The organism is Streptomyces sp. B93 (genome assembly GCF_018070565.1).
Taxonomy (GTDB): Bacteria; Actinomycetota; Actinomycetes; order Streptomycetales; family Streptomycetaceae; genus Streptomyces.
Window position 1 is genome coordinate 170166 of record NZ_JAGPXL010000005.1, and the last position, 56057, is coordinate 226222.

The window sequence follows — 56057 nt, forward strand, 5'->3', positions numbered from 1 at the left end:
CTCGGTCAGCACCCGCTGCACCTCGGCGTTGAAGCCGTACAGCTCCAGCAGCGGCGTGGCCCCCATGCCGTTGACCAGGACGAGGACGGGAGCGCGCGGGTCGAGGTCCTCCAGCACCGCGTTCACCGCGAAGTCGGCGATCTCGCCCGAGGTCATCATCGGCCGCCGCTCCCGTCCCGGCTCACCGTGGATACCGATGCCCAGCTCCAGTTCACCCGGCGGCAGGTCGAAGGTGGGCGAGCCCTTGGCGGGCGTCGTGCACGCGCTCAGCGCCACCCCGAAACTCCGGGAACTCTCGTTGACCTGCCGAGCGATCGCCTCCACCCGCTCCAGCGGCTGCCCCTCCTCCGCCGCGGCCCCCGCGATCTTCTCCACGAACAGCGTGGCCCCCGTCCCGCGCCGCCCGGCCGTGTAGAGACTGTCGGTGACCGCCACGTCGTCGTTGACGAGCACCTTGGCGATCTGGATGCCCTCGTCCTCGGCCAGTTCCGCGGCCATGTCGAAGTTGAGCACGTCCCCGGTGTAGTTCTTCACGACGAACAGCACTCCGGCCCCGCTGTCCACCGCCGCGGCCGCCCGCACCATCTGGTCCGGCACCGGTGAGGTGAACACCTCACCCGGACAGGCCGCCGACAACATCCCCGGCCCCACGAACCCCCCGTGCAACGGCTCGTGCCCCGACCCCCCACCGGACACCAGCCCGACCTTCCCCGCCACGGGCGCGTCCCGCCGTACGATCACCCGGTTCTCCACGTCCACGGTCAACTCGGGATGCGCGGCGGCCATTCCCCGCAGGGCGTCGGCCACGACGGTCTCGGGGACGTTGATCAACATCTTCACGGGTACCTCCTGAAAGACGGGCAGGTGTTCCTCGGACCTCGGGGCGCTGGCCTGGTGCCAACTGCGGTGGCGGCCCGTCAGGTCCGGCGGGCGATCTGTTGTCGGACGGCTGTGACTCCTGCTGACGGCAGTATCGACCTTGTGGCAGCGAAGGTCACGCAGTCGGCGCCTGCTCCGGCCCGAGGTGAGGGGCCGCTGCCACCGCCGGTGAGCCCCGGGACCCGTCGCGACGGGGTGACGGGGATCACAGCAAGGGGAAAACCCGCGGCCCGGTTCGGGCGTCTAGCGGGTGTGAGATCAGTCAGAGCAGCGCTGCACGAGTGGGACGAGGAGCGTCTCGTCCGGTCGGTGGCGAGAGGCGACCGGGCCGCGTTCGAGGAGCTGTACCGACGGACGTCGCCATGGCTCGCGGTGCGGCTGCGGCGCCGGTGCGCGGACGAGCAGGTCGTCGCGGAGGTCATGCAGGAGACCTACCTGGCGGTGTGGCGTGCGGCGGGGGCGTTCGCCGGGGCCGCGGCAGGGGGGACGGCGACCGGCTGGCTGTGGACGATCGCGGCGCGCCGTCTGGTGGACGCGTTCCGGCGCAGGGCCCACCACGCGGAACCGCCCCCGGCCGCCGGCGTGCCCGAGGCGGCACCGGCCGCCGAGGAGGAGGCGCTCGCGGCGACCGTCGGCGGTGATGTCGGGGACGCGCTGCGGTGCCTCGCGCCGGAACTGAGACAGGTGTTGCAGGCCTTGGTGCTCGACGGGCTGTCCGTCCGGGAGACCGCGGTCCTGCTCGGGCTGCCCGAGGGCACGGTGAAGACCCGTGCCCGCCGGGCCCGGATCGCGATGCGGAGGGCGCTGGCATGAGCGTGGAGCACACGTCGAGGCGGATCATCGAGGGGTACGCGCGCGGCGGCGCGGACCTCGCCGCCGACGAGGTGTGGGCCGTGGAGGCCCACCTGGAGACGTGCCGGGGATGCCGTGACCGGCTGGCCGCCGCCGTCGACGCCGGGGTGCCCGCCGTGGCCTCCCTGGTCGACGCCGTGTGGTCCGGCCTGGAACCCCAGCTGGCGGCCACCGCCACGATGCCGCGCCCAAGGCCCTGGTCGGCGCGTCTGTCGAAGTGGATGACGCCCACGATGGTGCCGTGGCTGGCCATGGTCGTGGGGGTGACGGTGCTGGCCCTGCTGTTCGACCTGGTCGGCACCGGTACCGGCGAGGTGTCGCTGGTGCTGCTGTTCGCGCCGGTGCTGCCCGTGCTCGGGGTCGCGGCGTCGTGGTCGCGGGGTCTGGACCCGGCGTACGAACTGACCGCCTCGGCGCCCCGGGCCGGGCTCCAGCTGGTGCTGCGGCGCACCGCGTCCGTGCTCGCCGTGGTCGTCCCCGCGCTGCTGGTGGGCGGATGGGCGACGGGGGTGATGGTGGCCCAGTGGCTGCTGCCCTGCCTGGCCTTCACCGCCACGACGCTGGCGCTCGGCGGGGTCGTCGGCGTGACCCGCGCGGCCGTCGGACTGGCCGCCGTGTGGGCCGCCGTGGTGGTCGCGCCGACCCTGGCCACCAGCCGCACCACCTTCGCGCTGCGGACGGGCGGCCTGCCCGTGTGGGCGCTGATCCTCGCCCTCGGCATCGGTGTCGTGATCGCCCGCCGGGGCGCGTACGCCGTACTGGGAGCCCATCGATGACCCTCGGAAAGGAACACGACATGACGCCCGCGGTGACCGCGGCCGACCTCGCGCCGACGCCCTACGCCTGGGAGATCCGGGCCACCGGGCTGAAGGTCAGGGTCGGCAGGAAACGGATGGCCGTCGACGGGCTCGACCTGTCGCTGGGCACCGGCGTGCACGGCCTGCTCGGCCCCAACGGGGCGGGCAAGACCACCCTCATCCGGGCGCTGGCCACCGTGCTGCGCCCGGCCGACGGCAGCCTGGAGCTGCTCGGTGAGTCCGTCGGCGGCAGGGGTGAGCACCGGGCACTGCGCCGCCGGATCGGCTATCTGCCGCAGGAGTTCGGCTACTACAAGCGCTTCACCGTGCGTGAGTTCGTCGAGTACATGGCGTGGCTGAAGGAGGTGCCCAAGGCGGACATCCCCGGGTCGGTGCAGCGTGCCGTGGAGCGCGTGGGGCTGGCCGACCGTGCCGACGAGAGGATGAAGGCCCTGTCGGGCGGCATGGTCCGGCGCGTCGGCATCGCCCAGGCCATTGTGAACGACCCGTCGATCCTGCTGCTGGACGAGCCCACGGTCGGCCTCGACCCGGCGCAGCGGCTGCGGTTCCGCGAGCTGCTCCAGGAGCTGGGCACGGACACCTGTGTGGTCGTCTCGACCCATCTGGTGGAGGACGTCGCCGCCGCCTGCACCGATGTGGTGCTCTTCGCCGAAGGGCGGCTGGTCTTCCAGGGCCCGCCGGACGAACTGGCCTCGGTGGGCGGCCCGGAGCACGAGGGCGACAGCCCGCTGGAGCGCGGCTACTCGGCCATGCTGCTCAACCCGCGTCAGGGAAGGGGCACCTGGTGAACCTCCGCGTCCTGCGCATCGAGTTGAGGCGCTCCGTCGCCCCATGGGCGGGCGCCGCCATCCTGACGAGCGCGCTCGCGTTCCTGTATCTGCTGGACGCCGGTTGGTGGAGCGGCACCACGGCGTGGACGGCGCAGTGGACGTCCCTGGCCCTGTGGACCCGTGCCCTGCTGTTCTACCTGTGGCCGCTCGCCGTGGGGCTCGGCGCGCTCCAGGGCCTGCGCGACCACCGCTCGAGGATGTCCGAGCTGCTGACGACCACCTCGCGTCCCGCCTGGCACCGTGCGGCCGCGCTGTCGGGCACGACGGCGGTCACACTCGCCTCGGCCTTCGCGCTGATCGTCCTCGTCGGCGGGGTCCAAGTGCTGGCCCACACCGAGTACAACCACGTCGGATGGCTGCCCATCTCCCTGGTGGCGGCACTCTTCCTCATCGCGGGTGCCGTCTTCGGTATGGGCGCCGGGCGGGCACTGCCGTCCGTGCTCACCCCGCCCGCGCTGACCATGGGCGCGTTCGTGTTCACCGCCCTGATGTACATGTCGTTGGGCCGGACGCCGACGACCACGGCGGAAGGACTCACCAGCACGGAGCCCAACCGTGTCTCCCTGCTGTCGCCGGGGGTGGAGGAGGTGCGCAACGTGCTCGTCACGCTCTCCGCCTCCGTGCACGTCGGGCAGACGGTCTGGCTGCTCGGCATGGCCGCGACCGGCTTCGCGCTGCTGGTCGCCGCGACCCCACGCGCCCGGCTGATCGCCGTGACACCCGTCCTGGCGGGCGCGTCGCTCGCCCTGCTCCTCCTCCCCTCCGACCCACGCCGGATGTACGTCGTCGACGAGGCCGCCGCGGAGCTGGTGTGCGACGGCCCGGTGTGCGTGACCAGGGCGCACCAGGACCGGCTCGCGGGCCTGGCGGGTCCCGGAAAGGAGGCGCTGCGCCTGTTGCGCGGCGCCCTGGGCGACCGGGCGCCGGTCTCGGTACGGGAGGACACCTCCGTACTCCCGGACGGCGCCACACCGCGGTGGTCCCCCGGGACCGTGGCCGTCGGCTTCGACGACGACATCATCGCCGCCGCTGACGGCGAGGAGCTGATCCGGGCCCTGATCGCCAAGGCCATGGTGCCGGGGTGCACTCCCGTCGGCTGGACCAGCGTGGGAGGGGACCTGTACGCGCAGACCGTCGCGGCGGGCTGGGTCCTGGGCGACTTCAAGCCGCTGCCCGGCACACTGTCGGCGGACCTGCGCCGCGAGGTCGACGCCGAGACCCGCCCGGTGTGGAGGGAACTCAAGGCGCTCCCGCGGGCGGAGCAGCTCGCCCGGATCAACGCGGCGCGCGCCGCCGGGCACTCCTGCGAGGGCGACGCCTTCGACGCGCTGAACGGCGGTACGTCCCGGTGAGATGGCTGGTGCTGTACGCCCGCTCGCGTCACGTACCCGCGACGCTCACCGCCCTGGTGATCAGCGCGGTGGGGGTGTGGGCGCTCACCCGGGACCCGGGTGAGGGGGCCGGTGATCCACGGCTGCCCGTGCTCTTCCTCGCCGCGGGGGCGATGGCGGCCTCGACCGGACTCGGTGGGCAGGACCTCGACCTGGACCGCACCGCCGCGATCCGCTGGGTGCCACGCAGGGCGGCGCACGTCCTGCTCGCGGGCTCGGTCGTCGCCGCGGTGCTGCTGACCGTGCGGGCGACGGGCGGGGGCATGGTGCCCACCGCGTTCGTCGTCCGGGACAGCGCGGGCCTGATGGGACTGGCCGCCCTGGGCGCGGCGCTCGCGGGCGGCCAGTACGCCTGGACGCTGCCGTTCGCCTGGCTCTCGCTCTCGTTCATCGCCCCGCCCGCGGCGAGCACGCCGATGGGGGTGGCCACCTGGATGCTGCTGCCACCCGGCACGGCGGCGGGCACCTGGACGGCCCTGACCCTGGTGACCGTCGGCACCGCCGCCTACGCGGCGGCGGGACCGAAGCGCAGCCGATGACCGGTGGGGTGCTCGGGGAGGAGACGAGAAGACGTCAGGCGGGCAGCTTCGTGTCGATGACGAAGCTGATCTCGACGACCTGGCCGGGCAGGGTCAGCTCGGTGACGCCCACGACCGTGCTGGCCGGGCGGTGGTCGCCGAAGTACCCGAGGTTGCCCTCGGCGGTCGCCGCGGCGTTCTGCCGCAGGTTCACCACGTACAGGGTCTGCGAGACGACCTGGTTCCGGGTGGTGCCGTAGTGGTCCAGCACCCTGTCCATGTTGGCGTGGGTCTGCTCGAGCTGCTCCGCGAAGTCGCCCGCGTGGAGGAACTCGCCCGCCTCACCGAACGCGAGCTGCCCGGAGACGTGGATCAGCTCGCCGGACCTGATCGCCTGCGCGTAGCCGAAGTCGCTCTCGGCGGGCACGTCGTAGCTGAAGACATCAGGGGTGGCCAAGGTTCTCGCCCTTCCTTGTTCGCTCTCTTGTGGTTACTCGGGAACTGTAGGAGAGTCTGGGTTGACCTGGAAGAACGCACTTTTCGGTGACTGAGGAACCTGATGGTGACCAAGCAACTGCTCAAGGGCCTGCCCGAAGACGCCGACCTGCGGCGCGCGGACTCCCTGGCGCGGGAGATCTTCTCCGACATAGCCAACAAGTGGGCGCTCCTGATCATCGAGGCGCTCGGCGAGCGCACCCTGCGCTTCAGCGAGCTGCGGAACGAGGTCGAGGGCGTCAGCCACAAGATGCTCACCCAGAACCTGCGCATGCTGGAGCGCAATGGCCTGGTCGACCGGAAGGTGCACCCCACCGTGCCGCCCCGGGTCGAGTACACCCTCACCGAGCCGGGCCGGGCCCTGCGCACCGCGGTCGACGTCATGTGCGAGTGGACCCACCAGCACCTCGGACACATCGAGGGCGCACGCGGCCGTTTCGAGGGGTAAAGGGCACGCCATCTCGGAGCAGCCGGCGGCCTTCCGTGCCGGGCGGCAGGCGAACCCTCTACGTGCCTGCCCGGCCCGTCTCCGCGGCGACGACCCGGCGGGCGGCCTCCGCCTCGGCCGCGGGCGGGGACAGTTCGTCGAGGACGTCCAGTTCGTCGTCCTGCGCCAGCTCGCGTTCCCAGGCCGACGTGAGCCGTTCCTGCCGGTCGGGGGAGGCCTGCCGTACCGCTTTCCTGTCCTCCGGGGCCAATGCCTGGAGGAAGCGGTCGAAGGAGTCCTGCGTCATGCTCGCCTCTTCTCCTCGTCTGCGGCCACCGGTCCGGGCGTGCGACGGCCGGGCCGACCGTCGTCGGGGGACCGGCACGGTCACCACCATCCTGACAGCGCGGGGCGCGGCCCGCCTGGGCAGACCGCGCCCCGAGCGGCCGTCAGCGAGCCACCACGTCCGTCACGCCGCCGGGGCAGGTGTCCACCGTCAGTCTCCAGCCCTCCGTCCGGGCCCCGGCGAGGAAGGCGCTCTCGTAGAAGGCGAGCACCTCCGCGCGCGGCGAAGCCGCCGTTCGTACCTGCTGGTAGGGCAGCAGCGCGAGGTGGGACCCGTTCTCCTTGGCCTGCCAGAAGGCCGCGTCGGGCCGCAGCGGCCGTGCGGCCAGGCCCGTCGGCTCCGGCGCGGTGTAGGAGTAGAAGGCCGGCTCGGGGAAGGACGGATCGCCGAACCAGAATCCCGAACTGATCACCTCGCGCGAGTACGCCTCCCTCGTCACCGGGTCGACCTCCGGCGGGTGGGTCACGACCGTGTCGGAGAACCTGGTCACCGCGATGTCGAAGGTGTGCCAGAAGTGGTGCACGGGGCTCGTCTTGCCCGCCCACCGCGCGGCGTACTCCTCCAGTACGAGGTTGACCTGCGACAGGACGACCCAGTACCGGTGGGCCGCCTCGGGGTCGTAGGTGCAGTGCTCCTCGTCCTCACCGAAGGGGCGTTGTGCGTCCGGCAGGTCGAAGGGGTAGGGACGGTTGACGCGCGCGTCCACGCCGAGCTGGGCGAGCGCGTCCGTCAACCGCCCGTAGAAGGCCGCCACCGACAGGCCGTGCAGGGGGAACGAGACCTCGGGTCCCGCGCTGCCGGTGACGACGAGGCGGTGGCCGGTGAAGTCGAAGTCGACGCAGAAGAAGTTCCCCTGGTCGGTCAGGCCCATCGGCCGGGTCGTGATGCCCCGCCCGGTGAGATGGAAGGGGACGTTCCACCAGTGGTTGCGGCGGGGTGACGCGGCGAGTCGCAGCTTGCCGACGACCTGGGCGAACCGGTGCAGTGTCTCCCTGGTCGCGGTCCAGTCGGCGTAGGGCATCGAGGGGAAGAGTTCCACAGCGCCTCCAAAGGCCACCGTCCCGAGGCGCCCGCCGGACAGGCGCCGACGTATGGCGGGGTCATCAGGGGCAAAGTATCAAAAAGGGCATATGTGGCCCATGCTGAGGTGCTCGGTCAGATCCAGGTGTCCAGCCACATCCTGGCCCGCCAGTCCCCGTACGGGATCGTCTGGCCGGTGTAGACCGGGAAGAAGTAGATGAAACTCCAGGCGATCAGAAGGACGAGCACGCCCGCGGCCAGTGCGCCGTTCCTGCGGCGCCCGGCGGATGCGCCCGGTGGGCCCAGCAGGGCGCCCAGGGTCATGGTGAGCGCCAGGCACAGGTACGGCACGAAGACGACCGCGTAGAAGGAGAAGACCGTGCGGTCCTGGTACAGGAACCAGGGCAGGTAACCGGCGGCCACCGCGCACAGCACGGCGCCCGCGCGCCAGTCGCGGCGCAGGGCCCACCGGTGGAGCAGGTACACGAGGGCGCCGCACGCCGACCACCACAGCAGGGGAGTGCCGAGGGCGAGGATCGCCTGTGAGCAGTCGTCGGTCGTGTGGCAGTCGGCCGTTCCCGCCTTCGGGGACTCGTAGGAGAAGAGCACGGGGCGGCCGAGGACCAGCCAGCTCCAGGGGTTCGACTCGTACGTGTGGGGCGTGTGCAGGCCCACGTTGAACTGGTACACGCCGTACTCGTAGTGCCACAGGCTGCGCAGCGGGGCCGGTATCCACGACCAGGGCCCGCCGCGGCCGTCGGCCCAGTGGCGTCCGTAGCCCTTGTCGGAGAGGAACCAGCCCGTCCAGGCCGACAGGTACGTCACGACGGCGACCGGTACGAGGGACAGCACCGACCAGCCCAGGTCCTTGCGGAGGACGGCGCGGTACGGGCGGTAGGCACCGGCCACCCGGCGTGCGCCGACGTCCCACAGCAGGGTGAGGACCACGAAGAACGCGAGGAAGTACAGGCCGTTCCACTTCGTCGAGGCCGCCAGACCCAGGAGGGCACCGGCCGCCAGCCGCCAGGGGCGTACTCCCGTCCCGGCCCGGTCGCCGGTGGGGCCGTCGGGGCGTACCCGGCCGTGCGCGTCGGGCGGGAGGGCCGCCGCGAGCCGGGCCCGCGCGCTGTCGCGGTCGAGGAGCAGGCACCCGAACGCCGCCAGGACGAAGAACATGACGACGAGGTCGAGCAGGGCGTGGCGGCTCATCACGAAGTGCAGGCCGTCCAGCGCCAGCAGCGTTCCGGCCAGGCAGCCCAGCGCGGTCGAACGGAACAGGCGGCGGCCGATCCGGCACAGCATCAGCACCGACAGCGTGCCGAGCAGCGCCGTCATGAAGCGCCAGCCGTAGGGCTCCAGGCCGAACATCCACTCGCCGAGGGCGATCACCCACTTGCCGGTCGGCGGGTGCGCGACGAAGGCCCCGCTGTCGGAGAGCGGGATCACCTGGGGGTCGGCGAGGATCTGCGGGTCGGCGGCCTTGCGGTCCGGCCAGGTGCCCTCGTAGCCGAGTCGCAGCAGGGACCAGGCGTCCTTGGCGTAGTACGTCTCGTCGAAGACGAGCGCCCGCGGACTGCCCAGCCGCCAGAAGCGCAGCACCCCGGCGAGGAGAGCCACCAGCACCGGCCCGCCCCACCCCGACCACCGGGCGAGCCGGGCCCCCGCGGCCGGGGGCAGCCCGAGCGCGCGCCACAACCGCGGCCCCGGCTCGGGGAAAGGGGGGACGAGGCGGTCGCGTACGGGGGTGGGGGGCCGTCGCTCGTGCCCGGAGCGGCGCAGGGTGTCCGTCATGTGCGGGCCGGTACCGGCGCTCGCTCGGCACCGGACGCGGGGCGGGCCGTCGGTGGCGTGGGGACCGACTCGGCGGAGGTCACCGGCCGGGGCCGGGGAGAGGCGGGGCCGCCCTCGGTGAAGACGTTCGGCAGGACCAGTAGCGCGGCTCCGAGTGCCGCGAGGGCCAGCACGGAACCGGTGGCCACACAGGCCGCCCGCACCCGCTGCCGGGCACGCACGGCGGCCCGGAGGTGACGGCGGTGCCGGTCCTCGAACGGTGCGTCCTCCTGGCTGTCACGCATCATGCGGGCCAGCTCCTGCTCGAAACGATCCATGGCGTGCCTCCTCACTCGACCGGTTCGGCCGGTTCGACCGCGTCAGCCAGAAGCCGCCGCAACCGTGCGACGCCGCGGGCCGTCAGGGAACGCGCGGTACCCACCGGGCACCCCAGCGCCTGGGCGACCTGCTGCTCGGGCAGGTCCTGGTAGTAGCGCAGCACCACAGCGGCCCGCTGCCGCGCGGGCAGCAACGCCAGCATGGCCTCCAGACGGCTCCGTTCGTCCACGGCGGCGGTCTCGTCGGCGGCCCCGGGCGGATCGGGCAGCCGCTCCACCGGGTGCTCGCCCCACCATCGGCGGCGTGCCGAGCGGGCGGCGGCACGGGCCAGGACCCGGCGCACATACGCCTCGGGCGCCTGCCCGGCCACCTTCGGCCAGGCGAACCACAGTTTGACCAGAGCCTCCTGCAAGAGGTCCTCCGCCCGGTGCCGGTCTCCACCGGTGAGCAGCCGGGCCAGGTGGAGCAACGCCGACCACCGAGCCGTCACGAAGCGGTCGAACTCCTCCGCCCGCCCTCCCCCCATCAGCGCCGACCCCTCGCCTCTCTGCCGACCACGGACATGTCCCCGACACCTTTACAAAGGCACTGGCACCCGCCGCGCTATGCACCCCAGTTGTGTGGTGTGGGTCACAGGTCTTCGGTCGGCGAGGGACGCCGTCCGGGTCGCGGTGTGCCCCTGGTCGAGCAGGGCCTTCGCCAAGTCGAACCTGATCGTCTCCACGTGCCGGGCCGGGGTGGTGGACAGCTCGTCCCTGAAGAGGCGCGTGAGATGCCGGGGGCTCACATCGAGGTACTTGGCGAGTTCGCTGGGTGAGTGGATCCGGCGCACCACCACCGTCGAGCGTATCCTCGGTGCTCCCTGGCCGAGTTGATCAGGGCGCGATGACACACGACGTCGCGGGGAGCCTAAGGAGGCCGGGATCGGCATGGGTGACGGGCACGCGTCCGGACGGTCCGGGCAGGCGGACCCGCTCGGAGCCGAATGGGAGCGGCACCGGCCCGCGGTCTTCGGTGTGGCCTACCGGCTGCTGGGAAGTGTCGCCGACGCCGAGGACGTGACCCAGGACGTGTGGCTCAGGGCGGCCGGAGCTGATCTGCGGGACGTCGGTGATCTGCGGGCCTGGCTGGTGACGGTCGCCTCGCGGCGGTCGTACGACATCCTCAAGAGCGCCCGTGTCCGCCGGGAGTCCTATGTCGGGCCGTGGCTGCCGGAGCCGCTGCTGACGGGGCCGGACGCCTCGCAGCCGGTACTCGTCGACGAGTCCGTCAGTTCGGCGATGCTCCTGATCATGGAGGAGCTGAGCCCGCCGGAGCGGGTGGCCTTCGTCCTGCACGACGTCTTCGGTCTGGAGTTCGGCCGGATCGCCGAGGTGCTGGACGTCTCCGTGCCCGGGGCGCGGCAGCTCGCCTCCCGGGCGAGGCGGCGGGTCGCCAAGGCGAAGGAGTCCACGCCCTCGGCGTCGAAGGAGGAGCGCGAACGCCTCCTCACCGTCTTCCGTGCCGCCTACGAGGCCGGGGACCTGGCCGGACTGGTCAGACTGCTGCACCCGGACGCCGTCTACGTCACCGACGGCGGCGGCAAGGCCTTCGCCGCCCGCAAGCTCATCCACGGCGGCGAGCGCGTCGCCGGGGTCATGGTGCGCACGGGGCGCCAGTGGCGCCCGGACCGGATCGACTTCGCCGAGGTCGGCGGCGAGCTGGCCCTCGTGTTCCACCGGGAGGGCCGGGTCTACTCCGTGGACACGGTGCAGATCACCGACGGTCTGATCACCGCGTACCGCCGGGTCCTCAATCCCGACAAACTCGTGCGGGTCTGAGCGGACGAACTCGTTCGGGTCCGAGCCGTCACACTCGTTCGGACCTGAGCCGTCACACTCGCGGGGGTCACCTCGTCTCCCTGATGAGAACGCACCACGGGCGACGAGGGAGCAGGAGAGAGCCCTTCACTCGACGCCGCCCCCGCCTGAGTAAGGACCCCGTATGAAAGCCATCACTGTGCGGGACCGCGCCGCCGGTCCCGCCGGGATGTCCCTGACCGATCTGCCCCACCCCCACGCCGCCGAGAACGACGTGGTCGTGCGGGTGCACGCCGCCGGTTTCACCCCCGGCGAGCTGGACTGGCCCGCCACCTGGACCGACCGCGCCGGTCGTGACCGGACGCCGAGCGTGCCCGGTCACGAGCTGTCCGGCGTCGTCGTGGAGCTGGGCTACGGCACCACCGGCCTGACCGCCGGACAGCGGGTGTTCGGCCTGGCCGACTGGACCCGTGACGGCACGCTCGCGGAGTACACCGCGGTGGAGGCCCGCAACCTAGCCCCGCTGCCCGCGGACATCGACCACACCGTGGCCGCCGCGCTGCCGATCTCCGGACTGACCGCCTGGCAGGGCCTGTTCGACCACGGCCGCCTCACCACGGGCCAGACCGTCCTGGTCCACGGCGCCGCGGGCGGCGTCGGCTCCCTCGCGGTACAGCTCGCCCGCGAGGTGGGCGCCCGGGTCATCGGCACCGGCCGGGCCTCCGGCCGGGACAGGGCACTCGCCCTCGGCGTCGACACCTACGTCGACCTGGAGAGCGAGAAGCTGGAGGACGTCGGCGAGGTCGACCTCGTGTTCGACGTCATCGGCGGTGACGTCCTCGACCGCTCTGCCGCCCTGGTCCGCGCCGGGGGCACGCTGGTCAGCGTCGCCATGCCGCCCACGGTCAGGCCCGAGGACGGGCGGGCGGTCTTCTTCGTCGTCGAACCCGACCGCGCCCGGCTCGCCGATCTCGCCGCCAGGGTGAGGGACGGTCGGCTCACCCCGGCCATCGGCGCGGTGCGGCCACTCGACGAGGCACCCGCCGCGTTCGCGCCCGGCGCGCCGCGCACCGGGGGCAGGACGATCATCCGGGTCGCGCAGGACTGAACGCGTCACCCGCACCCCCGTACTTCTCGACGATCGAAGGAATCATGACCGACCCCCAGCGCGTCCACATGGGCAAGCAGCACCCGGCCGCCTACAAGGCCCTCATCGCCCTGTCCGCGGAGGTGGAACAGGCCACCGCCGCGGCGGGCCTCGACCCGCTGCTGGTCGAGCTGCTGAGAATCCGCGCCTCCCAGATCAACGGCTGCGCGTTCTGCCTGCGCATGCACACCCAGGACGCCCTCAAGAAGGGCGAGAACCCCGACCGCATCGCCGTGCTGCCCGCCTGGGCGGAGACCGGCTACTTCTCCGCGACCGACCGCGCCGCCCTCCGCCTGACCGAGGCGATCACCCGCGTACCGGACGGACACGTCAGCGACGAGGACTTCGCCGCGGCCGCGACCGTGCTCACCCCGGACCAGATCTCGGCGGTCGCGTGGCTGGCGACCGTGATGAACGCCTTCAACCGCGTCGCCGTCACCAGCCGGTACCCCGTCGGCGACTGACCCACCCCCTACCGGGGTAGCACCGCCGAGTTGGCTCCCCGGTGTGACGCCCCACGCCTGACGGCCTTCCTACCTTCCTCCCGTCGCCACGGACGAGACGGAGGGAGACGGACGGATGCGCCGCTTCAGGAGGATGCTGACCACCGCCGTACTGACCACACTGCTGGTCGGTGGCACGGCGGCCTGGGGCCCGGTGAGCGGCCAGAGCCCGCCGAGCGGTCCGCTGCCCGGCACCGCCGCCTGGCTGGCGGACGGCTCCCTGGGCAGGCGGCTGCCGGACCCCGCCACGGCCACCCCGTCCGAAGTGGCGGTCTTCTTCGACGGTCTGACCGAGGCTCAGCGGCGGCGGCTCGTCGCGGACCACCCCACCGTGGTGGGCAACCTCGACGGCGCCCCCGTACACCTCCGCTACCAGGCCAACGCCGCCGCGGGCGACCAGGTCCTGGCGTACGACCCACGCGGCCGGGGCCTGATCGCACGCGTCGTGGGCGACCTGGAGCACGCCGCCCATGTCTCCGTGATCGTCCCCGGCTCGGACACCGACCTCTCCAGGTCCGACCGTACGGCGCGGTGGGCCGCCGACCTCCAGGAGGCGGCGGGCGCCGACACCGCCGTCATCGCCTGGGTCGGCTACACCACCCCCTCCGGCATCGGCCCGGACCTGGCCACGGGGCGGCTCGCCGAGGGCGGCGCCGAGCGGCTCCGCCGGCTCACCGACGGCCTGGACGCGGTGGGCCTGCCCGTCCCCGCCCTCTTCTGCCACAGCTACGGCTCGGTGGTCTGCGGCCTCGCCGCCCCCGGCACCGACGCGAGCGACATCGTCGTCATGGGCTCACCCGGCATGCGCGCCGACGACGTCACCGCACTCCGCACCGACGCCCACGTCTGGGCGGCGAAGTCCCCGGACGACTGGATCGGACGCGTCCCCCACGTCGAGTTCCTGGGCCTCGGCCACGGCGCGGACCCCACCTCGCCCGGCTTCGGCGCGACCGTCCTGCCCGCCGACGACGTCCCGGCGCACGACGCCTACTTCGCCCCCGGCACCTCCACCCTTGCCGCGTTCGCGGCCATCGCCGACGGGGAGATGTGATGCGCACCCCCACGACACTCGTGAAGCTCAGCGCCGGGATCGACGAGCGGACCCCCGCCCACCGCGACCGCGCCGTCGACGGCCTGCGCGCGCTGGCGCTGCTGGCCGTCCCGACCGGGCACTGGCTGCTCGGCGGCTTCACCCTCGACACCGGCGGCGGCCTGCACAACGCCAGCCCGCTCGCCACCTTCGGGACCCTCGCCCCGATCAGCTGGGTCCTCCAGACGCTGGGCATCTTCTTCCTGGTCGGCGGCTACTCCTCGTACCTCTCCTACCGGCGCCGCAAGGGCTCGGCACGCGAGTGGATCACCGGCCGGTTCATCCGCCTGGGCCGCCCGGTCCTCGGCGTCACCGCCGTGTGGGCGCTGCTGCTCCCCGTCCTCCACCACGGCCTGGGCGTCCCGGCCGCCACCCTGCGCACCGCGTCGACCCTGGTCGTCCAGCCCTTGTGGTTCGTCGGCGTCTACGCCGTGATCACGGCCCTCACGCCGTACTGCGTCCGTGCCTCGCGGCGCCTCGGCCCCTGGTCGGCGGCTTTGCTGCTGGGCTCGGTCGCGGTGGTCGACTTCCTGCGGTACGGGCCGTACGGGGACGCGATGCCGTCCTGGGTGAGCGTGCTCAACCTGCTGCCGGGCTGGATGTTCGCCTACCAGCTGGGCGTGTGCTGGGCGGACCGGAGGCTGGGCCGCCGGACGGCGTGGCTGCTGGGCGCGGGCGGCGCCGCGCTGTTCGCCACCCTGCTGCTGGCCTTCCACTACCCGGTGTCGATGGTGGGTGTGCCCGGCGCGTCCCGGACCAACTCCCACCCGCCGTCCCTGCTGGTCCTGGCGCTGGCGGCCGTCCAGTGCGGGGCGGCGATCCTGCTGCGCGACCGGCTGGCCCGGCTGCTGCGGCACCCCGTCCTGTGGGCGCCGGTGGTGATCGTCAACCTGTCGGCGATGACGATCCTGTGCTGGCACCAGACCGCGCTGCTCGCCGCCGCGGTGCCCGCCTCGTACGCCGGTGAGGTCCCGGGCCTGACCACCGCGCCGGACACGGCCGGATGGATCCTCGCCCGGCTGGCCTGGCTGCCGCTCCTCGCCGGGCTGCTCGTGGTGATCGCGCGGTTCGCCCGGCCCCTGGAGACCCCAGGGGACCGCACCACCACCACCCGCCGTGCCGTGCTGCGGATAACCCCACCCCCAGCGTGAAGGATCCCCCCTGATCAGCCGGGGGATGGCTCCATGGCCCGCCAACGCCCCTGATCCGTACGTTCATTCCAGCCGGACCGACGGGCCACGCGCCGCATCGAAACCGCGACCACCCACAATCCACGGAGTACACCCATGTCCTTGGCCGGCGAAGCAGTTCTGCCGCACCCCGAGAAGGCCACCGCGACGCACACCCGACCGGAGACGGGCAGCGAGTTCACACCGTTGCTGCGCGACGTCAAGGGACAGGAACTGCTCGACCGGCGCACCGGCTGGTACGCGCGCACCATGGTGACCAACGCGCTCGCCCTGGCCGCCGTCGTCACCGGCATGGCGCTCATCGGCGGCTCCTGGTGGGTGCTCGTCCTCGCGCCCGTTCTCGCCGTGCTGTGCGCCCGTACGGCGTTCATCGGCCATGACGCGGGCCACGGCCAGATCAGCGGGAACCGCGCCACCAGCCGCCGTATCGGACTCGTCCACGGCAACCTGCTGCTCGGCATGAGCTACGCGTGGTGGAACGACAAGCACAACCGCCACCACGCCAACCCCAACCACATCGACAAGGACCCGGACGTCGCCGCCGACGTGCTCGTCTTCACCAGCGGACAGGCCGCCACCCGCACCGGCTTCCGCGGCTGGCTCACCCGCCACCAGGCATGGCTCTTCTTCCCCCTCACCCTCCTCGAAGGCCTCGCCCTGAAGCTCCACGGCTTCCGTGACCTGCGCCGCCAGACCGGCCGCGAGCGCCTGGTGGAGGGCACGCTCCTCCTCGCCCATGCCGCCGGGTACGCCACCCTGCTCCTGACGACCATGCCGCTCCCGCACGCCCTGGTCTTCGCCGCCCTCCACCAGGCCCTGTTCGGGCTGCACCTGGGCCTGGCCTTCGCACCCAACCACAAGGGCATGGACATGCCCGACCCGGACGGCGAGAAGTGGGGACACCTGCGCCGCCAGGTCCTCACCTCCCGCAACATCGAGGGCGGCGCCCTCACCGACTGGTTCCTCGGCGGCCTCAACTACCAGATAGAGCACCACCTGTTCCCCAGCATGCCCCGCCCCAACCTGCGGCTCGCCCAGTCCATGGTGAAGGCCCACTGCCGCGACCTCGGTATCCCCTACGCCGAGACCGGCCTCGTCGACTCCTACCGTCAGGCACTGCGGCACATGCACGAAGTGGGAGAACCACTGCGTGCCGACATCTGATGCCCGCGCTGCTCGCGGGGGCGTCGCGGCGATGGGTACGGCTGCTGCCCTGGGGCGTGGCGTTCGTGCTGTGCGTCGTCCTGCTGCCCACCACCGTCCAGGTGCTCGGCAACGACTACCACCTCAACGGCGGCGTCGCGGGTGCCCTCGCCGTCGGACAGACGGCACCGCTGCTGCTCGCCGTCGTCCGCCCGCTGCGGGCCTGGTGGGTGATCCTCGCCGCCGACGTGGCCGGGGCACTAACCCTGCTCACCACCGACCTGGAGCGGCAGCAGGTGTGGCCGTTCCCGCCCATGGAGATCGTCGGCTACCTCGGTCTCTGCCTCGCCCTCGGCCTGCGCGAGCCGCGCCGGACACTGGCGCTGGTGTGGCTGGCGACGGCGGGCGCGAGCACCGGCCTGGCACTGGCCGCACCCGACGGCACCAGCGACACGAGCGTCCTGCTCACCGTCCTCAGCGGCGTCGCCCTCGTCCTCGGCGGTGCGCTCCGCGAGCGGTACGAGGCACAGCGCAGACTGGCCGAACAGGAGACGATCAGCGAGGCCGAGCGCGGACGGCGGACCCTGCTGGAGGAACGCGCCCGTATCGCACGCGAGCTGCACGACGTGGTCGCGCACCACATGTCCGTCATCACGGTCCAGGCGGACTCCGCGGCGTACCGCCTCGACGGGCTGCCGCCGCAGGTGCGGGAGGAGTTCACGGCCATCGCGGCGACCGCGCGCGAGTCGCTCGGCGAGATGCGACGGCTCCTCGGCGTGCTGCGCAACGAGGAGGCGCACGGCGAACTGGCGCCCCAGCCGGGCCTGAAGCGGATCGGACAGCTGGTGGAGGCGACGGCGCGGGCGGGCGTGCCGGTGGAGTTCGCCGCCCGCGACGCCGACGTCCCCGAGGCGGTGGGCCTGTCCGCGTACCGCGTCGTCCAGGAGGCCCTCGCGAACGTCGTACGGCACGCGCCGGGGGCACCGACCCAGGTGTCGGTGTCCGTGGACGCCGCACGGCTCACCGTCCTCGTCGTGAACGGCCCGCCGCCCGCACCGCACACCGTGCCCCTGGAGAAGAACGGCACGGGCCACGGCCTCGTCGGCATGCGCGAGCGGGTGCGGCTGGTCGGCGGCGAACTGGACACCGGGCCGTTGCCGGACGGCGGCTTCCGGGTGGCCGCCCGAATTCCCCTGACCGGAGAGGACCTGACATGACGACGCGCGTCATCATCGTCGACGACCAGGCCATGGTGCGGGCAGGTTTCGCCGCCCTGCTGGCCGCCCAGAGCGACATCGACGTGGTGGGCGAGGCCCCCGACGGGGCGCGGGGCGTCGAGCTGAGCAGGCGCACGCACCCCGACGTCGTGCTGATGGACGTCCGGATGCCCGAGATGGACGGCCTGGAGGCCGCGCGCCGCCTCCTGCTGCCCCCGCCGGGCGTGACACACCGGCCGCGCGTCCTGATGCTCACCACCTTCGACGTCGACGACTACGTCTACGAGGCGCTGCGGGCGGGCGCGAGCGGCTTCCTGCTGAAGGACGCGCCACCGGCCGACCTCATCGCGGCGGTACGGGTCGTGGCCTCGGGCGACGCCCTGCTCGCACCCTCCGTGACGCGCCGTCTCATCGCGGACTTCGCCCGGCAGCGTCCCCCCGCCCGGGGCAGACCCGCGCTGCGGCGCAAGCTTCTGACGGAACGCGAGACGGAAGTCCTCACCCTGGTCGCCCGCGGCCGGTCCAACGCGGAGATCGCGGAGACGCTGGTACTGGCCGAGCAGACGGTGAAGACCCATGTGAGCCGCGTCCTCACCAAGCTCGACCTGCGCGACCGCGCCCAGGCGGTGGTGTTCGCGTACGAATCGGGCCTGGTCGTCCCGGGGGAGTAGGACGCGGCGGCCCGCACCACCACCCCCTACCGGGGTAGCGCCTCCCCATCGGCTCCCGGGTATGACGCCGCGCCCCCACCCGTTCCCCCACACTCCGACCCATCCACACGAGAAGACCACGAAAGGGCCGAACATGAGGCTACGAGGCGGCAAGCGACAGCAGGCGGACGACGGCCCCGAGACGCCCCGGGCCGCCGCACCCGCTCTCGCCGTCGAACTGCGCGGTGTCCGGCGGCGGTACGGCCGTGGCGCGGGCGCCGTGCACGCCCTCGCGGGCGTCGACCTCGCCCTCCCGCGCGGCACGTTCACCGCGGTCATGGGCCCGTCCGGGTCCGGCAAGTCCACCTTCCTCCAGTGCGCCGCCGGGCTCGACCGGCCGTCCGCGGGATCCGTGCGCCTCGGCGGCACGGAGATCACCGGCATGAGCGAGAACCGGCTCACCGAACTGCGCCGCAGCCGCCTCGGCTTCGTCTTCCAGGCGTTCAACCTGCTGCCGTCGCTGACCGTGGAACAGAACGTCCTGCTGCCCCTGCGCCTCGCCGGACAACGCCCGGACCAGCGCCGCGCGGCGGCCGTACTCGCGCAGGTCGGGCTCGCCGACAAGGCGCGGCGCCGACCCGGCGAACTCTCCGGCGGCCAGCAGCAGCGCGTCGCCATCGCCCGCGCCCTGGTCACCGCACCCGACGTGATCTTCGCGGACGAACCCACCGGCGCCCTCGACACCGGCACCGCCACCGAGGTCCTCGGTCTGCTCCGGCACGCGGTGGACGTACTCGGCGCCACGGTCGTCATGGTCACCCACGACCCGGCCGCGGCCGCCTGGGCCGACCGGGTGCTGTTCCTCGCCGACGGCGCCTTCGTCGGCGGCCTGGAGCGCGGCTCGGCGGCACGGATCGCGGCACGGATGGCGGCACTCACCGACCGCACGGGCGCCATGGCGGGGGCCGCGGCATGAGGAGCCTCGCCCCGAACGGCCTCGCCCGCGCGGCCGTACGCTTCAGGCCCGCGTCGTTCGCGGGCACGTTCGTCGCGCTGCTGATGTCGGCGCTGATCGTCGCGGCCTGCGGTGTCCTCCTGGAGACCGGCGTCCGTGCCTCGGTGCCCGCCGAGCGGTACGCGCGGGCACCCGTCGTCGCGGCGGCGGACCAGTCCGCACGACTCGTCAGCGACACCGTCGACGGTCCCGAGGAGACCGCGTACCCGCTGCCGGACACCGCCCGCGTGGACACCGGGCTCGCGGCGAAGGCCGCCCGGGCACCGGGTGCCGGGACCGCGGTGCCCGACTTCACCTTCCCGGTACGACAGGGCGGCACCGGGGCGCTCACCGGCCACGGCTGGGGCTCGCACGCCTTCACCGGCACCGCGCTGACCGCGGGCGCCGCACCCCGCCCGGGCGAGGTCGTGCTCGACGCCGCCGCCCGTACCGCGCGGGCCGACGTCGGCGGCACCGTCGTACTCGAAACAGCCGCCGGGCGTGCCGAGTTCAGGGTGTCGGGACTTGCCAGGGCAGGGGCCGGGGACCTCGCGGGGACGGGCGCCGCGGTCGGCTCCACGGCCACCGCCTGGTTCGCCGACGCCGAGGCACCCGCACTCGCCGGACACCCCGGCAAGGCCGACGCCATCGCCGTACTGCCCGCGGACGGCACCGACACCCGTACCCTCGCCGCCGCCGTCGCGAAGGCACTCTCCGGCTCCGGCGCTCGGGTGCACACCGGCGACGGCCGCGGCGAGGTCGAGGACCGGGGCCTGGCGTACGCCAAGGAGACGCTCATCGCGCTCGGCGGCTCCTTCGGCGGGATCGCCACCCTGGTCGCCGTCTTCACCGCGGCCGGCACCGTCGCCCTCTCCGTCGGCCAGCGCACCCGCGAGTTCGCGCTGCTGCGCGCCGTCGGTGCCACGCCCCGGCAGATCCGCCGCGCGGTCGCCGCCGAAGCGCTGCTCGTCGCGCCGCTCGCCGGGCTGGTCGGATGTCTGCCCGGCATCGCGCTGGCCGACTGGTGGTTCGGGCAGCTGAAGGACCGCGGGGCCGTCCCGGAGGCGGTCGACCTGCACGTGTCCTGGATACCGCTGCTCGTCGCCGTGGGGACGGGACTGCTCACCGCGCTCGGCGCCGGTTGGACGGCCGGACGCGGGCCCGCCAGGACCAAGCCGGGACAGGCGCTCACCGAGGCCTCGGTGGAGCGGGCGCGGCCGGGCGTCGTCCGGGTCGTCCTCGGTCTCGCGGCCCTCGGCGGCGGAGTGGCCCTGGCCGGCGTCGCCGCCTCCGCCGCCGGTGCCGACGCGGCCAACGCCGCCCTCGGCGTCGTCATGTGCCTCATGCTCGCCGTCGCCCTGCTCGGCCCGCTGGTGGCCCGGCTGTGCGCGGCGGTCTTCGGCCTGCTGCTCCGGGGCGGCGGCGCGTCGGCGTCGCTGGCCGCCGCCAACTCCCGTACCAACGCCCGCCGTCTGGCCTCCGCGATCACGCCGATCGTCCTCGCCATGGCGTTCGCCTCGACGCTCGTCTTCCTGCACACCAGCGAGAGCCATGTCGCCGCGGAACAGCTGCGCGACGGCATCACGGCCGACCATGTCGTCACGAACCCGGCGGGCCTGCCCGGCGACGCCGCCGCCCGGGCCGCCCGCGCTCCCGGCGTCGAAGCGGCGGTGAGCCTGCTCGACACCCAGGTGCTGGTGCCCGTCCGCTCCGCAGGCGAGACATCGCTCCAGGGCGCGGCGGCCCAGGGTGTCTCAGCCTCCGGCGCCCGACTCGCCGAGGTGCAGGACCTGGACGTACGCGAGGGCAGCCTGGACCGCGTGGGCAGGGGCCGTATCGCCATCGACCGGACCCTCGCCGCCGCGGCTCGGGTGGAGGTCGGCGACGAACTGCCGCTCTACCTCCCCGACGGCACCGAGGCCCGCCCGGAGGTCGTCGCGGTCTACGGCCGTGGCCTGGGCCTGGCGGCGGTGACCATGGACCGGGCGTCCCTCGCCGGACACGTCACATCTGCCTTCGACAGCACGCTGCTGGTACGCGGCGGCGACGCCGGACCGCTCGCCGCGCTGGGCAGGGTCACGGATGCCTCGGGCCATGCCGTGGAGCGGGACGTGGACCGTGCACTCGGCGCCTGGGCCAACTACACGATGGCCGCCGTCCTGGGCGGCTTCGCCGCCGTCGCCGCCGCCAACACCCTGGTGATGACGGTCCTGGACCGCCGTCGCGAACTGGCCGCGCTCCGCCTGGTGGGCTCCACCCGCCGGCAGGTGCTCCGCATGCTCCACTGGGAGAGCCTGCTGGTGTCGGTGGCGGGCGTGTTCCTGGGCACCACCATCGCCGTGATCACGCTGACGCCGATGACGCGCGGCCTGACGGGCGAGTCACCGCACGTACCCCCGCTGCTCTACGCGGCGTTCGCCGCCACCGCGGTGACCCTCGGCCTCCTCTCCGTGACCCTGCCGGGCCGCGCGGCACTGCGCGACTCAGCCCTCCGCGTCCAGTAGCCCGCGCCGGTAGGCGGGGACGAGGTGCTGGGGAACGCGGTGGGTCACGCCGTTCACCGTCACCTCCACCAGACGCGGGGCGCTCGCCTTCCACTGGGCCCGGCGGTGACGGGTGTTGCTGCGGGACTTCTTGCGCTTGGGAACGGCCATGACAGGGGTCCTTTCGAACGGAACGGAAACGGGGGGAGAAGAGGGGGAGCGCTTCAGAGTGGCTGCCAGGACGGGGCGGGCGGCGAGGCGGTGAGGACCTGGTCCGGGTGCCCGTGCCCGGCAAGGCGGCCTTCCCGGAGCAGGAGGCAGGCGTCCGCCGTGCGTGCGGCCTGGAGGTCGTGGGTGGCCTGGACGACGGTCACGCCGTCCGCGACGAGCGTCGCCAGCAGGACCCCGATCCGTTCCCTCGCCTCCGGGTCGAGGCCCGTGGTCGGTTCGTCGAGGAGCAGCAGGTCCGACTGCTGTGCCAACCCCTGGGCGAGGAGGACCCGTTGACGCTGCCCGCCCGACAGTTCACCCAGTTGGCGTGAGGCGAGGCCGCCGATGCCGAGCCGGTCGAGCGCGGCGGCCACGATCGCGTGGTCCCGGCGGGTCAGCCGGCGCCACGGGCCGCGCTCGCCGAAGCGCCCCATCTCCACGGTCTGCCGGACGGTGAGCGGCAGGCTGTCGCCGACGGCTCCGCGCTGCGGTACGAACGCGGGCGGCCGTTCTCCGTCGAGGCGCAGTGTGCCGGATGTCGGGCGGATCACACCGGCGAGCACACCGAGCAGGGTCGACTTGCCGCTGCCGTTCGGGCCGACGAGCGCCGTGGTCGTGAACTTCGTTATCTCCGCGCTGAGTTGACGCAGCACGGGCCGCCCTGGATATCCGGCGCACAACGCGGTGAAGCGGATGTGCGCCGTCCGTTCCCGGACAGCGGTGGGGGAGGGGCCTGGTTTGTTGAACATGGTTTTCATTGTAGTGTCCTCGCCATGGATTGGTTGACGGCACCCTTCGAGGTGACCTTCGTGCAACGAGCCCTGTGGGGCGGGATGCTCGTGTCCGCGATCTGCGCGCTGGCGGGCACCTGGGTGGTGCTCAGGGGGATGGCCTTCCTGGGCGACGCCATGTCCCACGGGCTGCTGCCGGGAGTCGCGCTGGCGGCCCTGCTCGGCGGGAACCTGCTCGTGGGTGCCGTGGTCAGCGCCGCCGTCATGACGGCGGGTGTCACCGCGCTCGGCCGTACGCCCAGGCTGTCCCAGGACACCGGCATCGGGCTGCTCTTCGTCGGCCTGCTCTCGCTCGGCGTGATCATCGTGTCGCGCTCGCAGTCCTTCGCCGTGGACCTGACCGGCTTCCTCTTCGGCGATGTGCTCGCCGTCCGGCAGCAGGACCTCTACGCCCTCGGGGCCGCGTTGTGCGCGGCGCTGGCGGTGTCGGTCCTCGGCCACCGGGCCTTCCTGGCCCTGACCTTCGACCCGCGCAAGGCCCAGACCCTCGGGCTGCGCCCGCGCCTCGCCCACGCCGTGCAGCTCGGCCTGCTCGGACTGGCCATCGTGGCCTCGTTCCACATCGTGGGAACGCTGCTCGTCCTCGGACTGCTCATCGCGCCCCCCGCTGCGGCCCTGCCGTGGGCGCGCGGTGTCCGCGGGGTCATGGCGCTGGCCGCGTTGCTCGGCGTCACCGCCACGTTCGGCGGCCTGCTGCTCTCCTGGCACCTGGGCACCGCCGCCGGAGCGACCGTCTCGGCACTCGCGGTGAGCCTCTTCTTCGTCTCCCACGCGCTGTCCGCGCTATGGCACCGCTGTGCGCGACCCGCCCCCGTTCCCGCCACCGAAGTCCCCTGAAAGAAGCCTGAAGCGATCGTCATGACCGTCCGCAGAAACGTCACTCCTTGGATATCGGTCGCACTGGTGTCCACCGCACTGCTCACCGCCGGTTGCGCGGGAGGGAAGGGCGACGACCCCCGGCCGCCAGCCGCGAGTTCCTCCTCCGCCGCCCCGCACGGCTATGTCGAGGGCGCGCGGGAGGCCGCCGAACAGCAGTCCCGGCTGCTCCTCAACGACCCCGGCAGCGGGGACAGCCAGGTCCTCGACCTCATCACCGGCGACGTGCACAGCACCGCCCGGGTGGCGGGTGCCGTCCGGCTGGGCACGGACGGACGGTTCGGCTACCTCCACACCGCCGACGGCACACACGTCCTCGACAGCGGCACCTGGATGGTGGACCACGGCGACCACGTCCACTACTACAGCGCGGCGGTACGTGACCTGGGCGGGCTGCCCGCGGCCCGCGAGGCACAGGTGCGCAGCGACCCCGCCGTCACCGCCGTCACCGACGAGCGAGGACGCACCGTCCTCTACGACCGCGCCGGGCTGGAGGAGGGGCGGATCACGTCGTTGCGGACACTGCCCGGGACCCACACCGGCGCCGTGGTGCCGTACGAAGAGCACCTGATCGCCCTCCAGCCGGACGAGGACGGCACCGCGCGGCCCGTCGTCCTCGACCGGGAGGGCGAGCCGGTCGCCGCCCCGGCCGCGGGGTGCGAGGAGCCGCGCGGTGACGCCCTCACCCGGCGCGGCGTGGTGCTGGGCTGCGCCGACGGCGCCCTGCTCGTCCGTGAGGAGGACGGCGCCTTCACCGTCGAGGAGATCCCCTACGACGAGGACGTGGCGGCGTGGGAACGGGCCACCTCCTTCCGCCAGCGACCCGGCAGCGACACCCTCACCGCACCGGCCGGCGACGACGCCGTATGGGTCCTGGACGTCACCGAACGGAGCTGGACCCGGGTGGAGACCGGCCCCGTCATCGCCGCCAGCACCGCCGGCGAGGGCTCCCCGCTGCTCGTCCTGGAGACCGACGGCGCGCTGCACGGCTACGACATCGCCACCGGCCGACAGACCGCACGGACCGAGCCGCTCCTGACGGCGAAAGCCCGTACCGGCAGGGCTCCCGTCATCGAGGTCGACCGCAGCCGCGCGTACGTCAACGCCCCCGAGCGCAAGAAGGTGTTCGAGATCGACTACAACGACGACCTGCGCATCGCGCGCACGTTCGACCTGGACATGAAGCCGGTGCTCATGGCGGAGACCGGCCGATGAGCCGGAGCGCGGCGAAGCGGCGGGTACGGGTGGGAGCGGCCCGGCTGCGTGCTCTGGCCCTGGGCCTGCTCGCCCTCGTCACCCTCGCCGCCGCCACCGCCTGCGCCACCGGCACGGACCAGCCCCGCATCGTCGTCACGACCAACATCCTCGGCGACATCACCAGGCAGATCGTCGCAGACGAGGCCGACGTCACCGTCCTGATGAAGCCCAACGCCGACCCGCACTCCTTCGGCCTGTCGGCGGTGCAGGCCGCCGAGCTGGAACGCGCGGACCTCGTCATCCACAACGGCCTGGGGCTGGAGGAGAACGTCCTGCGGCACGTGGACGCCGCCCGCGACTCCGGCGTCGCCACCTTCGCGGTCGGCGACGCGGTCGACCCGCTCACCTTCCGCACCGGCGACGGCGGCGGCCCCGAGGACGCGGAAGGCCAACCCGATCCGCACTTCTGGACCGATCCCGACCGGGTCCGCAAGGCCACCGCTCTGATAGCCGACCAGGTGATCGCGCACGTCGACGGCGTCGACGACAGCGCGATACGCGCCCAGGCCGAACGCTACGAGGAACGACTCACCGACCTCACCGCCTGGATGGAGAAGTCCTTCGAACGCGTCCCCGAGGACCGGCGCGCCCTGGTGACCAACCACCACGTCTTCGGCTACCTGGCCCACCGCTTCGGCCTCCGGGTGATCGGCGCGGTCATCCCCAGCGGCACCACCCTCGCCTCACCCAGCTCCTCCGACCTGCGCTCGCTCACCGAGGCGATGGAGGAGGCCGGGGTGCGGACCGTCTTCGCCGACTCCTCCCAGCCCACCCGGCTCGCCGAGGTCCTGCGCACCGAACTGGGCGGCGGGGTCCGGGTCGTGAAGCTCCACTCGGAGTCCCTGACCGCCGAGGGCGGGGGCGCCGACACCTATCTGCGGATGATGCGCGCCAACACCACCGCCATGACCGACGGCCTGACCGCCGGCTGACCCTCTCAGCCGCCACCGGGCCCGAGCCCTGTGCACCCCCCGCCGCGACAGCGCGGCACAGAAAGGAACACACCGATGAACAAGTCGACACCCGGCAACGCCCTCAAGGGGGCGGCACTCGCCCTGGCGGTGTCCACCGTGCTGACCGCCTGCGGAGGCACGGACTCCTCCTCCTCTGACGCCAAGGCCGAGGCCACCCCGAGCGCCACGCCCGCCACCGAGGTCAGGAACCCGCTGGTCGCCACCTTCGACGGCGGCCTGTACATCCTGGACGGCGAGAGCCTGAAGCTGACCCGGACCATCGAGCTGCCCGGCTTCAACCGGGTCAACCCGGCCGGTGACGAGGACCACGTCATCGTCTCCACCGACACCGGCTTCCGCGTCCTGGACGCCACCGCACAGGACTTCACCTCCATCGAGTACGAGGGGGCCAAGCCCGGCCACGTCGTCCGGCACGCGGGCCGGACCGTGCTGTTCACCGACGGCACCGGAGAGGTCAACGTCTTCGACCCCGCCGACCTGAGCAAGGGCAAGAAGCCGCAGGGCCGCACGTACACCTCCGCCGAGGCACACCACGGAGTCGCCATCGAACTGGCGGGCGGAGAACTGCTGAGCACCCTGGGCACCGAGGAGAAGCGGACCGGCGCGCTGGTGCTGGACGAGAACGACAAGGAGATCACCCGCAACGAGAACTGCCCCGGAGTGCACGGCGAGGCGGCCGCCCGGGACGAGGCCGTCGCCGTCGGCTGCGAGGACGGCATCCTGATCTACCAGGACGGCGAGTTCACCAAGATCGACGCCCCCGACGACTACGGCCGCATCGGCAACCAGTCCGGCAGCGACGCCTCACCGATCCTGCTCGGCGACTACAAGACCGACCCGGAGGCCGAGCTGGAGCGGCCCACCCGTGTCTCCCTCATCGACACCGAGAAGAAGAAGCTGCGCCTCGTCGACCTCGGCGTCAGCTACTCCTTCCGCTCCCTCGCCCGCGGACCGGAGGGCGAGGCCCTCGTCCTCGGGACGGACGGCGCCATCCACGTCATCGACGAGAACAGCGGCAAGGTCGAGAGGAAGATCCCGGCCGTGGGCAGCTGGCAGGAGCCGCTGGACTGGCAGCAGCCCCGGCCCACCCTGTTCGTCCGCGACGCCACCGCCTACGTCTCCGACCCCGGCGACAAGGCCCTGCACGCCATCGACCTGGAGACCGGGAAGAAGATCACCTCCGTCACCCTGCCGGAGAGCACCAACGAGCTGTCGGGCGTCGTCGCCGGACACTGACCCCGCGCCCGCGAGGGCGGTGCTGCCGGCGTCGGCCAGGATGGTGTCCGGTAATCGCCAGTCCGCCGTAAATGCCTGGACTGGGATGGTCCCCCGACGGGAAACTTCCGACTTCCGAACCACCGGGAGCGTGATGGGGACAAAAGACACTCAAGGGCCGACGCCGGGCAGGAGCGCCGTCCTGCTGGCGCTGCGGCACTACGGCCGGGAACTACTGCGACTACGACGACTGGCCCTGCCCGCACTGCTGTTACCGGCCGTGGGCAACATCGGCATCCGCTACGTGGCTCCGCTGCTGGTCGCCAAACTGGCCGGGCAGGCCGTCGACGACGGCGGCCTCACCCTCTCGGCGGCGCTGCCCTACGTGCTCGGCTTCGGCGTGACACTGCTGCTCGCCGAGGCCGTGTGGCGGGTCGGGCTGCACTGTCTGAACCGGGTGGACGCCCTCGGGATCGAGCACCTGTACGTGCTCGGCATGGACGAACTCCTCGCCAAGGACGCGGCGTTCTTCCACGACAACTTCGCCGGCTCCCTCACCAAGCGGGTGCTGAGCTTCGGCAGGCGCTTCGAGGACTTCGTCGACACGATGACGTACCGGATCGTCGGCAGCCTCGTGCCGCTGGCGTTCGGTGCCGTGGTGCTGTGGAGCTACGAACCGCTGCTCGTCGTCGGGCTGCTGGTGATGATCGCGCTGACGGTCGTCGCCGCGACCCCGCTCATCCGGCGCCGCCAACGGCTCGTCAACGACCGCGAGGCGGCGATCGCCCGGGTCTCGGGCCATGTCGCCGACAGTCTGACCAACATGGAGACCATCCGGGCGTTCGCGGCCGAGCCTCGGGAGGCCGAGGAACACCGCAGCCGGGTGGCGGAGGCCCGGCGCCTGATGCTGCGGTCATGGGACTACGGCAACCTGCGCGTCGACGTCCTGATCGCCCCCCTGTCCGTGTTCACCAACGTGCTGGGCCTGGTGGTCGCCATCGTCTTCGGCGGCCCGGGCCTGGGAGTGGAGGAGATCCTGGTCGCCTTCACCTACTACTCCAACGCCACCCAGATCATGTTCGAGTTCAACCAGATCTACCGGCGGCTGGAAAGCTCGATGACCGAGGCCGCGCAGTTCACCGAGCTGCTGCTGGACCCGCCCACCGTGCTCGACCCGGCGGACCCCGAACCGCTCGCGCCGCGCGGCACCGGCGTCCGCTTCGAGGCGGTGCGCTTCGCCCACGCCGGAGCGGAGCCGATCTTCCGGGGCCTCGACCTCGATGTGCCCGCGGGGGCGCGGATCGGGCTGGTCGGCAGGTCCGGCGGCGGCAAGACCACACTCACCCGGCTCCTGCTGCGCATGTCGGACATCGACGACGGACGCATCCTGGTCGGCGGCCAGGACATCAGCCGACTGCGCCAGAGCGACCTGCGCTCACTGATCGCCTACGTCCCCCAGGAACCCGCCATGTTCCACCGCAGCCTGCGGGACAACATCGCCTTCGCCCGGCCCGGCGCCACGGACGACGAGGTCCGCGCGGCGGCCGACGCCGCACATGTCACCGAGTTCGCCGACCAACTCCCCGACGGCTTCGCCACCCTGGTGGGGGAGCGGGGCGTGAAACTGTCGGGCGGCCAGCGCCAGCGCGTCACGCTCGCCCGGGCCGTGCTGCGCGACGCCCCGGTCCTGCTGCTCGACGAGGCGACCAGCGCCCTGGACTCGGAGAGCGAACTGCTCGTGCAGGACGCCCTGTGGCGGCTGATGGACGGACGTACGGCTCTGGTCGTCGCCCACCGGCTGAGCACCGTCGCGGGCATGGACCGTCTCGTCGTCCTCGACCGGGGGCGCGTCATCGAGCAGGGCACGCACCACGAGTTGCTCACCGCGGACGGCGCCTACGCCAAGCTGTGGCGGCACCAGTCGGGCGGCTTCCTCGGCGAGAGCACCGACGGTACGGACGGTGGCGTACGGGAGACGGGGCCCGGCGCGTCTCCGCACCGGGCCCCGCCCCGTTCACCGGCACTCATCAGGCCGGACGGACTGCCCTAGCCCTTGAGTGCCCCGGCGTCGCGCACCAGGGCCGCGGACACCGCGGTGTCCCGTACCAGGTGCCGGTCGGAGGCGAGGGCGATGAACCTGTCGAGCGCCTTGTCCGCCAGCCCGTCACGTCCGGCCGCGGCGTGGCGGCGGGCCTGGTCGAGGCGCTCGAGGAGTTCCCCGACGCCCTTGTCGGTGATCAGACCGCGCTGGTGGAAGCGTTCGACCAGCGACCGTACGTCGGTGAAGGACGTCCTCGTGGTGAAGGTGACCTTCGTCGTGGTGCGGTTGCCCGCCGGGTCCTCGGCGCTCACCAGCAGTTCGTGGGTGCCGAGCGGCAGGCGCCACAGCTCCAGCGCACCGGCGGTGACCGGGTCGCCGTCGAGGGTGGCCCGGGCCGGGACCTCGCCGAACACCGCGTCCTCGGCGGTGAGGGAGAGGCCGGGCGTGGCGGAGTCGCCGTACCCTGCGCCGTCGGTGAGCCCCAAGACGGTGATCTCCGGACCGGCCTTGTCGGCGACGCCGGGACCCGTGAAGGTGAAGGCGTCGGCCGTCACGCCACCGCTGGAGGTGACGTAGAGGACGCCGGTGCCCGAGGGCGCTTCCGTGAGGGGTGTGGTGACGGTCTGCCAGCCGTCACCGGCCGGGACACGGACCGTCGCGAACGGGTCGGCGGTGGCGGAGTCCCAGCGGAACTGGAGTTCCCCGGCGCCGGTGGCGACCGTCCGCACGGCGCCGATGCCGGTCAGGTCGACCGGGTCGTAGGCGATCCGGTCTCCCTCGTCGAAGGAGGTGAGCTTGCGCAGGCCGGAGGCGGTCTCGTCGTCGGTGACCTCGACGCCGGTGAGGACGTCGGCGTGCTCGGCCTCCAGCAGGGACGGGTTGAGGACGACCTGGGCCTCGCCGGTGAGAGCCGGTACGTCGCCGGAGCCGCCGCCGTCGGTGTAGGTCACGCCGAGGACGCCGAAGACGTTCTCGGTGGCGCCGTGCCCGGCGTCCTGGGGTGTGACGACCGTGCCCGCGCACCCGGTCCCGCTGTCGACGGGGTGGGCGTGCTCGTTGTGCCCGAGGCCGAAGGTCCAGGCCAGCCGGGTGCAGTCGATACCGTCGGCGCCGACGGCGCCGTCCTCGGGGTCGGTGACCTTCACCTCGTAGGGAACGGTGTCACCCCAGGAGAAGAAGCCGCCGTGCGCCGGGAAGATGACCTCCACCGTCGGCGCGGTGTTGCCGACCGTGATCCGCCGGGAGGCGAGGGCGGTCAGGCCGAGGGGGTCCGTCACCCGCAGGCGGGCCTGGAACTGGCCGTCGTCCGCGTAGGTGTGGGTGGCGGTGCGGCCGGTGGCGTCGTAGGTGCCGTCACCGTCGAAGTCCCAGTCGTACGTCAGCGCCCGGCCCTCGGGGTCGGTGGAGCCCCCGGCGTCGAAGGCCACCTCCAGCGGCCCCTGCCCCGATGTCGTCGAGGCGGTGAACTCGGCGTGCGGTGACTTGTTGCCCTCGGCGTAGTCGACGCGGTAGAGCCCGGCGTCGGGGTTCTCGCGGAAGAAGCCGTCGCCGTAGTCGAGGACGTAGAGGGAGCCGTCGGGGCCGAACTCCATGTCCATGGGGTTGTCCCAGATCGGCTGGCCGTTCGCGGTCAGGGCCGGGTTGGGCAGGAAGTCCTCGATCTTGCCGACCGGACCGTCCGGGCCGTCCGAGGTGAAGGCGGCCACGTAGTCCTGGGAGAACTCGCCGAAGAAATGCTTGCCGTCCCAGTACGCCGGGAACTTGGTGCCCGCCGGATTGTCCTCGTCGTAGTGGTAGACGGGGCCGCCCATCGGGGCCTGGCCGCTCCCGGAGCCGAAGGCGGTCAGCTCGGGCCATGGCTGGTCGGTGTCCCGGTCGCCGTACCAGAGCGTGGCGGGGACGGCGGGCGGCAGCGTGGTGAGGCCGGTGTTCCAGCGGGAGTCGTTGACCGGGGCCGAACAGTCGAACGCGGGCCCGGAGGTGAGGGTCGCGAAGTCGAAGTCCCGGTACGGCTGGGAGTTGTCGCCGGTGCAGTACGGCCAGCCGCTGTTCATCGGCTCGCTGGTGGTCTGCCACTCGACCAGGCCCATCGGGCCGCGGTCCGGGTTGGCGGTACCGGCGTCGGGACCGTAGTCGCCCCACGACACGGCGCCGGTCTCGTCGTCCACGTCGATGCGGAACGGGTTGCGCACGCCCATGACGTAGATCTCCGGGCGGGTCTTCTCCGTCCCCGGCGGGAACAGGTTGCCCTCGGGGACCGTGTAGCCGCCGTCCGCTCCGACCCGGATGCGCAGGATCTTGCCGCGCAGGTCGTTGGTGTTGCCCGCGCCGCGTCGGGTGTCGAGGCCGGGGTTGTAGCCGGGCGCGTCGTTGATGGGCGCGTAGCCGTTGGTGTTCGGGCCGCTGGCGGGGGTGTTGTCCCCGGTGGCGAGGTACAGGTTGCCGTCGGCGTCGAAGTCCACGTCACCGGCGACATGGCAGCACTGGCCCCGGGTGTGCGGCACCCGGATGATCTCCTGCTTGGTCGACAGGTCGAGCCCGTCCCCGGTCCACTTGAAGCGGGCCAGGAGGTCGTAGCCCTCCCAGCGCGCCCAGTACGAGTCGTCCTCACCGGCGGGCAGGGTCTGCGGGGCCGAACCGGCCGGGGTGTTCAGCGGCGGCGCGTAGAAGAGGTAGACCCACTTGTTCTCGTCGAAGTCCGGGTCCAGGGTGACGGTCTGGAGGCCCATCTCCGAGTTGTTGTACACGTCGATGTGGTTGACGACGGTGGTGGTGCCTCGGCCCGGATCGGTGAGCCGCAGGTCGCCGTTGCGGGCGGTGTGCAGGACCCGGTTGTCGGGGAGCACGGCGAGGTCGATGGGCTCGCCGACGCTCTTGGAGAGCGTGACGCGTTCGTAGTTGGCCCAGTCGAGCGCCGGGTCGTCCGCCGCGGCGGCGGAACCGGCCGTGGGCAGGACGAGCCCGGCCAGCGGCAGGGACATCAGGGCGGCTCTCGCCGCCCAGCGTCTGAGGGTGCGGTGCATCGTTCGTACGTCTCCTCTGCTGGGCGCGTGGGGACGCGCGGTCAGGAAGCCTTGAGGTGCGAAGCGGTGCTCACCGGGGTCCGGCCGTCGGCGGTCCGCGGTCGGCGGACGTGCGGGGGCCGGACCCCCGGTGCGGGGAGGGTGCCGGTGCGGTGGTGGGCCCGGGAGGGGTGCCCCGACGTCAGTCGAGGAGCGCGGACAGGGCCTGGAAGCTGCGCTCGGCGGCGCCCAGCGAACCGGGCGGGTTGGGGAGCGTGTTCGGCGCGGTGTCCTGCTCCCAGATGCCGACGTGGGTGCCGCGCGGGCCGATGGAGTGGATGAACCGCTTCCACGGCAGGTCACCGGCGCCGAACTCGACGATGTCGTAGCCGTTGGCGTTGTCCGCGTTGGTGGCGCCGTCCTTCATGTGGAACAGCGGGTAGCGGTGCGGGAACCGGCGGACGTACGCGGCCGGGTCGAAGCCCGGGAAGCGGTACTGGCCCACGTACGCCCAGTAGACGTCCAGTTCGAGGTAGACGTGGCGCGGGTCGGTGTTCTCCAGGAACACGTCGTACAGCCGGACCTCGGGCTGGTCGGTGGCGAAGGCGAACTCGCCCGCGTGGTTGTGCTGGTAGAGCTTCAGCCCGCGCGCGCTCGCGGCGGCACCCCAGTCGTTGAACTCCGCGGCGGCGGCGCGGTAGCCGTCTACGGTGTTCACGTTGCTGGGCGCGTTGGCGGTGCCGATGTGCGGCATCCCGAGGGCTTCGGCGATGTCGAGCTGCCGTTGCAGGTCGGTGCGGAGCGCGTTGATGCCGACGTGGCTGCCGACGGCCTTCAGACCGTTGTCGTCGAGCAGCCGGCGGATCTCCGGGACGGTGATCTGACGGCCCAGGATGGAGGTCGACTGGGTGTAGCCCGCGAACTCCACCTCGGTGAAGCCCATCCGGGACAGCTCCTCGAAGACCACGGCGAACCCGAGGGAACTGACCTTGTCCCGGATGCTGTACAGCTGGATGGAGATGCGGTCCCGGGGAATGGTCAACGCCCCCGCGCCGTGGTTGGGTTCGGCCTCCGCCGCGGCGGCGGGCACGGCTCCCGCCAGGGTGACGGCGCCCACCGCGACGGTGGCACCGGCGGTGGCTCTCAGAAACGACCTGCGGTCGAAATCCCTGTGTGACGGTCTCACGGTCACTCCTCGTTCGTGTGCGGCCAAGCGCGGGCGGAGCTGAACGGAACACAGGTGGGGGGTGGTTGCTCGGGCACGGCGTGCGCGGACGCCCCGTCAATCGGGGCATGTCCGCGCAACGTCGGCGAAACGTCCGGGTCGAGGCGAGACAGTAGGAGGCTTTGGCCTCCGGTGTCCATACGTTGAACCTGAAACGACCCTAACTTTCTCTGAAATCAGCAAAAGAATGCCTGACTCAGGAAAATGTGCGGGCCTACTCGGACGTAGTGGTTGACAGGGGTGCGGTCAGGGCCGACGCTCGTCACCGCCCGCCACCGAGCGGAACCCGGCGATCGGCGCCCGCCTCTTCATCAGCCCACGCACGGTCGACTGGCACCTGCGCAAGACCTTCGGCAAACTCGGCGTCAACTCCCGCAAGCAACTCCAGGCCCATGCGGAGGCCGCCGACCGATCACGACCGGGTCCGATGCCCGAGCGCCTCGCCGTCCCCTCGTCCCTCTGGCCGCATGAGATCCAGGTCGTCGCCCCACGCGTCGAGCACCGCGCCGTGCCCGGCCTCCCGGGCAACCGCCTCGACCAGGCCGAACAGCCGCCGCTGCACGGACACGTCGCCCGTCGCCGCGATACGGTCCACGGCACGGAGCAGCACGTCGGTGTCCCAGCCGGGCAGGGGCTGTCGGCCGAGTTCCCACGCCAGGTACTTGTTGTAGGGGCGGGGCCGACGGTCGAGGGCGAACAGCAACTCGAGCAGGAACCGCACGCTGTCGGCGGCGTCCAGACGAGCGGCGAGGGCCTGGCCGTCCCGGTGGTTCTTGACCGAGCGGTAGAGCGAGTTGGCGTAGGCGTCGAGCCGGCCACCGGCTTCGCGGAACGCCTCCTCGGCCCCCAGACGAGCCTTGTCCGCCAGGATGCGCGCCAAGCCCCCGCCTAGCCGGTCGAGCACGATCCGGGCGCGGGCGAGGGCGTAGCGCTCGGGGCCCGGCATCCCGGCCGCACGGAACTCGGTGAGGGAGACGACGACGAGGTCCAGTTCGGCGGTGCGGTGGCCCGCGAACCGGGTGAGGGGGGTCGTGGCGTCATCGGCGACGACCACGTACAGATCGTGGTCGGAGTGCTCGGTGGTCATGCCGTCGTGGGCGCGGGAGCCCTTGAGGACGAGGCCTACGACAGCGGGGTCGGTGGTGGCGAGTTCGACGAGGGCGTCGTAGGTGAGGGGCTGCTGAGCAGTCATGGTGTGGATCTCCGCTGAGGTTGATGACAGGAATGCCTGCGAGGGCGCCCCCTTCGTCACGGGGCGCCCCGTCCCGTCCGCGGCTGCGCGGGGGCGGCCGCACCGGAGATCAACGCACGGTCGCACCCTATCCGGGCATGCGACGGGACAGGGCCGTTCCGGGGCGGGCGGTCCCGGCCGTAGAGTGCGTCGCCGTGCCTGCCTCAGCCGATCGGTCCTCGCTCTGGTACGACCCGCAGTTCCTCCTTCTCGCCTCGGCTCGGACCATCTCCGTGCTGGGCAACGGCTTCGCTCGGGTGGCGCTGGCCTTCGCCGTGCTGGCCCTGCCGGGGGCGACACCGGGGCGGCTGTCCCTGGTGCTGGCCTGTCAGGCGCTGCCGCAGCTGATGTTCATCCTGGTCGGCGGGGTGATCGCCGACCGCATGTCCCGCGCCCGGCTGATGGTGGTCGCCGACATCGTGGGCGCCGGGGCCTATGCCGGTCTCGCGGCCCTCGTACTGTCCGGCCACGCGCCGTTGATCCTCGTGTGCGCACTGGCGGTTGTCGCCGGTACCGCGACCGCGCTGTTCTCCCCGGCGATGGACGGTCTCGTGCCGTTGGTCGTTCCCGCCGGAAAGCTCCAAGAAGCCAACGGAATGCTCCGCGTGGGCACGAACAGCAGCCTGCTGCTGGGGCTGGCGCTGTCCGGTGTCGTCGTCGCCTGGATCGGGGCGGGCTGGGCGCTGGCCCTGAACGCCGTGTCGTTCGTCGTCAGCGCGGTCCTGACCGCCCGCCTGCGCGTCCCGGGCCGTGCGGCCAGGACGTCCTCCGGCTGGGACGACCTCAGAGAGGGGTGGTCGGCGTTCAGCTCCCGGCAGTGGCTGTGGGTGGTCGTCGCCCAGTACGCGGTCGTCGTCGCGGCACTCAACGCCCATGTCGGCGTACTGGGACCCCTGGTCGCCGAGGAGGAGCTGGGAGGCGCCCGCGCCTGGTCGGTCATCGTGGCCGCCCAGGCCCTCGGCACCATCGCCGGAGCCGGGTTGGCGGCGCGCGTTCGGGTGCGCAGACCCGTACTCGTAGCAGTCCTGGCCACCTTCCCGGCCGCCCTGCCGATCGCCCTGCTCGCCGCGTCGGCACCGGTGTGGCTGGTCGCGGTGACCATGTTCTGCTCGGGCGTCGCCGCCGACGTCTTCGCCGTTCTCTGGTCCACGACGATCCAGCGCGAGATCCCGGAGGAGGCCCTCTCCCGCGTCAGCTCCTACGAATGGTTCGGTTCTCTCGCCTTCGCCCCACTCGGCCTGCTCGCAGCCGGCCCCACGGCCGACGCCATCGGCATCCGGCAGTCCCTGGCCGCATGCGCCACCCTGATCGCCATCGCCACCTGCGCGGCCCTCCTGTCGCCCCAGGTCCGCGGGCTCGCTCCCGCGGCGACCTCGTCGGTGGCTCAGCGTCGGGACGAGGCGCCCACGGTGGGTGAGGACAAGGCCCAGTGACCGGCTCCGAGCTGGTGTGCGGCGGCGTCCACGGTCTGGGCGAGGAGAACGGCGATGGTCATCGGCCCGACACCGCCCGGCACCGGGGTGATCAGACCGGCCCGGGTGACGGCGGTGCCGAAGTCGACGTCGCCGATGTTGCCGGGGTTGTACCCGGCGTCGATCACCACCGCCCCCGGCTTGATGTCCGCACCGCGGATCAGCCGGGGGCGCCCGACGGCCGCCACCACGACGTCCGCTTCCCGGACGATCGACGACAGGTCCGCCGTACGGGAATGGCAGTAGGTCACCGTCGCGTCCTCGGCGAGCAGGAGCATGCCGACCGGCTTGCCGAGGATCGGGCTGCGGCCGACCACGACGGCGTGCCTGCCGGGGAGTTGGACGTCGTACTCCCTCAACAGGCGCATGATCCCGCCCGGGGTGCAGGAGGTGAAGCCCGGCAGGCCGAAGCCCATCGCGGCGAAGGAGCGCATCGTGACCCCGTCCACGTCCTTCTCCGGGGCGATGGCCTCGAACGCCGCTCGTTCGTCGATGCCCGGGCCGCAGGGGTGCTGGAGCAGGATGCCGTGCACGTCCGGGTCGGCGGACAGGTCGGTGAGGGTGTCGACCAGCTCGGTCGTCGTGGTGGTGGCGGGCAGGGCGATGTGCCGGGAGCGGATTCCCGCCTTCGCGCACCTGGACCGCTTCATGCGGACGTAGGTGACCGAAGCGGGGTCCTCGCCCACCAGCACCGTCGCCAGGCAGGGGCTGGTTCCGGTACGGCGTGAGATCACCGCCGCCCTGTCGGCGGCCTGTTCGACGATGCGTCGGGCGAGGCTGGTGCCGTCCATGAGCTGGGCCGTCTGGGACATGGTTGCCTTCCGGGCGTCGCTGATCACTCGCCCAGGCGCACGGCATTGACGTCTCGTCAGACCGCTCCCCGGTGGTGCTCCACCTCAGCGCCAGTCACGGCCCGCCCGCCACTGTAGCGGTCGGCATGCCGCCCTTGGCGGTGTCGACTTCATGGGGGCGGCCGTAAACACAAGAACCGGCTTTCCCGGGCCGGTGAGTGCGGGAAAGCCGGTTCGTCGGGGTGGGGTCAGGACGCGTCCGGGAGCCACAGGTCGGGGCCGAAGACCTCGTAGCGGATGTTGCGGGCGGGGACGCCCTGGGCCAGGAGGGCGGAGCGGGTGGTGCGCATGAAGGGCAGAGGGCCGCAGAGGTAGACGGTGGCGTCGGTGGGGACGGGGACGTCGGACAGGTCCATGAGGCCGGTGCGGGCGTCGGGGGCGGTGGGCTCCGGGTGCTCGTACCAGAACTGGGCGCTGGCTCCGGGCAGACGGTCGACCAGGTCACGGGTCTCGGTGCGCAGCGCGTGCTCCGTTGGGGCGGTGTCGGCGTGGAACACCTGCACCGGGCGGGCGGAGCCGTCGGCGGCGAGGCGGGCGAGCATGCCGACCATCGGGGTGCAGCCGATGCCCGCGGAGGCGAGGACCAGCGGGGTGTCGGCGTCGTCGAGGACGATGTCGCCGCACGGCGTGGAGAGTGCCAGTTCGTCACCGGCGCGGACCGTGTCGTGCAGGAGGTTGGAGACCTCGCCGTCGGGGGCGCCGGCGTCGCCCGTGACGCGCTTGACGGTGATGCGGCGCAGCTCGCCGCCGGGGTCGGAGGACAGGCTGTACTGGCGCAGCTGGTGCACCCCGTCGGGCATCCGGACGCGGACGCTGACGTACTGCCCGGCGCGGGCGGCCGGGGCGGGCTGCCCGTCGGCGGGGCGCAGGACGAGGGAGACCACGTCGGAGGTCTCCTCGCGGCGTTCCACCACGGTCCAGGTCCGCCATATGTCGCCCGCCGCGAGCCCGGCCTCCTGGTAGAGCCGCGCCTCCATGGCGATCAGCGCACCGGCCATCAGCCAGTACACTTCGTCCCAGACCGCCGCCACCTCGGGCGTGACCGCGTCGCCCAGCACCTCGGCAATCGCGCCGAACAGGTACTTGTGCACGATCGTGTACTGGTCGTCGGTGACGCCGACCGCGATGTGCTTGTGCGCGATCCGCTCCAGCAGGGCGTCCGGGCGGGTGTCGGGGTCGGCCAGCAGTGCGGTGGCGAACCCGGCGATGGACCCGGCCAGGGCCCGGCGCTGGGCGCCGCTGGCCTGGTTGCCGCGGTTGAACATGCCGTCCAGCAGTTCCGGCCGGTCACGGAACATGGTGCCGTAGAAACGCTCGGTGATCTGGTCGAGGGCGCCGCCCACGGCGGGCAGGGTGGCCCGGACGACGGCGGCGGACTCTGCGGACAGCATGAAGCCTCCTGAGGGTGGTGCGAGGAGAGGGAGGAAGCGCCGCTCGATCGGAGGCGGCTGCACCTGTATAGCAACGGGGAACGTCTGTTCCGGGCTGCCTGTGGGCCTCCGACGGGCATTCGGGACCAATGGTCCTGCGGATGGGGACCAAGGTCCCGGCCGGGGGTCGGTGACCGGGGGCCGGTGGGCCCTCACCCCGGGGCCCATGGGCCCCGGGGCGCGGCGTGCGGCGTGCGGTTCGGCGGTGGTGCGGCGGGCACTCGGTGGCTGTCGACGCGCGGAAAGGAGCGGTCAGATGTCCTTCCCCCTGACGGCCGACGCCCGTGAACACGGGCTGACCGGGGACGGCAGCACCAACGACCAGCCCGCGCTGGCGAAACTGGTCGACGCGGCGGGCGCCGCCCACGCCGCCGACGGACAGCCGCGCGCCATCCATGTCCCGCCCGGCCGGTACGTCATCCAGGACGAGGCCACCGTGTGGCGCAGCGGCGTCTCACTGATCGGCGCGGGGCGCGGCGTCACCCGCTTCGTCCTCGGCAACCCGGGCAACCCCGCCCAGCCGGTGCCGCTGGCCTGGTTCACCAGCCAGCACCACGGGGCGGACCGCGGCAACCATCTCGCCGACGTCACCTTCGCGCACTTCGAGATCGACGGCTCGGGCGTGTGGACCGAGGCGTACGATCCGCTGGCCAAGGGGCTGGGCCTCCAGTACGTGCTGCGGGGGCGCTTCACCGACCTGCACATCCACGACACCGCCGCGACCGGGTTCGGCTGCGACTTCCTCCAGGACACCGTCGTCGAGGGCGTGCTCGCCGCCCGGTGCGGACGCCAGGACCCCGGCGACCGCATGGGCGGCGCCGGGATCGGGATCGGCATCGGCGGCTGGGGCATGGTCGAACGGCTCACGGTGACCTCGTGCACGGCGATCGGCAACGGCACCAACGGCATCTTCGTCGAACTCCAGCAGGAGGAGTGGCCCCCGCCGCGCGGCATCCGCATCACCGCCTGCCACGCCGAGGACAACCGCTTCGGCATCTCCGACTGGGGCGCCGACGGCCTGCTCGTCACCTCCTCGACCATGCTGTCCAACCACGAGGCCGGTTTCGACGTGTCCTCCCAGGGCACCGCGGGCGTCGGCGGGCGCGGCGGCATCGTCACCGGCTGCGTCATCGACGGCAACGTCCGCGACGGCGTCGGCCTCGGCAACACCCCCGGCCCGTACGCCCTGCGCGGCAACCGCATCAGCGACAACGGGCGCTACGGCTACTGGCAGCACAACCTCGAGGGCGGCGACCAGGAACCCGCCACCGACATCGTGCTGGAGTCCAACGAGTTCCGCGACAACGCCCTCGACGGCATCCGCGTCGACGCCGGGATGCGCAACCCGTCCATCCTGCACAACCGCTTCCGCAACAACGGCCGCCGCCGCGCACCCGCCACCGAGGGCGGCGGCGACGGGGTGCGGCACGGCAGCCTGACCCTCACCGACGAGCACGCCGACTGGCCGCCGGACGGGCACCGCGGCAAGCGGCTGACGCTGGCGGACGGCCGTACCGCCCTGGTCACCTTCAACACCGCGACGCAGTTGGCGCTGGCCCCGTGGCGGCCCGGAGCGGGCACCGCCTGGCCGCCCGACGACGTACCCGCCCCCGGCGCCGCCTACCGGCTGCCCGGAGCCGGCGGACCGTGCGCCGGACTGACCGTGGCCGCCGCCCTGACCGGTGCCCACCTGCGCGGCAACCGGTTCTGGGACGACCAGGGGGACCCCACCCAGACCCACGGTCTGTGGATCGCCCCCGACGGCGGCTGGCACGGCGGCCGGGCCGACGGCAACGACTTCGGCGCCGACCCGGCGGCGGCGACCCGCCTCGACACCCCGCCCGACGACCCCGACCGCTGGCACGACAACGACCCCTGACACGCCGGAACGCAGGCAGGAGGCTGACGGCGATGCTCTCCGAGATGGTGCGGATCCCCGTACCCACCGACGACGTGACCCTGCCGGGCGACCTGGTGCTGCCGGACACCCCCCGCGCCGTGGTGCTGTTCGCGCACGGCAGCGGCAGCTCACGGCACAGCCCCCGCAACCGCATGGTCGCCGCCGAACTGCGCTCGGGCGGTCTCGGCACCCTGCTGATGGACCTGCTCAGCGAGCAGGAGGAACGCCAGGACATGGTGACCGGCCAGCACCGCTTCGACATCCCGCTGCTGGGCCGCCGCCTGGTCGCCGCCGTCGACTGGCTCGGCACCCAGCCGGAGACCCGACGGCTGCCCGTCGCCCTGTTCGGCGCCAGCACCGGCGCCGCGGCGGCCCTGGTCTGCGCGGCCGGGCGGCCGGACGGGGTCCTCGGCGTGGTGTCCCGGGGCGGCCGCCCCGACCTGGCGGGCGACGCGCTGGGCGCCGTACGGGCGCCGGTGCTGCTGATCGTCGGCGGGCACGACCGGGAGGTGCTCCGCCTCAACGAGGAGGCGGCCGCCCGGCTGTCCGGCCCGCACACCCTCAGCGTCGTACCCGGCGCCACCCATCTGTTCGAGGAGCCGGGGGCGCTGGAGCAGGTCGCGGACACCGCCCGCCACTGGTGCGACGAGCGGCTGCGGGCACTCTAGGGCTGCGCCCCCCTGCGCCACGGACGTACGGCCTCAGTGCTCAGTGCCGGGCGACCGCGTCCGCGTCGGCGGCGTCGATGCGCAAGTGGGCTCCCTGACGGCGCAGTTCGTCCTGGACGAGGCCGTGCGCCAGCTCGCGCGGTGCCCTCCCGGCGCGCACCGCCAGCGCCGCGCACACCCCCGCCGCCTGTCCCGTCGCCATCGCGATCGGCATCACGCGGTACGACGAGTGGGCCACGTGCGTACCTGAGATGCAGCGGCCCGCCACCAGCAGCCGGTCGGTGTCCCTGGGCAGCAGACAGCGCAGCGGGATGTCGTACCAGTGCCCGGTCGGCACCCGCTTCAGGACGGTGCCGGAACCCTTCGGGTTGTGGATGTCGACCGGGTAGGCGCCGTGCGCGATCGCGTCCGGGAAGTGCCGGGCGGCGAGGATGTCATGACCGGTGAGCTGGTAGTCGCCGAGGATGCGCCGGGTCTCCCGAACCCCGATCTGGGTGCCGCTCTGCGCGACGTACGCCTCCTCGAAACCGGGGACGTGGGTGCGCAGGAAGCGGTCGATCTGGTCGAGCTGGCGCCGGGCGGTCCACTCGGCGCGGGTCAGGTCCCACACGTCGGTGCCGAGCGCGCGCGTCACCCGGGTGCTGTTGACGGCCACCTCGTGCGGGCGCGGGGTGCCGAAGAAGAGGATGTCCTCGCGCGGCAGCCGCAGCTCGCCCGCCCGGGTCGCCTCCTCCACCAGGTCCCACAGCCCGTGCACGCCCCGCCACTGGTCGGGGTGGTCGCGGACGTAGTCGGCGAACCGCGGCCGCAGGAAGTCCACCACCCGGAACATCAGCGTCATGGGCTGCACCAGCCCGTCCTCCGGCCGCCCCACCTCGTACGACGCCCCGCACGCGGCGGCCACGTCGCCGTCCCCGGTGCCGTCGACGACCACGTCGGCGTCCAGCACCACCGGACCGGACTTGCCCTCCAGGACCACCCGCCAGCCGTCGTCCAGCGGCAGCGCGGCCGAGGCGAAGGAGTGCAGCAGGATGCGGACCCCCGCCTCGTCCAGCAGGTCGAGCAGGGTCAGCTTGAACAGCTCCGGGTCGAACGGCACGGTGTAGCCGGTCTCCAGGGACGGCGGGATGGAGCCGCCCCGCTCGCCCAGCCGGTCCAGAAGCCGCCACAGCACCCCGGCGACCATCGGCTCGCCCTCGCCGTGGTCGGTCGGCAGCAGCCGTGTGGTGTCGCCGCCCTCGGTGAACGCGGCCTGCTTGTGCTCGTTGTGGAACGACATCAGCGGCATCACCAGCGCGACGGTCGCGTTGCCGCCGAAGAAGCCGTACCGCTCGACGAGCACCACGTCGGCGCCCGCGTCGGCCGCCGCCAGCGCCGCGGCACAGCCCGCCGGGCCGCCGCCGATCACCAGGACCTCGGTCCGGCCGCCGTGCAGGGCGCTGCGCGGCGGCAGGGTGACGGTGCGTGGCTCCGGGGGTTTCTCCAGGACGGGCATCGACTCTTCCCTTCCGCCCGAGTCGGGGGGTGGCGGCGCGCGCCGTCAGGCTCCGGCGGGGCGCCCCTGCGCTTCGAGGGCGGGCGCGCCCGCCTCCGCGGCCAGGTCCAGGCCCGCGCGGGTGGGCTCGCGCCGCAGCCCGGGGTCCGGGACGACCTCGTCGAGGAGGGTGCCGACCCGCACACAGGTGACCTGGGCGAGCGAGCGCAACCGCTGGATGCGCGGCTGGAGTTCGGCGCGCCGCCGCGGATACTCGTCCCACAGCCGGTCCACCTCCGCCAGCAGCAGCCCGGCCTGTTCCCGGGCCACGCCGACCAGCGCCGGGGCACCGGTACGGCGCGCGAAGTCGAAGACCTTCCCGGCGTACGGCAGCGGCAGCACCGGCAGCCCGGAGACCGCGGCGAAGATCAGGAAGTGCAGCCGCATCCCCACCGCCAGGTCCAGGTGCCGCATGAAGCCGAGCACCTGCCCGGGACTGTAGGACTGGTTGAGGATGCGCCCCCGGTCCGGCGCCGACATGTGGGACAGCACCGCGTGCGCGTGCCGTACGTCGTGCCGCTCCATCGGCATGAACACCACATGCGCGTCGAGGCGGCCCACCAGGAAGTCGGCGACATCGGCGAGGAGCGCGTGGTAGTCGCCCTCGTCGAGCTTCTCCGCCGCCCGGCCCGGCTCCCGCACCGACATCCCCACCAGCCGGGTGCCGGTGGGCACGCCCTCGTCCTGCATCATCCGCTCGGTGAACGGCTCCGCCTCCAGCAGCAGCGCCGGATCGGCCGTGACGGTGACCTCACGGTCCAGGCCGACCTCCTCCAGCACCAGCCGGGACTCCTCGTCGCGCACCACCACGTCGTCCATCGCGGCGAGGACGGTCCGCACCGCCTCCCGGTCGTCAGGCTCGCGCAGCGGACCGGCGCCCACCGCGTAGGCGAAGGTGGGGATGGAACGGTCCTGTGCGGCCCGCACCAGGCGCAGATAGCGGCGCGCCTCACCGTCGTAGAGCGTGCCCCCGCCGCCCAGCACCAGCAGATCGAGGCCGGACAGCACGTCCAGCACCCCCTTCTGCGGCACTCCCTCCCAGTCCACGACCTCGTCGGCCTCCGGCTGGTGGTCACGGGTGTGGGCGGCGTCGCGGCTGAAGACCACCAGCCGCGCCCGCGGGCGGTGGGCCCGCAGACAGTCGAGCACACAGGTCAGGATGGCCTCGTCGCCGACGTTGAAACCGCCGTACGAACCGAGCACTCCAATGCTCGGCCGGTACGGTTCGGGCAACGGGTGCGATGTCGTGCTGGTCATCGGTGGGCTCCCGTCACGTCGCGGTCGGATGGGCGTGGCAGTCGTCCAGCCCGGGTTGCCGGAACCGTCCCGGCGGAAACACTCCAGTCGTTCGCCGTGCGGCGTCGCTTCAGCGGTGGTAGAGGCCGACGAGGGTGCCGTCGGCGATCCGTGCCCTGTCCATGGCCTGGTGCACCTGGTCGGCGCTGGGACTGTCGGGAAGCACGCACGGCTCCCTGAGGGCGTACAGGTGGAAGAGGTAGTGGTGCGCCTCGTCCCCCGGCGGCGGGTGCGGGCCGCCCCAGCCGGGCCGCCCGTAGCCGTTGGTCAGTTCCGTGCCGCCGGGCGGGGGCTGCCCCGCGGGCGTGCCGTCGCTGTGCGGGTCGACGCCGACCACGACCCAGTGCACGAAGCTCCCCGAGGGGGCGTCGGGGTCCTCACACAGCAGTACCAGTTCGGTGGCGTCCTCCGGCACGCCCGACCAGGTCAGGGGAGGGGACTCGTTCTCCCCCTCCAGCGCGTAGCGGCGCGGGACGGGGGCGTGATCGGTGAACGCGCTGCTCTTGAGTTCGATGCCGGACATGCGCCCCGGAGTACCCCCGGCGAGCCCCCACAATCATGACGAATCCGGCATGCGCCCGGCGGGCCGCGCCAGCCGCAGCGCGCCCCCGGGCTCGGGCACGATGTGCGGACCCGCGCTGATCCGGTCCAGGGTCGCGCCAAGCCACGCCCGGTCCCCGGCCGACGCCGCCTCCAGCCGCATCCGCCGCGCCCGCAGCGGCACCATGCGCAGCCCGGCGAGCCGCCCCGTGGCCGCGTCCAGGTCGACGAGGTGGGCGAGGCGCAGGTCGTCGCGGTACTCCTCGTACCCGCCGATGCCCTCGTAGTCGTCGATGAAGTCGCCGCAGCCGTGCAGGACCAGCCGGTCGCGGTACACCTCGACCGGGCGGGGGTGGTGGGAGGAGTGCCCGTGCACGACGTCGGCGCCGCCGTCCACCAGCGCGTGCGCGAACCGGATCTGCTCCCGGGGCACGCGGTAGCCCCAGTTCGAACCCCAGTGCACCGACACCACCACCAGGTCGCCGGGCCGCCGTACGTCCTGGACGCGCCGCACCGCCGCCGTGGCCTCGCCGGGCGACAGCCGGGGCACGTGGGCGACCCCGGACCGCCCGTCGCTCGCCGCCCAGTCGGACGGGACGCCACTGCACGCCGCCCCGAGCGCGAACACCAGCAGCCGTCCGCCGCCGGGCAGCGGCAGCGCCACGGGCGCGTACGCCCGCTCGGCGTCGGGACCCGCGCCCACCGTGCGCAGCCCGGCGCCGGTGAGCGAGCCGAGGGTCTCCGCGAGGCCCCGGCGGCCGAAGTCCAGGACGTGGTTGTTGGCCAGCACGCACACGTCGGGGCGGGCCACCGTCAGCGCGGGCAGGTTGGCCGGGTGCATCCGGTAGTGGACCGCCTTGCCGGGCGCGAAGGCGTCAGCGCGGGTGACTGCGGTCTCCAGGTTGACGATCCGCACGTCCGGCGCGGCCTCGTCCAGCACCGCCAGCGCCTCGCCCCACGGCCAGGACGGCGGCACCGGCGCGGGCACCGGGCCGTTCACCGCCTCCGCCAGCTCCACGTACGTCCTCGCGTCCGTGACGTAACCCTCCCGCAGGGCGGGGTCGCCCGGGTGGGGGAGGATCTGGTCGACGCCCCGGCCGAGCATCACATCGCCGCAGAGGAAGAGCCTCACGAGGCGGTCCGGCATGGTTTCAGGGTACGTGCGGGGCCCTTCGCGGCCGGTCGCGCGGGGTTGGTCCCGCTCCGGTCGAACGCGGCCGGGCGGTACGGCGTCACAGGGTCGGCACACCACACTCGACCACCGTCGATCCGGGGGACCCATGCGCACCCACACCGTCCGCCTCCTGCTCGTCCTCGCCCTGTGCGCCGCCGTCGCGGGCTGCGGCGGTCAGCGGCCCGCCGACCGGGTCGCCCGGGACGGTGAAGCCGCGGCCGAGCGGGCGGCCCGGGCCCGCGCGGTCGCCGGGGCCTGGGACGGCTCGGAGGCGGAGAAGGCGTGGCGGGACGGCTTCCACCCCCTCGGGGACCTGGTCCAGCTGCCCGAGGACGCCTTCCACAGCGACGGCGACAAGCGGGCGTACGTCGCGGGCGACCTCGTCCTGCGCGGCGAACTGCCGACCGTCGCCCCCGCCCGGGGCCGGGTGACCTGGCCGGACGGGGAGACGCTGGGGCTGCCGCTGACGACGGCGCGCGGCGCGTACGACGAGCTGGCGCGCGGTGGCGGCGACGGGCCGCACCTCACCGTGACGGGGGCGCGGCTCGGCGCGACGACGCTGGCCACCAGCCGCGGCCCGGCGACCGTCCCGGCGTGGCTTTTCACCCTGAAGGGCTACGACACCCCGATGAAACGCGTCGCCGTCGCCCCGTCGGCGCTTCCCGAGCCGCCCGTCGCGGCGGTCCGCGAGTTCGAGCACGGCGGGTTGTGGCGGTTGCCGAGGCTCGTGACGGTGGCGCCGGACGGCCGGTCGCTCGTCGTGGCCGCCGGGCACGGCGCCTGCGACGACGGGCCGGGGGTGGACGTGCTGGAGACCGGCGGCAGCGTCGTGCTCTCCGCGCACGTCGTCGGCGGCACGGGCGGCGAGTGTCCCGCCGTGATGCTGGAGAAGGACGTGACGGTGCGGCTGGAGCGTCCGCCCGGCGAGCGGCTGGTGCTCGACGCGGTGACCGGCCGCCCGGTGCCCCGGGGCGACGGGTACGACGCCGTGCCCTAGGGAGGCCGGGGCGGGGTCAACGGGTGGGGCGTACGGCGTGGCGGCGGTCGTAGGGCGCACGGCAGGTGGATGACGGCGCCCAGGACCGTCAGCGGGAAGACCGCGGGCGCGCCGTGGTCTCCGGCGTGGCGTCAGTGGGGCGGTCGGCGGTAGGGCGTACGGCGGACCGCCGCGCCCGGAGCCGCGTCAGCGGGACGACGGGCGCCGGGGCGCACGGCGGGGAGCGGCGGCGCAGAGCGGGGAGCGGGGCGGAGCCGCGCGCCACGGTGCGTGCGCCCTGGTACGGCCTCGGGCCGGACGCCTACAGTGTGGCGCCCGGCCCGCACCGTTGGGGGGCGGCCGGAGCCCCACCCGTGACCGGCGCGACGGCTGCCCACGGCGGCCCGCACGACCCACCCGGCACGACCCGCTCGGCAGCACCGACAGTTCCCGCAAGACTCGTCCGTCAGCTCGCCCGGGCCGGGCAGCCCAGCGGCACGGCACCCGGGTGCGCGTGAACCGCTGGAGGCCGCTGTGCCCCGACCGCCCCGACTGCCCGTAACGCCCCGACCGTCCCGCCCCCGCATCGCCCTCGTCGCCGACCCCACCTCGACGGAAGGCTGCGCGGAGTACCTCGCCCAGGCCGTGGAACTGCTCACCGGCGCCCCGCCGGTCCGCGTCGACGCCCGCCACTTCGCGGCCGGGGGCACCGGCCGGGGCGTGCCCGACGACGACGGGCGGTTACGGCTCCGCGTACCGGACGCCGGCCTCGACCTGGTCCCGGACGCCGTCCTGCTCTACGAGATACCCCCGCACCGGCGCCGCTCCCTCGCCGCCTTCCAGCTCCTCCTCCAGGAGTACGACGTGGTGACCCTCGGCACCGGCGCCACCGCCTGGCGGGCGGCCACCGAGAAGGACCTCACCCTCGCCCGCTTCCGGCGCGACGGCGTGGCCCACATGGAGACCGTCGTACTGTCCCGGCCCGACCCCGCCGAGGCCGTGGCCGCCTTCGACAAGCTGGGCGGGGACGTGTGGGCCCGCCCCGTCGTCGGCACCGGCGGCGGCGACACCTTCCACCTCACCACCCGCGAGGCCGTGGAACGCGCCACCGGCTTCTACGCCCGAGGCCGCACCGACTGGCTGCTCTCCCGGGACGCCGGGAACATCACCGCCGACGGCCGCCGCCACCAGTTCCGCGTCTTCGTCCTCGACGGACGCGTCATCCACGCCCGCGAGCACCTCCAGTCCCAACCCGACACACCCTGCAACACCTGCCAGGGCGCCGTCCCCGTCTTCATCGACCCCGACGAGCTGTCGCCGCGCCTCGCCGAACTGGCCGTCGCGGCCACCGCCTCGGTCGGTCTGCCCTTCGCCGGGGTCGACCTCGCCGAGGAGCACGGCGGTGTCGTCTTCGAGGTCAACGTGCAGCCCGCGTTCATCGACGGGGAACTCGACAAGGCCGCCGTCCCCTATGTCCGCGCGCACCTCGACGCCCTCACCGAGCCCCGCCCGAACCCGGTCACGCTCAGTGAGGAACCTCACGCATGGGTTACAAAACCCTCAACCTCTGGTATCGGCGGGGTAATCACGTGACGATGGACCCATGACTTTGGCCCAGCGCGCCCTGGAGCAACTCCAGGGCTGGCCCGACCTCACGGCCGGACCCGCGAGTTGCGGCACGGGACGGGCGATCAGCTCCCCGCGCAGCGAGATCGCCCACTTCCACTCGGACCACGACGTGGACCTGCACCTCACCAGGCGGGCCATCCAGCGGTTCTCCGGCGACCTCAGGGAATCGACGGCCATCCGCCTGGTGCCCGGCTCCCGTTGGGTGACGGTCCATCTGGACTGCGACACCGACGTCGACCTGCTGATGAGCCTGGTCAGCGTCGCCCTCAAGGCCCACCAGCAGGTCCCCGCCCCGGACAACGGCGAGTCCGCCCCGCTCGGCTGCAACTTCCACCGCGTCACCGTCCTGCCCCGCGACCCCGCCGCCCTGTACTGACCCCGCGCTCCCCATCCACCCGAGTGACCGGCGTGGACCGTATCGCCGTGCCCGCCCGCGGGGAGAGACTGCTTGACGGGCGGTGCCGACCGGGCCGCACGGGTACTCGGAGGGGCGCCTGCGGGAGGAGCTGTCGAGGTGACGGGATGGACCTGGGAGTACGAGGGCTACGAGCCGACCGACGCCCGGCTGCGGGAGTCGCTGTGCACACTGGGCAACGGCTACTTCGCCACCCGGGGAGCGCTGCCGGAGTGCGTCGCCGACGACATCCACTACCCCGGTACCTATGTGGCGGGCTGCTACAACCGGCTCACCTCCGACGTGTCAGGCCGCCAGGTGGAGAACGAGGACCTGGTCAACGTGCCGAACTGGCTGCCCCTGCGGTTCCGGATGCACGGCCGGTCCTGGCTCACCCCCGACACCGCGCCCGTACTGGAACACCGGGAGATCCTGCACCTCTCCTCCGGCCTGCTGGAGCGGCTGACCCGCTACGGCCTCGGTGACGACAGCTCCCTGACCGTCCGTCAGCTGCGCCTGGTGCACATGGCCGACCCGCATCTGGCCGCCCTGCGGACCGAGTTCACCGTCGACGGCGGCTCCGGCGAACTGCACGTCGAGGCAGCCCTCGACGGCGGCGTCACCAACGCGGGCGTGCCCCGCTACCGGGACCTGGACGGCCGCCACCTCACCCATGTGCACACCGGCACCGCCACCCCGGACACCACCTGGCTGCGCTGCCGCACCCGCACCTCCGACATCCGGATCGGCATGGCGTCCCGGCTGACCACCGAGAGCCCCGTCACGATCCGGCACGCCGTCCCCCGCACCGTGCAGCTGACCCGGCTGGGCCTCGCGCCCGGCCGGACCGTCACCGTCGACAAGACCGTCGCCCTGTTCACCTCCCGCGACCCCGCCATCAGCGACCCCCTGCACGCCGCCGTCGACCGGGTGGGCCGCGCCCCCGGCTTCGACGCCCTGCTCGCCGCGCACCGCACCGCCTGGGCCCAGCTGTGGCGGCGGGCCAGCATCGACGTGCCCGGCGAGGCGGGCCGCATCCTCAGGCTGCACCTCTTCCACGTGCTCCAGACCCTCTCCCCGAACACCGCCGACCTCGACGTCGGCGTCCCCGCCCGCGGCCTGCACGGCGAGGCCTACCGCGGCCATGTCTTCTGGGACGAACTCTTCGTCCTGCCCTACCTCAACCTGCACTTCCCCGAGGTCTCCCGGGCCCTGCTGCACTACCGGCACCGCCGCCTGGAGAAGGCCTGCACCGCCGCCAAGGACGCCGGCCGCCGGGGCGCGATGTACCCCTGGCAGAGCGGCAGCGACGGCCGCGAGGAGACCCAGCAGCTGCACCTCAACCCACGCTCCGGACGCTGGCTGCCCGACCACACCCACCTCCAGTACCACGTCGGCTCCGCCATCGCCTACAACGTGTGGCAGTACAGCGAGGCCAGCGGCGACACCGAGTTCCTGCACACCAAGGGCGCCGAGATGCTGCTCCAGATCGCCCGCTTCTGGGCGGACGCGGCGACCTGGGACGACCACCTCGGACGGCACCGCATCCGGGGCGTCCTCGGACCCGACGAGTACCACGACGCCTACCCCGACGCCACCACCCCCGGCCTCGACGACAACGCCTACACCAACGTCACCGCCGCCTGGGTGCTCTCCCGCACCCTGGAACTGCTGGCCGCCCTGCCGGAGCCGCGCCGCCGCGAACTCACCGAACGCACCGGCCTGGAGGACGGCGAACTCGACCAGTGGGACGAGGTCTCCCGCACCCTGCACGTCCCTTGCCACGAGGGTGTCATCAGCCAGTTCGAGGGCTACGGCGACCTCGCCGAACTCGACTGGAGCGGCTACCGCAAGAACTACGGCGACATCCGGCGCCTGGACCGCATCCTGGAGGCCGAGGGCGACACCGTCAACCGCTACCAGGCCTCCAAACAGGCCGACGTGCTGATGCTCGGCTACCTCTTCTCACCCGGCGAACTGCGCTCCCTCTTCCACCGGTTGGGCCTCAGGCTGGACGACGGCACCTGGCACCGCACGGTCGACTACTACCTGCACCGCACCAGCCACGGCTCCACCCTCAGCGGCCTGGTGCACGGCTGGATCCTGGCCCGCGCCCGCCGCGCCGAGGCCTGGCAGTTCTGCCAGGAGGCGCTGCGCGGCGACATCGCCGACATCCAGGGCGGCACCACCGGCGAGGGCATCCACCTCGGCGCCATGGCGGGCACCCTCGACCTGGTGCAACGCGGACTGACCGGCCTGGAGACCCGGCAGGGCGCCCTCTGGCTCGACCCGGTACCGCTGCCCGAGCTGTCCTCGTACGGCTTCTCCCTGCGCTACCAGGGCAACTGGGGCGTACGACTGCGGCTGCGCCGCCGTCATCTGGAGATCACCGTGCCGTCCTCGGACGCGGACCCCATCGACGTCCGCCTGCCGGACCGCTCCGTCCGGCTCCAGCCGGGTGAGATGGCCCGGCTGATCCTCCCGGACTGACCCACCGCACCGCACCCCGTAGGAAAGTTGACGCCATGACAGTCAAACTCACCGTGGCCGTCCTGGGCACCGGCATCATGGGCGCCGCGATGGCCCGCAACCTCACGCGGGCCGGACACACCGTCCGGGTCTGGAACCGCACACGCGACAAGGCCGAACCCCTCACCGCTGACGGCGCGCACCTCGCCGACACCCCCGCCGAGGCCGTGGAGGGCGCCGACGCCGTCCTCACCATGCTCCATGACGGCGCCGCCGCCCTCGACGTCATGCGGCAGGCCGCACCCGCCCTGCGCTCCGGCACCGCCTGGATCCAGTCCACGACCGCGGGCCTTCAGGCCACCACCGACCTGGCCGCCTTCGCCACCGAGCACGAGCTGCCCTACTACGACGCCCCCGTGCTCGGCACCCGGGCACCCGCCGAGGCCGGGCAACTGCTCGTCCTCGCCGCCGGGCCCAGCGAGGGCCGGGAGAAGGTCACACCCGTCTTCGACGCCGTCGGCGCCCGCACCGTCTGGACCGGGGAGGACGGCGCCGCGGGCAGTGCCACCCGGCTCAAGCTCGTCGCCAACAGCTGGGTCATCGCCGCCACCAACGCGGCCGGGGAGGCGCTGGCCCTGGCCGGGGCGCTCGGTGTGGACCCGCAGGACTTCTTCGACGCCATCGCGGGCGGACCCCTCGACATGGGCTATCTGCACGCCAAGTCCGCGCTGATCCTCGACGAGCGGCTCACCCCGCCCCAGTTCGCGGTGGCCACCGCCGCCAAGGACGCCCGGCTGATCGTCGAGGCGGGCGAACGGCACGGGCTGCGCCTGGACGTGGCCGCCGCGGGCGCGGAACGGCTCGCCCGCGCCGCCGAACAGGGCCACGCCGACGAGGACATGGCCGCCGCCTACTTCGCCAGCTTCGACCCCGACCACGACCCCCACCACTGAGAACCGCGACCCCCGCCACTGAGAACGGAGCCACCCCCTTGTCCAAGCCGCCCCTGCCGCCCGAGGCCGTCGACCTGCTGCGCTGGGGCGCCCTGCGCGACAGCGACCAGGCCCCCACCTGACACCTGGCGCACACCTCACCTGACGCACGCGCGACGGACCCGGGCACCTGCCCGGGTCCGTCGCGCGTCGTACGCCCGCCTGTTCGCGTACCCCTACGTACGGTCGCCCTTCGGCTTGCCCCGCTGGTCCGGGGTGCCGTGCGGCGGCGGGCTCATCGGCTCCGGGGAGGTCGCCGGGGAGACCGGGGAGCCCGTGCGGCGCGCGCCCGTCTCGGGACGCATCGCGCCCGGGTCGCCGGACGTCGGCTCGGCGCCCGCCCGCAGCTGCTCCAGGCGTGAGGTCAGCAGCTCGGTGACCGGCCTGCGGTCGGCGTGCGACCGCTCGTAGGCCAGCACATCCTCCACCTGGTCGCTGGTCAGCGAGCGCACACGGCTCTCCAGACCGCCGATCGGCAGATGGTCGTAGTCGGGCAGGGGCAGGGTGCTGCGGCCGGGGTCGGCCATCGATCTCACTTCCCTCCGGGCGGACACGGCTCGGGGTCACCGGGGCGGCTCGGGAACGGCCCTCAGCCGTTGCCCCACGAACCGCTGTGGCCCTCACGCCAGCGCGGGCGTGCCTTGGAGTCACTGTGCCGGGTCGGATTGTTGCCCGAGGCGGGCATGTCGTGCGGCAGTGTCACACCGCCGCCGTTGGGCACGTCCGAGGGTTCCCGCATCTCCTGGACCTCACGGACCGCCCCGCCGTCCGGCAGGTGCGGCTGCTCCTCCGGGCGCGGCGGCGGGGGCTCGCTGCGCCGGACACGGATTCCGTACAGGAAGGCGCCGATCAGCATCGCCACCACGACCACGCCGATCAACAGCGGTCCTAGGGCGAGTGCGCCGCTGGACTCTGCCAGTTCCATCGCTGCGGTACTCATGGCTCGCGAGTACCCCCTTGCCTGGGCGCGAACCGGATCATCCCTCGCGGGACTGCCGGGTCCGCGAACGGTTGGCCTTGCGAATCGCGTCCAGCAGCTCGCCCTTGGACATCCGGGACCGCCCCTCGATGTCCAGGCGCTGCGCGACGCCGTAGAGGTGCTCCTTGGTGGCGCCCTCGTCGACGCCCTCGCCGCTGCGCCCGCCGGCCTGGCGGGGCCGCGCCGACTGCGGGTCCGAGGGGCCCTTGCGGCCGCCCTCCTTGCGCTCCCAGTGGTCGCCGACCTTCTCGTGGGTGTGCTTGAGCGCGCCGTAGGCGACCCGGTGGGCACGCTCACCTTCACCGTACTGCTCCACGGCCGAGTCGTGCGCCTTGATCCAGGTGCGCTGGGCGTCCGGCGCGGAGCGCTCCAGGGTCGACGGCAGTTCCTGGCGTCCGGGCACCAGGCCCACCTCCTTCCTTCCCCGGCTCCGGGGCTCGTCGGACCCCACGGGTGCCCGCCGCCGTGCGGCGGAAAACCGCGCCGCGCCCGGCTTGCCGCACACCCGCGCCCGGCTTGGTTTGACGCCGGACGGCCCGGCTACCCGCCCGGTGTGACTTCGCCGACCCAGCAGGAGCTGTTCCGGTTCCTGGAGGACCGCTTCGCCTGCGCGCAGTCGTGCACGGAATGTGCGCGGGCGTGCGCGCTGCGCGCGAGCCTCGTGGATCCGGACGGCCCCGAGGAGCAGGAACTCGTACGACGCAAGGGCATCATGTGCGCGGAGGTGTGCGACGCCACCTGCCGGGTGCTGTCCGAGCAGAACCTTCTCGACGAGGACGGCATCCGCGTCCAGGTCGAGTGGTGCCGGACGGTCTGTCTGGAGTCCGCGCACGTCTTCGACCGGAGTCCGGGCGGCGAGGACGCCGCGGCGGCGTGCCGGGCGTGCGCCAGGGCGTGCACCGACTTCCTCGGCACCCTGCGGGCCTCCTGACGGCACAGGGCCCGGCAGGAGAACGGGACCCGACGGCCATTCCCAATTACTGGAACACGTTCTACGGTGTGCGCCGTCAGGACCGGCCCCGGGACCCTGGAGGCGTAGTGCATCTCGACCACACGCCCGAGCAGCAGCGGCTGCGCACCGAGCTGCGCGCGTACTTCGCCGACCTGGTGCCGGACACCGCGCACAGCAGGCACACGGACCCCGCCGCCTACAAGCGCTTCTACCGCGACACCATCCGCCGCCTCGGCACCGACGGCTGGCTCGGCGTGGGCTGGCCCGAGGAGTACGGCGGACGCGGACTGACGCCCATGGAACAGTTCGTGTTCTTCGACGAGGCCGCCCAGGCGGGCGTCCCGCTGCCGCTGATGGCCCTGAACACCGTCGGCCCCACCCTCATGCGCTACGGCACCGAGGAGCAGAAGGCCTACTTCCTGCCGCGCGTCCTCTCCGGCGAGATCGACTTCGCGATCGGCTACAGCGAGCCCGACGCGGGCACCGACCTGGCGGCCCTGAAGACCCGCGCCGTGCGCGACGGCGACTCCTACGTCGTCAACGGCCACAAGATCTGGACCACCAACGGCGACACCGCCGACTGGGTCTGGCTGGCCGTCCGCACCGACCCCGGCGCCCCGGCGCACCGCGGCATCACCATGCTGCTGGTCCCGACCGACGACCCCGGCTACTCCTGCACCGTGATCCGCACCCTCGCCGGACACGACACCACCGCCAGCTACTACGAGAACATCCGCGTCCCCGTCAGCCACCGCGTCGGCGCCGAGAACCAGGGCTGGCGGCTGATCACCAACCAGCTCAACCACGAGCGCGTCACCCTCGCCGCGCACGGCACCATGGCGATCCGCGCCCTGCACGACGTCCAGCGCTGGGCCGCCGGGACCAAGCTGACCGACGGCCGCCGCGTCGTCGACCTGCCCTGGGTACGACGGCTCCTCGCCCGCACCCACACCCGCCTGGAGGCGCTGAAACTGCTCAACTGGCAGATGGTCGGCGCCGTCCAGGACGGCACCCTCACCCCGCAGGACGCCTCCGCGGTCAAGGTGTACGGTTCCGAGGCCCGCCGGGACGCCTACGCCTGGCTGATGGAGATCGTCGCCGCGGCGGGCGCCCTGAAGGAGGGCTCCACGGGTGCGGTCCTGCGCGGCGAGCTGGAACGCGGCTACCGCTCGGCGGTGATCTTCACCTTCGGCGGCGGCAACAACGAGATCCAGCGGGAGATCATGTCCTGGATCGGTCTGGGGATGCCCCGGGTCCGGCGTTAGCCTCGCCGTATGAAGGCCCGTCGTACGCAGGTTCGAGAGAAGGCCGACCCCGGCCTGTTCGGCCCCCGCTCGGTGACCTGGCAACTGCACGCCGACCCGATGATGTGGATCGCCGGAATCCGCGCCCTCTACCTCCAGGCCCTGCACCCGCGCGCCGTCCGCGGCGTCATGCAGAACTCCGACTTCCGGCGCGACGCCTGGGGCAGGCTGATGCGCACCGCCCACTTCGTCGGCACCACCACCTACGGCACCACCGACGCCGCCGAGCGCGCCGGAGCCCGGGTCCGCAAGATCCACCGGCTGCTCGGCGCCACCGACCCGGTCACCGGCGAACGGTACGCGATCGACGAACCGGCGCTGCTGCTGTGGGTGCACTGCGCCGAGATCGACTCCTACCTGCACGTCCTGCGCCGCTCCGGCTACCCGGTCGGCGACGCCCACGCCGACCGCTACCTGGCCGAACACCGGGTCAGCGCCCGCCTGGTCGGCCTCGACCCGGACGCCGTGCCCGCCGACCGCGCCGCCATGGCCGCCTACTTCGAGGAGACCGCCCCCGGACTCGCCGCCGGGAGCGACGCCCGCGAGGTCGACGACTTCCTGCGCCGCCCGCCCACGCACCCGCTGCTCGTCCCGGCCCGGGAGCTGCTGTGGAGCCGGGTGGCGCGCCTGGCCTACGACTCGCTGCCGCCGTTCGCCCACGACCTGTACGGACGGCCCGGCCCCGACCCGGACGCCGTCACCCGGCGCCTGCGCCGCACCGGAGCCCTGCTGCGGGCGGTACCGGACCGGCTGCGCTGGCAGCTCCCGCCCAAG

The 56057-nt window shown here is 73.0% G+C and carries 54 protein-coding genes, 1 pseudogene and 1 riboswitch (2 of these 56 cut by a window edge); of the genes and pseudogenes, 33 read left to right on the top strand and 22 right to left on the bottom strand.

Annotated elements, in window-relative coordinates; genetic code table 11:
* Nucleotides 1-840 carry the 5' portion of a dihydroxyacetone kinase subunit DhaK gene (dhaK, locus tag KBY47_RS07140; protein ID WP_210920093.1) on the bottom strand. 153 nt of this gene lie to the left of the window's left edge, so the window shows 840 of its 993 coding nt (coding positions 1-840); the start codon lies at nt 838-840; its stop codon lies beyond the left edge, outside the window.
* Between the two features lie 291 nt (nt 841-1131).
* Here dhaK and KBY47_RS07145 point away from each other — a divergent pair, with 291 nt between their 5' ends.
* The 5 genes from KBY47_RS07145 to KBY47_RS07165 are packed head-to-tail and all read left to right on the top strand — an operon-like array spanning nt 1132 to nt 5309.
* On the top strand, nt 1132-1692 hold the full coding sequence (locus KBY47_RS07145; protein WP_210920094.1) for an RNA polymerase sigma factor: 561 nt from the start codon (nt 1132-1134) through the stop codon (nt 1690-1692).
* Nucleotides 1689-2507 carry a zf-HC2 domain-containing protein gene (locus tag KBY47_RS07150; RefSeq protein WP_210920095.1) on the top strand — a complete coding sequence of 273 codons (819 nt, stop codon included), beginning with the start codon at nt 1689-1691 and terminating at the stop codon, nt 2505-2507. The genes KBY47_RS07145 and KBY47_RS07150 overlap by 4 nt, the downstream gene beginning before the upstream one ends.
* Entirely contained in the window at nt 2504-3337 is an 834-nt protein-coding gene (locus KBY47_RS07155; RefSeq protein ID WP_210920096.1) for an ABC transporter ATP-binding protein, read from the top strand. Before KBY47_RS07150 ends, KBY47_RS07155 begins: the two co-directional genes overlap by 4 nt.
* A complete protein-coding gene (locus KBY47_RS07160; RefSeq protein WP_210920097.1) occupies nt 3334-4731 on the top strand; it encodes a hypothetical protein in 1398 nt (465 codons plus the stop codon). The genes KBY47_RS07155 and KBY47_RS07160 overlap by 4 nt, the downstream gene beginning before the upstream one ends.
* Nucleotides 4728-5309: a hypothetical protein gene (locus tag KBY47_RS07165; RefSeq protein ID WP_210920098.1), complete on the top strand. Its 582-nt coding sequence runs from the start codon at nt 4728-4730 to the stop codon at nt 5307-5309. The genes KBY47_RS07160 and KBY47_RS07165 overlap by 4 nt, the downstream gene beginning before the upstream one ends.
* 34 nt (nt 5310-5343) lie before the next feature.
* On the opposite strand, the gene KBY47_RS07170 is transcribed toward KBY47_RS07165, so the two are convergent.
* Nucleotides 5344-5745, bottom strand: coding sequence for a RidA family protein (locus tag KBY47_RS07170; RefSeq protein ID WP_210920099.1), 402 nt, complete (start codon nt 5743-5745; stop codon nt 5344-5346).
* Between the two features lie 102 nt (nt 5746-5847).
* Between KBY47_RS07170 and KBY47_RS07175 the strand changes: the two genes are divergently transcribed.
* Complete coding sequence (locus tag KBY47_RS07175; RefSeq protein ID WP_210920100.1) at nt 5848-6231, top strand: helix-turn-helix domain-containing protein; 384 nt, start codon at nt 5848-5850, stop codon at nt 6229-6231.
* A gap of 58 nt (nt 6232-6289) precedes the next feature.
* Here the strand turns inward: KBY47_RS07175 and KBY47_RS07180 are convergent, their stop codons facing one another.
* From KBY47_RS07180 to KBY47_RS37335, 6 genes are all read right to left on the bottom strand, one after another.
* Entirely contained in the window at nt 6290-6517 is a 228-nt protein-coding gene (locus tag KBY47_RS07180; protein WP_210920101.1) for a hypothetical protein, read from the bottom strand.
* Nucleotides 6518-6659: 142 nt separating this feature from the next.
* Nucleotides 6660-7595: a DUF5996 family protein gene (locus tag KBY47_RS07185; RefSeq protein WP_210920102.1), complete on the bottom strand. Its 936-nt coding sequence runs from the start codon at nt 7593-7595 to the stop codon at nt 6660-6662.
* A gap of 116 nt (nt 7596-7711) precedes the next feature.
* Nucleotides 7712-9367: a dolichyl-phosphate-mannose--protein mannosyltransferase gene (locus tag KBY47_RS07190; RefSeq protein ID WP_210920103.1), complete on the bottom strand. Its 1656-nt coding sequence runs from the start codon at nt 9365-9367 to the stop codon at nt 7712-7714.
* The gene (locus tag KBY47_RS07195) at nt 9364-9684 is read right to left on the bottom strand and encodes a hypothetical protein (RefSeq protein ID WP_210920104.1); all 321 of its coding nucleotides are present in this window, start codon (nt 9682-9684) and stop codon (nt 9364-9366) included. Before KBY47_RS07195 ends, KBY47_RS07190 begins: the two co-directional genes overlap by 4 nt.
* A gap of 11 nt (nt 9685-9695) precedes the next feature.
* Nucleotides 9696-10211 carry a SigE family RNA polymerase sigma factor gene (locus tag KBY47_RS07200; protein ID WP_210920105.1) on the bottom strand — a complete coding sequence of 172 codons (516 nt, stop codon included), beginning with the start codon at nt 10209-10211 and terminating at the stop codon, nt 9696-9698.
* 51 nt (nt 10212-10262) lie between these two features.
* On the bottom strand, nt 10263-10520 hold the full coding sequence (locus tag KBY47_RS37335) for a helix-turn-helix domain-containing protein (protein WP_374103058.1): 258 nt from the start codon (nt 10518-10520) through the stop codon (nt 10263-10265).
* A 94-nt stretch (nt 10521-10614) separates the two neighbouring features.
* Between KBY47_RS37335 and sigJ the strand changes: the two genes are divergently transcribed.
* From sigJ to KBY47_RS07255, 10 genes are all read left to right on the top strand, one after another.
* Complete coding sequence (gene sigJ, locus KBY47_RS07210; RefSeq protein WP_210920107.1) at nt 10615-11505, top strand: RNA polymerase sigma factor SigJ; 891 nt, start codon at nt 10615-10617, stop codon at nt 11503-11505.
* Nucleotides 11506-11668: 163 nt separating this feature from the next.
* Nucleotides 11669-12592, top strand: coding sequence for an NADP-dependent oxidoreductase (locus KBY47_RS07215; protein WP_210920108.1), 924 nt, complete (start codon nt 11669-11671; stop codon nt 12590-12592).
* A 44-nt stretch (nt 12593-12636) separates the two neighbouring features.
* A complete protein-coding gene (locus KBY47_RS07220; protein ID WP_210920109.1) occupies nt 12637-13095 on the top strand; it encodes a carboxymuconolactone decarboxylase family protein in 459 nt (152 codons plus the stop codon).
* A 115-nt stretch (nt 13096-13210) separates the two neighbouring features.
* On the top strand, nt 13211-14185 hold the full coding sequence (locus tag KBY47_RS07225) for an alpha/beta hydrolase (RefSeq protein WP_210920110.1): 975 nt from the start codon (nt 13211-13213) through the stop codon (nt 14183-14185).
* A complete protein-coding gene (locus tag KBY47_RS07230; protein WP_210920111.1) occupies nt 14185-15375 on the top strand; it encodes an acyltransferase in 1191 nt (396 codons plus the stop codon). The genes KBY47_RS07225 and KBY47_RS07230 overlap by 1 nt, the downstream gene beginning before the upstream one ends.
* Nucleotides 15376-15510: 135 nt before the next feature.
* The gene (locus KBY47_RS07235; RefSeq protein WP_210920112.1) at nt 15511-16578 is read left to right on the top strand and encodes an acyl-CoA desaturase; all 1068 of its coding nucleotides are present in this window, start codon (nt 15511-15513) and stop codon (nt 16576-16578) included.
* Nucleotides 16578-17774 (top strand): sensor histidine kinase, encoded by a 1197-nt coding sequence (locus KBY47_RS07240; protein WP_210920113.1) that lies wholly within the window; start codon nt 16578-16580, stop codon nt 17772-17774. Before KBY47_RS07235 ends, KBY47_RS07240 begins: the two co-directional genes overlap by 1 nt.
* Complete coding sequence (locus KBY47_RS07245) at nt 17771-18445, top strand: response regulator transcription factor (protein WP_210920114.1); 675 nt, start codon at nt 17771-17773, stop codon at nt 18443-18445. The genes KBY47_RS07240 and KBY47_RS07245 overlap by 4 nt, the downstream gene beginning before the upstream one ends.
* A 133-nt stretch (nt 18446-18578) precedes the next feature.
* Nucleotides 18579-19400 (top strand): ABC transporter ATP-binding protein, encoded by an 822-nt coding sequence (locus KBY47_RS07250; RefSeq protein WP_210920115.1) that lies wholly within the window; start codon nt 18579-18581, stop codon nt 19398-19400.
* Nucleotides 19397-21922, top strand: coding sequence for an FtsX-like permease family protein (locus tag KBY47_RS07255; RefSeq protein ID WP_210920116.1), 2526 nt, complete (start codon nt 19397-19399; stop codon nt 21920-21922). Before KBY47_RS07250 ends, KBY47_RS07255 begins: the two co-directional genes overlap by 4 nt.
* On the opposite strand, the gene rpmF is transcribed toward KBY47_RS07255, so the two are convergent.
* Both rpmF and aztA read right to left on the bottom strand, forming a co-directional pair.
* The gene (rpmF, locus tag KBY47_RS07260; protein ID WP_210920117.1) at nt 21902-22072 is read right to left on the bottom strand and encodes a 50S ribosomal protein L32; all 171 of its coding nucleotides are present in this window, start codon (nt 22070-22072) and stop codon (nt 21902-21904) included. The two genes, KBY47_RS07255 and rpmF, sit on opposite strands and share 21 nt — an antisense overlap.
* Nucleotides 22073-22125: 53 nt before the next feature.
* The gene (aztA, locus tag KBY47_RS07265) at nt 22126-22869 is read right to left on the bottom strand and encodes a zinc ABC transporter ATP-binding protein AztA (RefSeq protein ID WP_210920118.1); all 744 of its coding nucleotides are present in this window, start codon (nt 22867-22869) and stop codon (nt 22126-22128) included.
* Between the two features lie 15 nt (nt 22870-22884).
* On the opposite strand from aztA, the gene aztB reads away from it, so the two are divergent.
* The 5 genes from aztB (at nt 22885) to KBY47_RS07290 (ending at nt 29274) form a co-directional block, all read left to right on the top strand.
* Nucleotides 22885-23739, top strand: a complete 855-nt coding sequence (gene aztB, locus KBY47_RS07270; protein WP_210920119.1) for a zinc ABC transporter permease AztB — start codon at nt 22885-22887, stop codon at nt 23737-23739.
* 21 nt (nt 23740-23760) lie between these two features.
* A complete protein-coding gene (locus KBY47_RS07275) occupies nt 23761-24993 on the top strand; it encodes a hypothetical protein (RefSeq protein WP_210920120.1) in 1233 nt (410 codons plus the stop codon).
* A complete protein-coding gene (gene aztC / locus KBY47_RS07280; RefSeq protein ID WP_210920121.1) occupies nt 24990-25967 on the top strand; it encodes a zinc ABC transporter substrate-binding protein AztC in 978 nt (325 codons plus the stop codon). Before KBY47_RS07275 ends, aztC begins: the two co-directional genes overlap by 4 nt.
* Before the next feature lie 75 nt (nt 25968-26042).
* Entirely contained in the window at nt 26043-27245 is a 1203-nt protein-coding gene (gene aztD / locus KBY47_RS07285) for a zinc metallochaperone AztD (protein WP_210920122.1), read from the top strand.
* A gap of 133 nt (nt 27246-27378) precedes the next feature.
* Nucleotides 27379-29274, top strand: a complete 1896-nt coding sequence (locus KBY47_RS07290; RefSeq protein WP_247694327.1) for an ABC transporter ATP-binding protein — start codon at nt 27379-27381, stop codon at nt 29272-29274.
* Here KBY47_RS07290 and KBY47_RS07295 read toward each other — a convergent pair.
* Together KBY47_RS07295 and KBY47_RS07300 are read right to left on the bottom strand one after the other, a co-directional pair.
* Nucleotides 29271-32288: a PQQ-dependent sugar dehydrogenase gene (locus tag KBY47_RS07295; protein ID WP_210920123.1), complete on the bottom strand. Its 3018-nt coding sequence runs from the start codon at nt 32286-32288 to the stop codon at nt 29271-29273. The two genes, KBY47_RS07290 and KBY47_RS07295, sit on opposite strands and share 4 nt — an antisense overlap.
* Nucleotides 32289-32469: 181 nt before the next feature.
* A complete protein-coding gene (locus KBY47_RS07300) occupies nt 32470-33453 on the bottom strand; it encodes a sugar phosphate isomerase/epimerase (RefSeq protein ID WP_210920124.1) in 984 nt (327 codons plus the stop codon).
* A gap of 331 nt (nt 33454-33784) precedes the next feature.
* On the opposite strand from KBY47_RS07300, the pseudogene KBY47_RS36975 reads away from it, so the two are divergent.
* Nucleotides 33785-33868, top strand: a pseudogene (locus tag KBY47_RS36975) (helix-turn-helix transcriptional regulator); the annotation flags it as partial.
* Between the two features lie 36 nt (nt 33869-33904).
* Here the strand turns inward: KBY47_RS36975 and KBY47_RS07310 are convergent.
* Entirely contained in the window at nt 33905-34684 is a 780-nt protein-coding gene (locus KBY47_RS07310) for a hypothetical protein (RefSeq protein WP_210920125.1), read from the bottom strand.
* A gap of 194 nt (nt 34685-34878) precedes the next feature.
* Here KBY47_RS07310 and KBY47_RS07315 point away from each other — a divergent pair, with 194 nt between their 5' ends.
* A complete protein-coding gene (locus KBY47_RS07315; protein WP_308405076.1) occupies nt 34879-36156 on the top strand; it encodes an MFS transporter in 1278 nt (425 codons plus the stop codon).
* On the opposite strand, the gene KBY47_RS07320 is transcribed toward KBY47_RS07315, so the two are convergent.
* Nucleotides 36108-37007 (bottom strand): bifunctional 5,10-methylenetetrahydrofolate dehydrogenase/5,10-methenyltetrahydrofolate cyclohydrolase, encoded by a 900-nt coding sequence (locus KBY47_RS07320; RefSeq protein ID WP_210920127.1) that lies wholly within the window; start codon nt 37005-37007, stop codon nt 36108-36110. The genes KBY47_RS07315 and KBY47_RS07320 overlap by 49 nt on opposite strands.
* Nucleotides 37008-37029: 22 nt before the next feature.
* Nucleotides 37030-37115: riboswitch (ZMP/ZTP riboswitch) on the bottom strand.
* A 119-nt stretch (nt 37116-37234) separates the two neighbouring features.
* Nucleotides 37235-38437: a globin domain-containing protein gene (locus tag KBY47_RS07325; protein WP_210920128.1), complete on the bottom strand. Its 1203-nt coding sequence runs from the start codon at nt 38435-38437 to the stop codon at nt 37235-37237.
* 295 nt (nt 38438-38732) lie between these two features.
* Between KBY47_RS07325 and KBY47_RS07330 the strand changes: the two genes are divergently transcribed.
* Nucleotides 38733-40355 carry a right-handed parallel beta-helix repeat-containing protein gene (locus KBY47_RS07330; RefSeq protein ID WP_210920129.1) on the top strand — a complete coding sequence of 541 codons (1623 nt, stop codon included), beginning with the start codon at nt 38733-38735 and terminating at the stop codon, nt 40353-40355.
* Nucleotides 40356-40387: 32 nt separating this feature from the next.
* On the top strand, nt 40388-41044 hold the full coding sequence (locus tag KBY47_RS07335) for a dienelactone hydrolase family protein (RefSeq protein WP_210920130.1): 657 nt from the start codon (nt 40388-40390) through the stop codon (nt 41042-41044).
* Between the two features lie 40 nt (nt 41045-41084).
* On the opposite strand, the gene KBY47_RS07340 is transcribed toward KBY47_RS07335, so the two are convergent.
* The 4 genes from KBY47_RS07340 to KBY47_RS07355 all read right to left on the bottom strand — a co-directional run bounded on the left by KBY47_RS07340 (nt 41085) and on the right by KBY47_RS07355 (nt 45561).
* Nucleotides 41085-42539: an FAD-dependent oxidoreductase gene (locus KBY47_RS07340; protein ID WP_210920131.1), complete on the bottom strand. Its 1455-nt coding sequence runs from the start codon at nt 42537-42539 to the stop codon at nt 41085-41087.
* A gap of 45 nt (nt 42540-42584) precedes the next feature.
* Nucleotides 42585-43835: a polysaccharide pyruvyl transferase family protein gene (locus KBY47_RS07345; RefSeq protein ID WP_210920132.1), complete on the bottom strand. Its 1251-nt coding sequence runs from the start codon at nt 43833-43835 to the stop codon at nt 42585-42587.
* Between the two features lie 109 nt (nt 43836-43944).
* Nucleotides 43945-44397: a YbhB/YbcL family Raf kinase inhibitor-like protein gene (locus KBY47_RS07350; protein WP_210920133.1), complete on the bottom strand. Its 453-nt coding sequence runs from the start codon at nt 44395-44397 to the stop codon at nt 43945-43947.
* 33 nt (nt 44398-44430) lie between these two features.
* The gene (locus tag KBY47_RS07355) at nt 44431-45561 is read right to left on the bottom strand and encodes a CapA family protein (protein WP_210920134.1); all 1131 of its coding nucleotides are present in this window, start codon (nt 45559-45561) and stop codon (nt 44431-44433) included.
* A gap of 133 nt (nt 45562-45694) precedes the next feature.
* On the opposite strand from KBY47_RS07355, the gene KBY47_RS07360 reads away from it, so the two are divergent.
* The 5 genes from KBY47_RS07360 to KBY47_RS07380 all read left to right on the top strand — a co-directional run bounded on the left by KBY47_RS07360 (nt 45695) and on the right by KBY47_RS07380 (nt 52009).
* On the top strand, nt 45695-46585 hold the full coding sequence (locus tag KBY47_RS07360) for a hypothetical protein (RefSeq protein ID WP_210920135.1): 891 nt from the start codon (nt 45695-45697) through the stop codon (nt 46583-46585).
* Nucleotides 46586-47098: 513 nt separating this feature from the next.
* The gene (locus KBY47_RS07365) at nt 47099-48157 is read left to right on the top strand and encodes an alpha-L-glutamate ligase (protein WP_308405077.1); all 1059 of its coding nucleotides are present in this window, start codon (nt 47099-47101) and stop codon (nt 48155-48157) included.
* Nucleotides 48158-48167: 10 nt separating this feature from the next.
* Entirely contained in the window at nt 48168-48569 is a 402-nt protein-coding gene (locus tag KBY47_RS07370; protein ID WP_210920136.1) for a luciferase family protein, read from the top strand.
* A gap of 138 nt (nt 48570-48707) precedes the next feature.
* Nucleotides 48708-51077 carry a glycoside hydrolase family 65 protein gene (locus KBY47_RS07375; protein WP_210920137.1) on the top strand — a complete coding sequence of 790 codons (2370 nt, stop codon included), beginning with the start codon at nt 48708-48710 and terminating at the stop codon, nt 51075-51077.
* Between the two features lie 35 nt (nt 51078-51112).
* The gene (locus KBY47_RS07380) at nt 51113-52009 is read left to right on the top strand and encodes an NAD(P)-dependent oxidoreductase (RefSeq protein ID WP_210920138.1); all 897 of its coding nucleotides are present in this window, start codon (nt 51113-51115) and stop codon (nt 52007-52009) included.
* 215 nt (nt 52010-52224) lie between these two features.
* Here KBY47_RS07380 and KBY47_RS07385 read toward each other — a convergent pair whose 3' ends face one another.
* The 3 genes from KBY47_RS07385 to KBY47_RS07395 all read right to left on the bottom strand — a co-directional run bounded on the left by KBY47_RS07385 (nt 52225) and on the right by KBY47_RS07395 (nt 53430).
* Nucleotides 52225-52575: a hypothetical protein gene (locus KBY47_RS07385; protein WP_210920139.1), complete on the bottom strand. Its 351-nt coding sequence runs from the start codon at nt 52573-52575 to the stop codon at nt 52225-52227.
* A 62-nt stretch (nt 52576-52637) separates the two neighbouring features.
* The gene (locus tag KBY47_RS07390) at nt 52638-52988 is read right to left on the bottom strand and encodes a DUF6479 family protein (RefSeq protein WP_210920140.1); all 351 of its coding nucleotides are present in this window, start codon (nt 52986-52988) and stop codon (nt 52638-52640) included.
* Between the two features lie 37 nt (nt 52989-53025).
* The gene (locus tag KBY47_RS07395) at nt 53026-53430 is read right to left on the bottom strand and encodes a ChaB family protein (protein WP_210920141.1); all 405 of its coding nucleotides are present in this window, start codon (nt 53428-53430) and stop codon (nt 53026-53028) included.
* A gap of 150 nt (nt 53431-53580) precedes the next feature.
* Here KBY47_RS07395 and KBY47_RS07400 point away from each other — a divergent pair, with 150 nt between their 5' ends.
* The 3 genes from KBY47_RS07400 to KBY47_RS07410 form a co-directional block, all read left to right on the top strand.
* Nucleotides 53581-53958, top strand: a complete 378-nt coding sequence (locus KBY47_RS07400) for a ferredoxin (protein ID WP_210920142.1) — start codon at nt 53581-53583, stop codon at nt 53956-53958.
* 107 nt (nt 53959-54065) lie between these two features.
* Entirely contained in the window at nt 54066-55244 is a 1179-nt protein-coding gene (locus KBY47_RS07405) for an acyl-CoA dehydrogenase family protein (RefSeq protein ID WP_210920143.1), read from the top strand.
* 9 nt (nt 55245-55253) lie between these two features.
* Nucleotides 55254-56057: the 5' portion of an oxygenase MpaB family protein gene (locus KBY47_RS07410; protein ID WP_210920144.1), read on the top strand. Its footprint extends 153 nt past the window's final position; only the first 804 of its 957 coding nucleotides appear in the window; it begins with the start codon at nt 55254-55256; its stop codon lies beyond the right edge, outside the window.

Excerpts from the sequence above, each read along its gene's own strand:
- KBY47_RS07150 (WP_210920095.1), top strand. The coding sequence starts at position 1,689 with ATGAGCGTGGAGCACACGTCGAGGCGGATCATCGAGGGGTACGCGCGC.
- KBY47_RS07155 (WP_210920096.1), top strand. The coding sequence starts at position 2,504 with ATGACCCTCGGAAAGGAACACGACATGACGCCCGCGGTGACCGCGGCC.
- KBY47_RS07175 (WP_210920100.1), top strand. The coding sequence starts at position 5,848 with ATGGTGACCAAGCAACTGCTCAAGGGCCTGCCCGAAGACGCCGACCTG.
- KBY47_RS07180 (WP_210920101.1), bottom strand. The coding sequence starts at position 6,517 with ATGACGCAGGACTCCTTCGACCGCTTCCTCCAGGCATTGGCCCCGGAG.
- KBY47_RS07190 (WP_210920103.1), bottom strand. The coding sequence starts at position 9,367 with ATGACGGACACCCTGCGCCGCTCCGGGCACGAGCGACGGCCCCCCACC.
- KBY47_RS07195 (WP_210920104.1), bottom strand. The coding sequence starts at position 9,684 with ATGGATCGTTTCGAGCAGGAGCTGGCCCGCATGATGCGTGACAGCCAG.
- KBY47_RS07200 (WP_210920105.1), bottom strand. The coding sequence starts at position 10,211 with ATGGGGGGAGGGCGGGCGGAGGAGTTCGACCGCTTCGTGACGGCTCGG.
- sigJ (WP_210920107.1), top strand. The coding sequence starts at position 10,615 with ATGGGTGACGGGCACGCGTCCGGACGGTCCGGGCAGGCGGACCCGCTC.
- KBY47_RS07215 (WP_210920108.1), top strand. The coding sequence starts at position 11,669 with ATGAAAGCCATCACTGTGCGGGACCGCGCCGCCGGTCCCGCCGGGATG.
- KBY47_RS07220 (WP_210920109.1), top strand. The coding sequence starts at position 12,637 with ATGACCGACCCCCAGCGCGTCCACATGGGCAAGCAGCACCCGGCCGCC.
- KBY47_RS07225 (WP_210920110.1), top strand. The coding sequence starts at position 13,211 with ATGCGCCGCTTCAGGAGGATGCTGACCACCGCCGTACTGACCACACTG.
- KBY47_RS07230 (WP_210920111.1), top strand. The coding sequence starts at position 14,185 with ATGCGCACCCCCACGACACTCGTGAAGCTCAGCGCCGGGATCGACGAG.
- KBY47_RS07235 (WP_210920112.1), top strand. The coding sequence starts at position 15,511 with ATGTCCTTGGCCGGCGAAGCAGTTCTGCCGCACCCCGAGAAGGCCACC.
- KBY47_RS07240 (WP_210920113.1), top strand. The coding sequence starts at position 16,578 with ATGCCCGCGCTGCTCGCGGGGGCGTCGCGGCGATGGGTACGGCTGCTG.
- KBY47_RS07245 (WP_210920114.1), top strand. The coding sequence starts at position 17,771 with ATGACGACGCGCGTCATCATCGTCGACGACCAGGCCATGGTGCGGGCA.
- KBY47_RS07250 (WP_210920115.1), top strand. The coding sequence starts at position 18,579 with ATGAGGCTACGAGGCGGCAAGCGACAGCAGGCGGACGACGGCCCCGAG.
- KBY47_RS07255 (WP_210920116.1), top strand. The coding sequence starts at position 19,397 with ATGAGGAGCCTCGCCCCGAACGGCCTCGCCCGCGCGGCCGTACGCTTC.
- rpmF (WP_210920117.1), bottom strand. The coding sequence starts at position 22,072 with ATGGCCGTTCCCAAGCGCAAGAAGTCCCGCAGCAACACCCGTCACCGC.
- aztA (WP_210920118.1), bottom strand. The coding sequence starts at position 22,869 with ATGAAAACCATGTTCAACAAACCAGGCCCCTCCCCCACCGCTGTCCGG.
- aztB (WP_210920119.1), top strand. The coding sequence starts at position 22,885 with ATGGATTGGTTGACGGCACCCTTCGAGGTGACCTTCGTGCAACGAGCC.
- KBY47_RS07275 (WP_210920120.1), top strand. The coding sequence starts at position 23,761 with ATGACCGTCCGCAGAAACGTCACTCCTTGGATATCGGTCGCACTGGTG.
- aztC (WP_210920121.1), top strand. The coding sequence starts at position 24,990 with ATGAGCCGGAGCGCGGCGAAGCGGCGGGTACGGGTGGGAGCGGCCCGG.
- aztD (WP_210920122.1), top strand. The coding sequence starts at position 26,043 with ATGAACAAGTCGACACCCGGCAACGCCCTCAAGGGGGCGGCACTCGCC.
- KBY47_RS07290 (WP_247694327.1), top strand. The coding sequence starts at position 27,379 with ATGGGGACAAAAGACACTCAAGGGCCGACGCCGGGCAGGAGCGCCGTC.
- KBY47_RS07295 (WP_210920123.1), bottom strand. The coding sequence starts at position 32,288 with ATGCACCGCACCCTCAGACGCTGGGCGGCGAGAGCCGCCCTGATGTCC.
- KBY47_RS07310 (WP_210920125.1), bottom strand. The coding sequence starts at position 34,684 with ATGACTGCTCAGCAGCCCCTCACCTACGACGCCCTCGTCGAACTCGCC.
- KBY47_RS07320 (WP_210920127.1), bottom strand. The coding sequence starts at position 37,007 with ATGTCCCAGACGGCCCAGCTCATGGACGGCACCAGCCTCGCCCGACGC.
- KBY47_RS07325 (WP_210920128.1), bottom strand. The coding sequence starts at position 38,437 with ATGCTGTCCGCAGAGTCCGCCGCCGTCGTCCGGGCCACCCTGCCCGCC.
- KBY47_RS07330 (WP_210920129.1), top strand. The coding sequence starts at position 38,733 with ATGTCCTTCCCCCTGACGGCCGACGCCCGTGAACACGGGCTGACCGGG.
- KBY47_RS07335 (WP_210920130.1), top strand. The coding sequence starts at position 40,388 with ATGCTCTCCGAGATGGTGCGGATCCCCGTACCCACCGACGACGTGACC.
- KBY47_RS07340 (WP_210920131.1), bottom strand. The coding sequence starts at position 42,539 with ATGCCCGTCCTGGAGAAACCCCCGGAGCCACGCACCGTCACCCTGCCG.
- KBY47_RS07345 (WP_210920132.1), bottom strand. The coding sequence starts at position 43,835 with ATGACCAGCACGACATCGCACCCGTTGCCCGAACCGTACCGGCCGAGC.
- KBY47_RS07350 (WP_210920133.1), bottom strand. The coding sequence starts at position 44,397 with ATGTCCGGCATCGAACTCAAGAGCAGCGCGTTCACCGATCACGCCCCC.
- KBY47_RS07355 (WP_210920134.1), bottom strand. The coding sequence starts at position 45,561 with ATGCCGGACCGCCTCGTGAGGCTCTTCCTCTGCGGCGATGTGATGCTC.
- KBY47_RS07360 (WP_210920135.1), top strand. The coding sequence starts at position 45,695 with ATGCGCACCCACACCGTCCGCCTCCTGCTCGTCCTCGCCCTGTGCGCC.
- KBY47_RS07370 (WP_210920136.1), top strand. The coding sequence starts at position 48,168 with ATGACTTTGGCCCAGCGCGCCCTGGAGCAACTCCAGGGCTGGCCCGAC.
- KBY47_RS07380 (WP_210920138.1), top strand. The coding sequence starts at position 51,113 with ATGACAGTCAAACTCACCGTGGCCGTCCTGGGCACCGGCATCATGGGC.
- KBY47_RS07385 (WP_210920139.1), bottom strand. The coding sequence starts at position 52,575 with ATGGCCGACCCCGGCCGCAGCACCCTGCCCCTGCCCGACTACGACCAT.
- KBY47_RS07390 (WP_210920140.1), bottom strand. The coding sequence starts at position 52,988 with ATGAGTACCGCAGCGATGGAACTGGCAGAGTCCAGCGGCGCACTCGCC.